The following is a 57,671-nucleotide window of genomic DNA, read 5'->3' on the forward strand; positions in this document are numbered from 1 at the left end:
TTTTGTAACCGAAGGCATCGGGAATATTGTGAAAGACACGGCCCCGAACATGTTTCTGTTTGAACTTGCAGGCGTGCCTTTCGACGGCTACTCCAACTACTTCGTTCCCTTACTCATCAAGTACACCACGCTTTTTACTGCTTTTGTGCTGCTCAATTTTCTTTTGATACCCAGGCTTCTGAAGCGGGAAGCCATGATAAAAAATACCCTGCTGGTTATACTGGTTTTTATTTCCGCTTTTTTAATCTTTGGCGCAGCGGATACATGGTTGGACGGCCATCTTTTTCCACAATATGCTTCTCCCGTACTGGCACAAAATGTAATATTTCAAAAGAGCCTTTTGTATACGTGCTGGTTGTCGGCCGTTTTCTTTTTTTACAGCCTGATCAAATATGCGGGTATTTATCTCTTATACAACTCGGAACTCATTAGGACACGATACCCATTTGTAACACGTGAGATTATTGTTTCCGTAATTGTTTGGATGATTACCATGTTTCTGCTGGTTGTAGGAGATGCAGATAAAGAGATAGCCTTAGCCTGGGGCTGCATCATCCCATCCGGGATCATATGGTTTTCGTTTGCGTTTTACTATCTCATACCAAGGTCGGTGAACAAGAAGAGATCCTTCCTGCTCTACATCGGAAAAACTTTTTTGATACTCCTGGTTACCTATTTGCCGGTTGCCTTGTTGATTATGTTGATCGTACAGGATGATGATGACGCTTTTAGCTTTAGCCTTTTTAATGCGCTTTTTCAACTATTCATTACCGCACCATTATCGTGGGTATTATATAAGCAACACCTGAAAGGAAACGAAGAAGTTTATGTATTAAAAAAAGAGCTCGGAAAGTCAAACGCAAGCTTTGATTTTTTACGTTCTCAAATCAATCCGCATTTTTTGTTCAATGCACTCAATACCATTTATGGCACCGCCATACAGGAAAAAGCTGAGCGTACAAGTGAAGGAATCGAAAAACTTGGTGATATGATGCGGTTTATGTTGCAGGAAAATATGCAGGACAAAATCTCGCTGGCGCGCGAGGTAGAATATCTTAATAATTACATCAGCCTTCAAAGATTGCGAACCGATACAAGCCCCGGAATAAACATTGAAACAAATATCCATGCATCGGTGATGCCTGTTGAGATCGCACCAATGTTATTGATACCTTTTGTAGAAAATGCCTTTAAACATGGGATAAGTTTCCGCGAGCCCTCTCATATTAAAGTTAACCTGGAGGTTAAGGATGGGGGACTTTACTTTGACGTTTACAATACCAAGCACGTTAAAGTACAGAATGATCCGGAAAAAGACAAAAGCGGGATCGGGCTGACCAATGTTAAACAGCGTTTACAACTGTTGTATCCCCGCAAGCATGAACTTATTATTCGCGAAACCAGCAACCAGTTTTTTGTACACCTTACACTGCAATTAACTTAAACTGGTTTTCGTGCCTGGTCTGTTTTTGGGAGCCGGCCGTAGATAGCTGCGGGCCCGGTTCCCGCCCGGATGGACCCCCGGCAGAATGATTTCTTGTCGGGCTGGCGGTGCGAACGGGTTTCTCTCCCTTGTACGGTATAACACTATTCACCCCAATATGTCCGTAAGTTCCGGCAACATGCATTTGCCAAATTAATTTAGGGCGCAGCTTGTCTGGCAGCTGTTATAACTTTAACCTTACCCGGTTAACACCCGTATACTTCATGAAAGCGATTGCAATAGATGATGAGCCAATAGCATTAGAGATCGTTAAGTCGCATGCTTCCAGGGTGCCTTACCTTGATCTTAAGGCAACCTTTACGGACGCTTTTAAGGCATTGGAATATTTGCAGAAAGAACATGTAGACCTCATTTTCCTCGACATCAAAATGCCGGATATGTCGGGGATCGACTTCTTTAACAGCCTTAATAAAAAGCCGCTTGTTATTTTCACCACTGCATACACTGAACATGCAGTAACCAGTTTCGAACTGGACGCAGTTGATTATCTGCTAAAGCCATTTTCGCTTTCCCGCTTTATCAAAGGCTGCAACAAAGCTTTTGAGCTATTTAACTTCAGGAACACATCCGAGCCCATCGACTTTCTTTATGTAAAAACGGGCTACGAACAGGTAAAGGTTTATTTTGACGATATCCTGTACCTGGAAGCCACCGGCAACTATGTGACATTTGTCTCAAAAGATAGTTCGCTTCTTTCCCGCATTACACTCGCAGAAGCAATTGGACTGCTTCCGGCCAATAAATTTGCGCGGGTTCACCGTTCTTACCTGGTGGCCATAAACAAGATCAATAAGGTCGATCGCCAGCAGGTTACGATTAATAAAACAGCCATCCCGGTAAGTGAGGCATACAGTAAGGAACTTAGTGCGCTGCTAAGCAGGTAATCATTGTGCCCCGGTGGAAATCGTTTACAGGTATGGACTCTACTAATCCCTTACCTCCCCAGGTTTATAATGGAATAAAACAATCCGTATACATCAAGAGGAAAGGCTCACAAAAAAATATTTTCAAAAAATTTGGCCTGCTTGTCCGGTTAGTGAATACTCATTCGTCAAAAGAGAAAGTATTTTTAACTCAAAACAAATGTTATGGAAAAGTTCATGCTCATCTTTCATGGAGGAATTCAACAAGATGCCTCACCACAGGACATGCAGGCAAATATGGGAAAATGGATGGAGTGGATCGAAAAACTGGATAAAGACGGTAAATACGTTTCAGGTGAGGCGCTTTTACCCGGTGGTAAAGTTGTGACCAGCCCTACTGCGGTTACCGACGGACCATACACCGAAGGCAAAGAAGTGGTTGGTGGTTTTTTTGTAATCAATGCAAATTCGATGGAAGATGCCGTTGGTGTTTGTCGTGATTACCCGGATTATGAATATGGCGGACAGGTACAGGTTCGACCAGTGATGCGGATAGAAATGTAGGGTATGCAGGAACCTGTTAACAAAATAGTAGATCATCTTTTCCGGCATGAGTCGGGAAAGATGATTGCTGTTTTATCCAAACTGCTGGGGTTGCAAAACCTCGGGGCAGCACAGGACCTGACACAAGATACCCTTGTGCAGGCACTGTATACCTGGAGTTACAAGGGTCTGCCCGATAACCCCACCGCATGGCTGTACCGGGTAGCAAGAAACAAGGCCATAGACTACCTGAGGCGTGAAAAAACCTTCCGTGCTGTTCGCGCGCAACACGCAGTTTGGCTTAACGAACAATACACGGTTGATCCCGATGGATCCCTGTTTGAAGAAGGACAAATTGAAGATAGTTTGCTCAGGATGATGTTTGCCTGTTGCCACCCTGCTATCCCGGTTGAGTCGCAAATTGCGCTTGTACTTAAAACCTTGTGTGGTCTCAGTGTTCCTGAGATTGCAAGGGCCTTTCTCCGTGATGAAGAAACCATTTCAAAAAGGGTTTACCGGGCCAGGGAAAAAATCAAGGCTGAAAATATCGCCCTGGAATTGCCATTGTCGCACGAGCTTCCGGCAAGGCTCGATGCAGTTTTACATGCGCTATACCTGCTGTTTAACGAAGGGTATAACTCTTCTCAACCCGAACAACTCATCCGCGAGGATCTTTGTGAGGAAGCGATGCGCCTGGCTTTCCTGCTTACCCAAACCCCCGCAACCAACCTGCCCCGCACAAATGCGCTGTTGGCGCTTTTTTGCTTCCAGGCTTCGCGGCTCAAGGCACGCCTCGGCGAACAAGGGAATATTATTCTGCTAAAACAACAGGATCGAAGCAAGTGGTACCAGCCTCTCATCAGCAAAGGCTATTTCTTTCTCGATACGGCCACACAACACGAAACTTCTATTTACCATCTTGAAGCGGCCATTGCCTACCTGCATGCCGTTGCCCCGTCGTTTGAAGATACAGACTGGAAAGCTATTTATTACCTGTACCAGGTGCTTGCTACTGAACACCCTACACCATTTATCCTGCTAAACAAAGCCATTGCTGCCTCGTATGCACTAGATAAAAGGACTGCGCTTGAAGCATTAAACAACATACAGGGACTCGAAAATTATTACCTGTATCATACTGCCATCGGCGAAATCTATTTCGACCTGCACGAGCATGAACAGGCGTTGAAGCACTATCAAAAAGCATTATCGCTTACCCGTTCTGTTGCCGAACAACAGTTACTACAGCAAAAGTTATTGGCTTGTGTAAATGGTTTTACCCCTTCCGAATTGTGATTAGTTCATGGTTTTATTTCACCTTCTGTATTCGATTTAGTAATTGAATCAACCTTCTGCCCGGAATGTTGTTAGGCTTCATTGCGACTCATACGCTCCGTTTTACTAAATTCGCGCGCATATTTTTACACTGTACATTATGTTGATTGAACCGGGTTCTTTTAAGCGGATATTATGCCTTTGCGCAATGGTTTTAATAACCGTTAATGTCACCAAAGCTCAGGTACTGAAGAAAAGCTTCAACTGGCTGCTGCATCATTCAATTATCGACACGACTTCACCTGGCAATCCCAGCTTCCGCCTTTACCCAACCCTTGCGTATGCGCCCGAAACCGATCTCGAAATTGGTATTACAACCTTATACCTTTTCCAGGCAAATAAAGATACCAATAACCGGATCAGCGAATTAAATGCTTTTACTTTTTTTACGCTGCAGAGCCAATATGGTCTGTGGCTCGAAAATGCCATTTATGGCAATAAAGACAAGTGGTTTATTTTGGGACGTACACGGTTTCAACGTTTTCCCTTGTTGTATTATGGCATTGGTCCGAAAGCAATTAAGGACCACCCTGCCACCATCGATGCAAATTACTTTGTGTTTCGCCAACGGGTACTCCGCAATATTGCTCCCAACCTTTTCCTCGGACCGGAGATAGACTACCAGAGCCTTTATAATACCATTGTCGAGCACCATAAGGATGATCCTATCCGCGAGATGCCACCGGGTAGCAACGGTTCATCAAACCTGGGACTTGGTGGCGCCATTGTATACGACAACAGGCATAATGTCTTGAATGTTCGAAAAGGATATTTTGCCGAGGTGGGCCTGCTTAATTACTCACCCCGGTTGGGCAGCAAATATGGATTTACAGGTATTAATGCCGATTTCCGCAATTACCAACCGGTGAATAAAAGAGACGTTCTTGCCTTTCAGTTTACCGGGAACTTCTTTACGGGCGACGTGCCTTTTAACCAGATGGCATTTATGGGTGGCGAAACCATGATGCGTGGATACTATTATGGCCGTTACCGCGATAAGAATATGCTTGCCGCCCAGGCTGAATACCGTATGCTTCCTTTTGGATTTAGTAAACGCATTGGTGCCGCAGTATTTGCCGGTACAGCAGTCGTCGCGCCACGTATAGGCGATTTCGAAGCTAAAAACCTTAAACTCACCGGGGGTGCAGGTCTGCGGTATTTGCTCTTTCCTAAAAAAGACATCTTTGTCAGGCTCGACTTAGGGGTAACCCAGGAAGGCATCGGGGTCTACTTTTTTACCGGTGAAGCTTTTTGATGCTTCAATAGGATTTCCTCAACAAACAACTTCTGCAACAAGCCTATATCCGTTGGTGAGCATCGTTATTGCCATTAATGCAGTCGAGCTGCCTGCTCCTCTACTGGTATCAGGATCTACCCGACCCTACCCGTAACCACCCGCTTGTTTTCGGGAGCCTTTAAAGAAATGACTTTATTCCAGATTGAGGCATTATTCCTTGCCAACCCGCTTTATCCAATGTAATGCAATGTCGTTGACTTAAGAACTTTTTTTGGGAGCCGGCGTTCGGAAAACTATTGAGCATCGTTGTGTCACTCACTTGTACTTGCAGCTATTCTGTTCGGCTTTTTTTTATCTGATGCTTAAGTAAACGACATTCCAATGTAATGGTTTATTATCGCCTTCCTGCATTTTAACGTCTGCGTTCATCCGTAATAAAAACCCCTTATCCTTGGGAGGTATTTTCCTTCCTGTTTTGACTTCTACTAAACACAAATCCGGCAACCTTTGCCCGTTGAAAAAGAATAAATTTTTTAACGATGAGCAGACTGATTTACGTGCTATTGGTATTGATCCCGCTGGTGGCTTTTACGAATAAGGCTCAGGCACAGGGAAGGGTTACGGGAGTAGTAAAAGATGAAAAAGGTAACGTGCTACCTGCAGTTACAGTTGCGTTGTTGCAATTACCGGCAAACACCGAAATTAAAACCGTGGTCTCCGACAAAGAGGGGGTATACGTGTTCATAGCTATTACAGCAGGAAAATACACCGTTTCCGCTTCCTCGGTCGGCCATGTAACCGCGAGCGCAAAAGCCTTTACGCTTTCAGCCGACCAAACCATTTCTGTTCCCGACCTTATCTTACCTGCAAGTCCAAAAGCGATGACCGACGTTACCGTGCAAACCAAACGGCCATTGATAGAAAATAAGATCGACAAGATGGTGGTTAATGTAGATGCCTCGCCTTCCAACGCAGGTGCTACTGCCATGGAAGTGCTGGAAAAGTCTCCGGGGATAACTGTTGACCGGGATGGAAACATCAGCCTTAAAGGCAAACAAGGGATCATTGTTTTAATGGATGGGAAGCAAACATATCTAAGCGGGCAGGACCTCGCCAATCTGTTACGCAACATGCCGGCTAGTCAACTCGACCAGATAGAAATCATGACACAACCTTCAGCCAGGTACGATGCTGCGGGCAACTCAGGGATCATTAACCTGAGAACAAAGAAAAACAGCCAAGTGGGTTTTAATGGCAGCATAAGCTTATCCTATGTGCAGGGCCGTTACCCCAAAAGCCCGAATAGTTTCAACTTCAACTACAAAAAGGGAAAGTTTAATTTCTTTACCAACCTCAGTTATTCCTACTGGTCGGGTTTTAACGACCAACACCTCATCAGGAGATTTCATAACAACGGAGTTGTGGCCTCAGTATTCGATCAACAGGCTGACCAGAAAAACAGGAGCAGCAATTACAGCGGCAGGTTCGGGATGGATTATGCGATCAATAAAAAAACAACCATTGGCTTTTTAATTAATACCATCAACAATCCCAGCCATTGGGAAAACAAGGGCAAGGCCAATATACTCAGTAACCGCGGTGTAATCGATTCGTTTAATACTGCCGAAACGGTAAATAAGGGCAGTTGGAAAAATTTTGGTGCAGCCATTAATTTCAGGAGAATATTAGACACGAGCGGAAGTGAACTTACTGCAGATGCAGACGTAATCCGATACGATACCCGTAGCAATCAAACTTCTGATAATTTTAATTACCTCGCTGGCGGAACCCTCATCAGGAACCCTTTTCTTTTACGTGCAAACCTGCCGGCCGAAATCACCATTTATAGTGGCCGTGTTGATTATACCAGGCCATTGAAGAAGGGGGCAAAATTCGAAGCCGGTTTAAAAAGCAGCTATGTTTCCACCGATAACGATGCCCGGTATACCTTTTATGAACACAATGAAACCAAGTGGGTACCCGATAATAGCCGCAGCAATCACTTTCTGTATAAAGAAAACATTAATGCAGCTTATATCAATTACAGCAGGCAGTACAAAAAGCTAGGCGTACAAACAGGCCTGAGAATGGAAAACACCATTTCCGAAGGTAAACAGTTTGGTAATCCGACACAAAAGGACACCACATTCAAAAAGAACTATACCCAGTTATTTCCAACTGCTTACTTTAGCTATGCACTAAATGCCAACAACCAGTTCGGACTTTCTTACGGCCGGCGGGTGGAACGTCCCAATTACCAGGACATGAATCCATTTCAATACTTCCTCGATCAGTATACTTTTCGCCAGGGTAATCCAAACTTAACTCCCCAATTTACACACAATGTTGAACTCACGCATATCTACCGTAAAGCCCTGAACACAACGCTAAACTATACTTATACAACCGACATTTTAAACGACATTTTAAAGCAAAACGATCAAACAAAGGTTACTTACCAAACTAAAGAAAATGTAGCAAAACGCAGGACCCTCGGGCTTGCAGTTAGCTATAATGCACCTGTAACAAAATGGTGGACAACCAGCGTATTTGTAAACGTAAACAACAACCATTACCAGGGTCTTGTAAACAACCTTCCACTCGACGTTAGTCTGACATCGCTTATGGCAAATTCGAGTCAGCAGTTTCGCTTTGCTAAAACATGGACAGCTGAGGTAACCGGTTTTTACCGTACCCGTTCACAGGAGACCGGGATGTTTTTAATTGAACCGATGGGTGTGGTATCCTTTGGCTTTGGTAAACAGCTCCTTAAGAACAAAGCCAGCCTTAAATTAAGCGTAACCGATCCTTTTTACATCCAACGAACAACTGTTATCATCGATTATGGAAACATCGATGCGGTGGTTTATAACAGGTGGGATAACAGGAGGGTTGGGCTAACCTTTACCTACCGGTTTAGCAAAGGTGAAAACATCCAGCAACGCCGTAAATCCAGCAGCGCACAGGAAGAACAAAACCGTGTGGGGGGCTCCAATTAACTGTATAGTTGTTGAATTCAAAATCCTTCAAGGTTAACCCCCATTCGCACGCTCACGAAATTAAAAAACCGGACACGATTTCGCATCCGGTTTTTTTTGTACTAAGCATTTGGTATCTCTTCAGCCCCGGTTGCCCGCCCGCTGCGCCGTCAGACGGGTTTCACTCCCTTGTACTATTCTATCGCTATTCAGCACGACATTAATACCGTTAAAGGTTAGTCAAGGCGAAGACTTTTACCTTGCCCAAAATGGAGGGGGCTCAACACCAAGTGAACGCAAATAAACATATCCCTCTCCCCGATGGTGGATTTCATTATCGATAAAGTATAAGATCGATGAAATAACGGTTCCCTCGTATTGGCCGAAAGTCACGATCCGGTCGTGGAACTGTTGCTCTGGAATTTGCGTCCAATACGTATTGATGTCTTCCGAAGCTGTGTCCCATAACTCCAGGAGTTCCGCTTTGCTTTTTACATCCAGGTGCTCGTTCAAGGCTTCCGTTTTGCCACCGGTTATTTCTCTCAATCCCGGAACGCCTATGGCAAGTAGTTCCTGTACCATTGCAGCAAACGGACGCATACCACCAATACTGTATTCGAAAAGTTCTTTTTCGGGAAAGGCGTCTATTACCCTTCTTGTGAGTCGCCTGTGACCCTGCCAGTGTTCAAGTAATTCTGCGCTGGTGATTACTTTAGCAATTTGGTTTTCTGTTGTTGTAGCGTTCATACGTGATGCTTTAGTTGTTTGAAATTTTATTATTCAAAACTAATTGCACCCACTGACAACAGTATGGCAGTCCTGTTCTGGCATCTTAAAAAACATTTTATCATTTAATCCTCTACCCGGTATCCCATTTACCCGGTGGGTTTAACCACAACTTTGCCAACACTTTCTCCGCGTTGAAAAAGCCGGATCGCATCGTGCATCTCCCCGAAAGAAAACACATGGCCCACATGCTGGGGCTCGAGTTGCAACCCCTGTAATGCAACCAGCATTTCGTGCATCATATCCGTTTGTTCATACAGGTAAATAAGGTTGAACCCCATTAATGATTTATTCTGTGTAGGCAGTCGCAACGGATCAATCTTCGGGCGGCGCAGGTATCTCCAGATCAGTTTAGGATAGTTTGGTGCAGAACCATGGGTAGTAAAACTCGCACTGCCGTAGGCAACCATTCTAGCCATAGGCGCCATTGCTCGCCAACCATCTTTTAAAATCTTACCACCAATACACTCCATCACGAGGTTTAGGGGCCGCCCCTCAAGCGCGCGCTGCAGTTTATGGTAGAAATCAGCGTCCCTTACAATAACCTGGTCATAGCCTTCCTGCTCCCGGAGAAACTCCATCTTTTTTGAGTTGCCAACGGTCCCGATCGTATAGGCGTTAAACTTTTTACAGATTCGGTTTGCCATAATGCCTACACCTCCGGCAGCACTATGGATGAGCACCGTTTGGCCCTGCTTCAGGTTGCCAAGTTCTGTAAGCGCGTAAAATGCAGTTAGTCCCTGCACCAGGAATCCGGCACCCTGCTCAAAACTCCACGTGTCAGGAAGTGGAATAACATATCGATGATTGATGTTGATGTGCGAAACATAACCGCCAAACTTTGTTGCACCCATTACCTTGTCACCGATGTTCCACTCTTCTACTGACTCACCAACTGCGATAATCCCCCCCGAAAACTCAAGACCGGGTATAAAGGAACCCTTCGGGGTTGCACTATACAATCCCTGCATTGCAAACACATCTGCGAAGTTTAACCCAACCGCATGTACCTGTACACAAACCTCCCCTGGTGCTGGTTCGTTTAACCCTTCCGTTTGCAGTTTGAGATTCCTGATCGATCCTGCTTTTGGCATACGGTAGACTTGTCTGTTGATCATGTAACTCAGTATTGATGATTGTATCTATTATTGTTCTTCCATAATGCCTGTACGGCTTCAGCTTGCTCGCAAAGTTCCTGTACTGATCACCCGTTCAACCCCAACACGAACCTTGATGACCCCAGTACATGATCCTCAACTTTCATGCGCGAACGCCCCAATGCGAGTATCGCCTGTTATGAACTTGCAGCATAGCTTTTGCGGAGATATTTACTTACCATAAATAATGTAATTTAATACCATGAAGCATACTCCATCAACAACTCTCTTCAACGGTCCATACTCAGAATCACGTCGCGACGCGCTTAAAACACTCCTTTCTGCCGGTGCGTTGCTGGCCTTATCGCCCCTTTCCGCTATTCCGGTGCAACGGAAAAAAGATCGCCTTGGTGTTGCACTCGTTGGTTTGGGTTACTATAGCACCGACCTACTTGCACCGGCACTTCAGCAAACTAAAAATTGTTACCTCGCCGGCATAGTTACCGGCACACCCTCAAAGGCAGAAAGCTGGAAAAAACAGTATAATATACCGGATAAGAACATATACAACTACCAGAACTTCGACCAGGTAGCTAACAATCCCGATATAGATGTTATTTATGTTGTGCTTCCACCATCCATGCATAAAGAATATGTAATCAGGGCCGCAAATGCGGGTAAACATGTCTGGTGCGAAAAGCCGATGGCCATCACCGCCGCAGAGTGCCAGGCGATGATTGATGCGTGCAATAAAAACAAGGTGAAGCTTGCAATAGGCTATCGCCTTCAACATGAACAGAATACCCAGGAATACCGGGCAATCATTCATCAAAAGCTGCTGGGTAATGTGCAAAAGGTCAGCTGTGGGGCAGGTTACTACGATAGCCGGACCACCCATTGGAAACAAAATAAGGCCCTCGGCGGCGGGGTTCTGTACGATATGGGCGTTTACGCGATCCAGGGTGCACGTATGGGCACGGGAATGGAACCTATTGCTGTTGTCTCTGCCAGAACATCAACCACGCGGCCGGAGGTGTACAAAAATGGCCTTGATGAAACCACTACGGCAACGCTTGAATTCGCGGGTGGAGTTATGGCCGACATTAAAACAAGCTTTGGAGAAAACGTCAACTTCCTGGATGTTACCTGCCAGAAAGGTGTCATCAAAGTGGCGCCTTACCAGGCCTATTCTGGTCTGAAAGTCACAAGTCCGCTTGGAGAAATTTACCACCGTTACCAGGTGCCGTTTCAACAAGCAAAACAAATGGATGATGACGCCCTTTCGATCATGCAGGGCAAACCCATGCTTGTGCCAGGTGAAGAGGGTTTGCGCGACATCAGGATTGTGGAAGCCATTTATAAATCAGCACAAAGCGGGCAGCGCGTGAAGCTGGCATAAACGGGGGAATGGCCGTTAAACGATCAGTCTTTATCGGGATCATAATATCGCCCAAGTAAAAACATAAACAAACCATAAGCAACCGTTCCAATTGCAACAACAATAAAACTGGTGTGCCCGATATGATCCCCGAGGAAGTCGAATGCTTTGTCGGTATTGACTACCTCGTCTGCATTTTTGTATAGGCCTGCCCTGATGAAGAAGATACCGGTTATACCTACAATGATACCCCGGGAACAATACCCCATCCAGGCCAATACAGAGATGGATTTCTTATAAAACGGTTTTAACCGATCGATGTCCAGCCTTTCCAGGTATGTTTTCGAGAACAGGTAGATAAATTGTACAAAGGCTGTGATACAGATCAGTATTCCAACAGCAACGATGAGTCCGGCACCATCATTTTCACGGATAAGTTTCTGAATGAGTTCATGCTGCGCATCAGATTGCGTGTCTCGCCCAGCGCCCCTGGTAAACAGCGTTTTGATGGCCGACCATGCTATCAGCGCATCTGCGATACTGCTGAACAGGATGCCGGTGCGCCGGGCTATTCCCTTAGCATTTTTTCCATACCCGTATGGATCGGTAACGGTTTCATAGATACGCCAACTGATGTACGACAACAGGCCCAATACAATGATCCAGATGATTATTGTGCCGGCAGTGCTTTTACGAAGGAAGGCCATCAGGCTGCTCTCATCGGCACCGCCATCCTGTAATTTAAAAAAAGACAGTAATGCGATTACGCCTATAAACGTATAAAGCAGACCATTCGATATGCAGCCGTAAACGGCTAACATGCGCACGAAAGACCTTTTATGATTTCTTTCAATCATCCTTGCGGGTTATGCAACCTTGTAATGCTTTAAACTTACAAGTGGATGGTTAAAGATCGTGCTTATAATGTTGCGGCTAACCGCTTGACATACGCAGTATTGCTAAATGAAGGCGGGATGCTGTATATTTAGGAACAACCCCCACCCTGGTCTCATCCCCTTGTTTATGATAACCCGTCTATTCCTGAAACTAACCGACTATCCTGCTTTTAGAAGGCTGGTTTGGAAGCCGGTTTACGAATTATTGGCAAAGTACTTCAGGTCGAAAGAATGGTCGCTCATGAATTACGGTTATGCGCCTTCTCCCGGTGAACCATTATTGACCTTACACCCCCAGGACAAAGTAAATCGGTATCCTATCCAATTGTATTATTACCTCGCAGTGAAGGTGCGGCTCGGTGGCTGCGACGTGCTTGAAGTGGGCAGCGGCCGTGGTGGCGGGGCGGCATGCCTGAAAACCTATCTCGATCCGAAAAGTATTACGGGGCTCGATATCGCCGGCAATGCAGTTGAACTTGCCAATGAATATTTTGGTTCAGCAGGTATTTCATTTGTGCGGGGTAGTGCAGAGCAGTTGCCATTTGCAGACGAATCTTTTGATGTGGTCATCAACATTGAATCGTCGCATACTTATGGGTCGGTACCACAATTTTTATCAGAGGTTAAAAGAGTGTTGCGACCGGGCGGCTACCTGTTGTGTGCCGATATCAGAACCAAATCAGACATGGTATTATTCACCCAGCAATTGAAAACGTGCGGGCTAAGGATGGAGCTGCAGGAAGACATCAGCGATAATGTACGACGCGCTATTGAACTGGAAGAACCCATAAAGCAGCAGCGGATAACTGAGCACATTCCAAAAAGCCTGCAGCCAATTTTTAAGCAATTTGCAGGCGTAAAGGGTTCGAAGGCTCACCTGCAACTGGCAAGTGGTGAGCTCAGGTATTTTCGCTTCGTATTACAAAAGCCGCTTTAATTGGTACGGGATTTTGCACGATTATCAACGTTGAATTAAATTCTCCTCGGGCTTTCTTTGCCTTGCCAATATTCCGGTTCACCTATATTATTAACTGATACCACTGTCGCGGTAATCCTGGAAAGCTAGTTCCAGTTGGCTCGTGGTGTAGCTAAAACAGTTGCACAAAGAACTAAAATTTGAACGGAGCGTCGCAAGCAAAGTCGCCCGAAGATCAACTGCCGGTCACCAAAAAATCCTTAAGGATAGATTTCATTACTCCAGCTTTCATCCGTTGGTATTTAGCAAGAAAACTGTTTTCCATAAAACACAGCTCCTGGCAAGGAAATAAGATCATTGATTGACGGTCTTCATTTTTAAATATACATTTTTAAATTCCTGCTCACCTGCGCATTGGCTTGCCTGCGGTAAGCAATGCTTTTGCATACCCGATTGTTTCGGCGACTGCTGGTATGGGGTCGTTTTCCCACCCTTCAAATTCGATGCTTACGAGCCTGTCGTAACGGATTTTTCGAAGCGATCGAACAATTGAAGGGAGATCGAGTACACCCCGCCCCGCCTCAATGGTACTGCCGTTAGGTTCCGTTGAATTGATGTCTTTAAAGTGCAGGTCGTACAGCCTTTCTTTACATTTTATAATGGCTTCTGCGGGATTTACTTTAGCCCTTGCCGTATGACCTACATCGATACAAAGACCAATGCGCTCATCATATCCCCGGACGGCTTTCATAACATCGTATGGAGAAGGAAATCGCTTGTCTTCGGGACCATGGTTATGAATGGCGAGCTGGATATCAAACTCCTTTACCATTCGATCGAGAATGGGCATTGAGTCGGGGTGGGGACTGCAAACAATAGCCGGCATATTACAGTCTTTGGCGTATTGAAATGCCTGCCGGATGTTTGCTTCATCGTTCTGCATGGTGATGTTACCGCAGCTTAAAGGGGTAATCCCGGCTTCCTTTAGCTTTTCCATTGCAGCCTGTCTTTCGGCAGTGGTACTGTTGAGCGGAAGGTGAAAATCCTTTATAGAGATATAATGAAGGTTTAAACGCTTCATCGCTTTAATTGTATCGTCGAGGCTAAGCTTCCTAAACGTATAGGATGCTATACCAACTTTAAAGTTGTCCCACTCCGAGTCATCGGCAGGTAAGTTGAAGTTGTACTGGGATGGAGACGCAGTAGCCTGGCCCAGGAGGGAGGTGCCAACTGCGGCGAACAATCCATGTTTAATTGCCAACCGGCGGGAAAGGGATGTTTTCATGGCAAGAATTTGCGAGGAAATTAGGTAAAATAAACGAGGTTGAAACAGTTGACGTTTACGATGTGGTGTTGCTGATTTAAAAAACTTTGTATTCGGGTTTTCGCCTTAAGTGTAATCACTATCTGTACTTTCCTGGTTGTCATTGCCCCTACTCATATGGAGGTGAATGTGGAAAACTTAAGTGCTGCAATACTAAAAATATTAGTAATTATGCTAAATAAATGAGTTCGGAATTGGGATTAAACTATTGTTCATGGAGGCACAAAAGTCAGATATCATCCGCCAGTTGCAGAAAGACATTTTGTTGCTGCAAGGGTTTAAAGCCTGTACTACGGGTACGGTAGTAGATGTTGGACTAGGACCCGTGAATATGGCTTTTCCTAATGAGACTTTTCCGCTTGGCGCCGTTCATGAATTTATCAGCACAAGCCAGGAGGAGACTGCCGCAACGGGAGGATTTATTTCCGGGCTGCTCTCGCCACTCATGCGCAACAATGGGGTTACGCTCTGGATCAGCAGGAACCGGATGCTGTTTCCACCTTCACTTAAATTTTTCGGGATCGATCCCGCACGTTTCATATTTGTTGATCTGCATAAAGAGTCGGATGTAATCTGGGCAATTGAAGAGGGATTAAAGTGTGATGGTCTTGCTGCTGTTGTGGGAGAGTTAGCCGATATAAGTTTTACCGCTTCCCGCCGGCTTCAATTAGCTGTTGAGCAAAGCAAGGTAACCGGGTTTATCATCCGGCAACAGCCCCGCAAACTTGCGGTTACTGCTTGTGTTAGCCAATGGAAAATCAGCCCTGTTCCCGGTGATGCAATTGAGGACCTTCCCGGTGTTGGTTTTGCCCGTTGGAAGGTGACGTTGTTAAAAGTGCGCAATGGCAAACCGGGGAGCTGGGAGCTCGACTGGGCCGCCGGAAAGTTCCGCCATGTTCCGCAAAAAGCGGCAGCTATCGCACCCGCCGAAATGCGCAAAACAGGATAGTATGGCGAAACGTTTTGTTACGATATGGTTCCGTTATCTTAAAACGGATTGGTTTAGCCTCCGGCAGCCACACCTTAAGGAGGTGCCATTTGTTTTAGCAGCACCCGATCATGGGCGTTTGGTAATAACCGCTGCAAACCCGCCCGCACATACCCAAGGGATTGACAAGGGAATGGCGGTTGCTGATGCAAGAGCGATATTTCCGTCGTTAGAAGTATTGGACGATCAACCCGAACTCACCAATAAACTACTTGTAAAACTTGCAGAATGGTGTATCCGCTACACCCCCATGGTAGCGGTTGACCCCGAAGATGGATTGATCCTGGAAGTTACAGGTTGTGCCCACCTGTGGGGAGGCGAGCGTGCTTATCTCATGGATATGATCAGCAGGATCAAGGGCTTTGGTTATCATGTAAGAGCGGCATTGGCCGACACCATTGGAACAGCATGGGGTTTGTCGCGGTTTGGTGAGCAAGCGTCTATTATAGCACCGGGGCAACAATCTGAAGCAATACTGAACCTGCCGCCCCCTGCCCTCCGCCTGGAGGCAGCAACTAACGACAGGTTGCAAAAACTTGGTTTGAACCAGATTCGCAACATCATGAATATCCAACGTTCTGCATTGTGCCGGCGTTTTGGACAACACCTGTTACAGCAATTAGACCGGGCACTTGGTACTGAAGAAGAACGGATAGAGCCTGTTGTGCCGGTTGAACAATTCCATGAGCGACTGCCATGCCTTGAACCGATTGTTACTGCCAAAGGTATTGAAATCGCATTGCAGCGATTATTGGAAGGTTTGTGTAACCAACTTGAACAGCAGCAAAAGGGACTTCGCCAGGCCATTTTAAAATGTTTTAGAATTGATGGAAAGGTGGAGCAGGTAGAAATTGGTACCAACCGGGGAACTTATAATGCACAGCACTTGTTTAAGCTATTTGAATTCAAGCTTCCTACTATCGAACCCGGATTGGGTATAGAGTTGTTTTTGCTTGAGGCTCCCAAAATCGAAGACGTAGCCTCCATACAGGAAAAGTTGTGGGAGACTGTGGGTGGACTGGAGAATACGGGTTTAAATGAATTAATTGATCGTATGGTAAACCGGATTGGACCGGGATTAATACACCGGTATCTGCCGGCAGAACATCACTGGCCCGAAAGGTCGATCCGGGAAGCTGTTTCACTTACCGAAGAAGCCGTAGTTGATTGGCGGCTTGACCGGCCAAGACCGGTTCAGCTGCTGGCACAACCAGAACCCATAACGGTTGCAGCACCTGTACCCGATTACCCACCCATGTTATTCCGGTATAAAGGAAAGATACATAAGATTAAAAAAGCAGATGGGCCCGAACGGATAGAAAGAGAATGGTGGCTTGATGAAGGACTGCATCGAGACTATTATCATGTGGAAGATGAAGACGGCTGCCGCTACTGGCTTTTCAGGTCGGGGCACTACGGTGCGGATACATCATACCAATGGTTTTTACATGGGTTTTTTGCATAGCAGTTTATTAACCCTGTGCAGCGAAATATATTAACAGCTTACAGACCACATTAGATCTTATGGGGTAAAATCCTGGTTTTGAAGGTGGGAACTATGGAGGCACCACCAAAGCAACAGTATTAACATAGTAAGCGATTCCTAGTCCCGTTTCAATTCGCAATACCGGATTTGAACGCTCGTTCAATTAATCATTAAATAGGATATGAGCTATACAGAACTCCAGGTAACGTCGAACTTCAGCTTTTTACGTGGTGCCTCACACCCCGAAGAACTTGTTGAACAAGCTGCCACCCTGGGCTACCAGTCTATAGCCATTACTGATCGCAATAGTTTTGCCGGTATCGTACGCGCACATGTTGCGGCAAAAGCAAAAGGCGTACGGCTAATTGTGGGTTGCCGGCTCGACCTTTTGGATGGACCATCATTACTTGCCTTTCCAATCAATACAGGAGCTTATTCGTCCCTCTCTGCCTTACTTACAAAGGGTAATCTCCGTGCCGAAAAAGGGGAATGCCACTTGTACAAAGCAGATGTTTATGACCATTCCAAAGATGTAAAGTTTATTGTTTTGCCACCAACCCAACTGAACGAAAGCTTCGATTTCGACCCCTCGTTCAGGCAGGAATTATTAGCCTTGAAGAGCCATTTCAGCGATAACTTATACATCGCAGCAAGCCGGTCGTATTTCGGGAACGATATCAAACTCTTACACCGGTTAGCACAATTGGCAACCCATTTAGAGGTTCCCCTGGTAGCAACAAATGATGTTCATTACCATGTACATGTTCGACGTGAACTGCAGGATATACTTACCTGTATCCGGGAGAAATGTACCATTTATACTGCGGGACTAAAGCTGCATCAAAATGCAGAACGCCACCTGAAACCAATAGATGAGATGCTGCGTTTGTTCAGGCAATATCCCGACGCAATACGACGCACACAGGAAATTGCAGATGCATGCCGGTTTTCGCTTGATACGCTGAAGTATGAATATCCGGAAGAAATTACGGGACAGGGCAGGAGTCCACAGGAGCAGCTTACCCACCTTGCATGGGAAGGTGCCAAAAACCATTTTGGCGAGATCGTTCCAGAGAAAACAATTACAGCAATCAACCATGAACTTGCCTTTATTGAAAAGATGAATTATGCGGCTTATTTTTTAACCGTTTACGACATTGTTCGCTTTGCAAGAGAGCGTGGTATATTGTGCCAGGGCCGTGGATCAGCTGCTAACTCTACGGTTTGTTATTGCCTTGGAATCACATCGGTAAACCCTACTAAGTTTGATCTTTTGTTTGAACGTTTTATATCTTCGGCGCGTAATGAACCACCGGATATAGATGTTGATTTTGAACACGAGCGACGGGAAGAAGTGATACAGTACATCTACCAAAAGTATGGTCGCGACAGGGCGGCCATTGTTGCCACGGTTACCCAGCAGCAGCAAAAAGGAGCCATCAGAGATGTTGGCAAAGCAATGGGGCTTTCGGTGGACACCATCAATCGTTTATCAAGTTCAATATGGGAGTTTACCCTGGAGTGGTTTGAAGAAAAACGCCTGGTTGAACAGGGCCTTAATCCCGGTGACAAACACCTGCGGAAGGTATTACAACTTACCGAGCAGTTTATGGGTTTCCCTCGGCAGCTTGGGCAGCATACCGGCGGGTTCGTGATCACCAAGGGCAAACTCTCTGATCTCTGTCCAATCGTCAATGCACGTATGGAAAACCGGACCTGCATCGAGTGGAACAAGGATGACATTGATGCACTTGGTTTTCTCAAGATTGATGTGCTCGGCCTCGGGATGCTTACCTGTATCAGGAAGGCATTTGAAATTGCAAAGGAATATTATGGATTGGACCTAACGCTCGCCAATATTCCACAGGATGATCCGGCAGTTTATGAAATGATCAGCAATGCAGATACGATTGGTGTATTCCAGATTGAAAGCCGTGCACAACAATCCATGTTACCGAGGCTAAGACCAAGGTGCTTTTATGACCTGGTGATCGAAGTTGCGATTGTTCGTCCCGGTCCGATCCAGGGCGATATGGTGCATCCTTACCTGCGTAGGCGTAATGGTGAGGAGCCCATTGAATACCCCTCAAAGGAACTGAAAGAAATACTTGGCCGGACCCTGGGGGTTCCGCTGTTCCAGGAACAGGCGATGAAAATTGCCATTGTTGCGGCAGGTTTTACGCCTGCAGAAGCAGACGAACTTCGGCGGAGTATGGCCACCTTCAAGTTAAAGGGCATGGTCACCCAGTTTGAGCAAAAGCTGATTAAGGGTATGACCGAAAGAGGTTATGAACTTGAATATGCCCACAGGGTATTCAAGCAGCTTGAGGGTTTTGGCAGTTATGGTTTTCCTGAGAGTCACGCTGCAAGTTTTGCATTACTGGTATATGTTTCTTCGTGGATCAAGTATTACTATCCCGACGTATTTGCATGTGCCTTGCTCAATAGTATGCCGATGGGATTTTACCAGCCTGCACAAATCATCATCGATGCGCGAAAGCATGGCGTAGACGTAAGACCAATTGATGTAAATCATTCTATGTGGGACAATAAGCTCGAGGAACAGTCGGGTAAATACAGGTCGGTGCGGGTCGGCTTTCGACAGATAAAAGGTTTGCGGGGTGAAGACATAAACTTGCTGCTGGCGGGTAGAAAACAGCATTACAAAACCATCGACGCTCTCAGGGATGCTGGTGTACCAGAAGCGGCCCTGGAGAAATTGGCTGATGCAGACGCTTTCCGTTCGTTGGGGCTCGACCGACGCCAGGCTTTGTGGGAAGTGTCAACACGCAATGACCGCCCTATTGCCCTGTTTTCCGGTCAACCTTCACCCGACTCGCTTATTGAAAATGTTTCGCTGCCAACCATGAGTATGTCGGAGCACGTGGTTCATGATTATGCTTCCACATCACTTTCCTTAAAGGCGCACCCGGTTAGTTTTGTACGTGAAAAGTTAGACCAGCTCCGGATTGTTTCCACCAAAGGTCTGAACGACATCCCTGATGGTGCATTGGTAAAGGTCGCAGGACTTGTTCTTGTTCGTCAGCGTCCCGGTACTGCTGGCGGGATATGTTTTATGACCATTGAAGATGAGACGGGTTTTGCCAACCTGGTCATCTTTGCAAGCTTGTTCGATAGGTTCCGGAAAGAAATACTTCAATCGCGTTTGTTAATGGTAGAAGGCAAGCTGCAGCGGGAAGGCCAGGTGACCCATGTTATAGTAAAGACCTGTCACGACTTCTCTAAAATGTTACGCAACCTTACGGCTACTGTAAACGAGACCCAGCCGGTGCTGACCCTCGCAAGGGCAGATGAAAAAACACATACTATTCCTACTTTCCCCGGGCAAAATAAACGTACCCAGGTTCGAAAGACTACCCAGGAAGAACTCTTTCCTGCAGCCCGGAATTTTCGTTAGCTGTTTAATAGGATTAATCTAATGCTGCGGTAAAGCATGTTAATAGCGGAGTTATAATTGTAAGATTTCAATCACACCGCCTGGATTGAATATATCAAATACAACTTTCATACGGTGATTATTGGTGATGGTTTTCGTGAAGCATAAACAGGTAAAGTAATAGTTTATTTTACAGTAGACACCCGATGGATAACCGGGTGGCAATCGTATTTGTGCTGCCCATTTTCAGGAGTATAAATGGCTGAGAGAATTTGTTAAGACCTGGCCAATAATCGTTTAAGCCCTGCTACCTCCATGCATTTTCGTGCTCAATGGTTTTAAATACCAGGGATTTGATGTATTTTATGCAACTCACTTCCAACCAAAGCTATTTACATGTCTTCCTTCACACCTGATCTCCCCGGATATACCCCTGTGCAAACCGGCTTTGAAGCTCCTGCCGATGGCTCACCGTTACACCGGGTTTTTGGCCTCGATGTACTCCGGGGTATTGCGGTAACTGGTGCCCTGTTTATCAGCATCTGGATATTTGGTGGCCTTACAGAAAACCGCCAAAATGGAATCACTGTACAATCCGGGGGTATGGACTATTGGCTCCTGAATACGATGAGCGTTATCCTGGAAGGTAAAATGCTCACATTAATTGCCCTCGTATTTGGAGCAAGTATGTTATTGTATTTATTTGCCGACAACAAATTTCAACGACTCCGCAATGCCGACTTCTTTATGCGTCGTCAGTTGTGGCTCATCGCCATCGGACTTATCAATGCGCTGGTTTTCTTATGGTCAAACGACATCGTTTTCCATCTTGGCCTTATGGGTGTGCTGCTTTTTCCTTTTGTGCGGCTTACAGGTAGGGGCCTTCTTGTTGCCGCCCTGCTTGCCGCATTAATCTTTAGTGGAAAAAATTATTGGCGATATGCTGACGATCAGGAAGTATACACCAAGTACCTGGCTGTTACGCAAGTGGAAAAAAAGTTTAAAAAAGACTCTGCGGCAAATGCAAGAGCCATTGCCGGTAAAGCTCTAAAGGACACTTCAGCTAAACAGGTAAAAGACACACTTACAAAAAAACAGAAAAACGAGAAAGAGGCCTGGCTGGGGCTGGTAAAAAACACCAAATACGATCCTAAGAAAGACGAAGAAAAGCACAAAGCCATGCGGGGCGGTTCATATGCCAAACTCTGGAACCACCAGTTGCAGGGTACACAGGGCAGAGAGGCGCAATGGACTTATCAATTTGGTATATGGGTGCTGGGGGCTGCCATATTGTTGGGTATGGCCCTACTAAAGTTTAATTTTTTTGATCCTGGATTTCCTGCTCGTAACTACCTCCTGATTGCTTCTGCCGGACTGGTAATCGGACTGTCTTGTTGTTGGTTCAGGCTTCACTACACCCGGCTTGCCCTGCTGGATTACCAAAAATACATCACCCGACCCCTGCCATATAACCTTTTGTTTGGCTTTGAAATGTTAGCCCTGGCTTTGGCATATGCAAGTATGATGCTTCTGCTGGTAAAGGTTCAGGTATTAAAACCGGTGTGGCGTGTTTTTGCCCTTGCGGGGCAAATGTCGCTTAGTAATTACCTGCTGCAAAGTATTATATGCCTGCTCTTCTTTACGGGTTTGGGTCTTGGCTACTTCGGACGGTTGCAACAGTGGCAGTTGTATGTAGTTGCTGCAGAAGTGGTATTGGTTAATCTTGTATTTAGTTTTTTTTGGTTATCACATTTCTCCTACGGTCCTGCAGAATGGTTGTTGCGGTGTTTGGTATACAAACGATGGATTACCAACCGGCGCAACAAAGTTTTTGAATCCACGATCGCTTTATCCTGATACATCCACGTTTACCCTACCACTATGGAACTTCCTACCGCAATTGAAACCAATACTATCGCAACAGTTGCAACGCCTGCAACCGTAACCACCAAACCGGTAGACAGCGCTGACCGTTTACAAACGGTCGACATGATCCGTGGTGTAGCACTACTGGGTATTCTTATGATGAATATTCCGGGTTTTGGCATTCACTGGAGTGTTTATGATCCTATACTAAAAGGGTCTCCACGCAATGCAGATTACATCACCCTCGAAGTTGTTGAAACATTTTTTAGCGGAACCATGCGTGGTTTGTTTTCGATGTTGTTTGGTGCCGGAATGATCCTCTTTACGCTGAACAAAAAGGAAGCACCGGGTGGCGTAACCGTTGCCGAATATTATTACCGGCGTTTGCTTTGGTTAGTATTATTTGGGGTGTTCAACGCCTATGTGTTGCTTTGGATCGGCGACATTTTATTTTTCTATGGGCTGTGTGGGATGCTCCTTTTTCCATTCCGGAAACTGGATCCAAAATGGCTCGTGCTGATCGGCCTTTTGTGCATGGGTATTGGCATGCTTAAAGGGGTGTTATCGTACCAGGAATTCCGGGCGCCAAGGATGGCGTATGTTGAGGCAATTGCGGCGGAAAAGGCAAACAAAAAATTAACCGAGAAACAAAAAGAGGCTAAAGCAGAATGGCTTAGAATAGAAGAACGGCGAAAGCCCGATACCTCGCGGATTGGAACCGACCTGCGAACGATGGACTCGGGTTATCCAACAATCTTTAGTGATTTCATTCCGCGTAACTCCGGCAGCGAAACCTGGGGAATGTACCATGGATTATGGGATATGCTCATGATGATGTTTATCGGGATGGGCCTGTTCATGTGGGGCTTTTTCTCCAACCGGTTGTCCACCTCAAACTACACGATGACGCTGTTGATTGGTTATGGACTCGGGATACCGATCAGTTATATCATGTTCAGTAAAGGATGGGTTGGCTCCAGGAATTTAGGTCCTTATCTCGACAGGTACAGCATGACGCACGAAATATTGTACGACCTCAGGAGGTTGCTGTTATGCCTGGGTCATGCGAGTTTGTTGTTGTTAATCTATCGCTCGAAAGTAGTGCCCTGGTTGATGAAGGCCCTTTCTAATGTTGGGCAGATGGCCTTTACCAATTACCTGATGCAAAGCATAATTTGTACGCTCTTTTTTTATGGTTATGGACTGAGCAAATACAATGAACTGCGGTATTATCAATTGTATTATGTGGTAATTGCAGTCTGGATTTTCCAGATCATCTATTCAGCCATTTGGCTCAGGTATTTTCGCTTTGGGCCATTCGAGTGGCTGTGGCGTTCGCTTACCTATTGGCGATTGCAGCCTATGCGCAAATAGACCGGAACCGGGGAGATTTTTTGGTCGCCGGCATTGGTTTACATGGCGTCGATGGTTGCCCGCCCGGCTGCGCCACTCGGACGGGCGACGCTCCGTTCAATGGCATAACCATGTTGAGCAATAACCATTGGCAGGAAAGAATCTCTGCTTCAAGGTCGTCATTGCGAGTTTACGGAGCAATCTCTGCTTCAAGATCGTCATTGCGCGTTTACGAAGCAATCCCATGTTCTGTATCGTCATTGCGAGTTTACGAAGCAATCTCTTCAAGGTCTTCATTGCGAGCGCATCGCAGCAATCCTATGTTATGGAAGTAAGTACACCACTTCAAGCAGAATCCGTCCTTGTTCATTTACGAAGCAATCTCTTCAAGCTCGTCATTGCGAGTTTACGAAGCAATCCTATGTTATGGAAGTAGTACACCACTTCAAGCAGTATCCATCCCTGCGCGTGTACGAAGCAGCTACAATTGCTTTAAGTAAGTACGTCCACATGTGAGAAACGTAACAGTGAATTGCTATCATTAAGATGACAATGCTACAACAAGGGATTGCTTCGCTGCGCTCGCAATGACGGTGCAGTGCTACGCAAATATCATCGATGCTAAAACAAGGGATTGCTTCGCTGCGCTGCCAATGACGGGGTAGTGCTAAGCAAGTATCATCGCTGCTAAAACAAGGGATTGCTTCGCTGCGCTCGCAATGACGGTGTAGTGCTAAGCAAATAGTATCGATGCTACAACAAGGGATTGCTTCGCTGCGCTCGCAATTACGACCGGCCAGAACAAGGGATTGCTTCGTTCCGCTCGCAATGACGGTGTAGTGCTAAGCAAATAGCATCGATGCTACGACAAGGGATTGCTTCGCTGCGCTCGCAATGACGGTGTAGTGCTAAGCAAGTAGCAGCGATGCTACAACATGGGATTGCTTCGCTGCGGTCGCAATGACGAACCCGCAACAGCTGACATACACACTCAACATAATCATTCTCCCGGATGATACGTGCGTTCAGCATTTTTTATGAGCTGATCTTTATAAAAGTACACGTTCTTAAACTGCCCGTTGATAAAGCCATTCGCCTGGTCGTTAAAGTGCTTTGAGTCGGGATCAAAAGATTGACCACCGGTTAAGATAGACCTGGCCTTAATTTTTGGACCAAACTCCACGACTGCTACAAAGCTGTTCCCGGCTTCTCCATAACCCCTGCCGGATGCAGTCCATGAAGGTTCGAATGAAGGCAGCGATCCAAAGATTGATGAGGCAAGCCCAACCGGTAAGCTCGACTCGTCGTCGTCAAACTGCTGGTGTACTGCGCCACTCAGTCGTTGATAACGATTAACCGTTCCCCACGGTACCTGCCACTTACCATGCATCTTTGTTTGTTGATCAACAACATGGCTTAACATGTTCACCAGTATTTCGGGATCAGTTGTTTTCGCAAACCGGGTAAACAGGTCTACCTGGTTGAGGCTTGGCTCATGCGCAATATTTTGGTAGCGATAACGCAACAAAATATAACCCCATTCTACAGCCAGCGTAGTGGCAACCGAAGCTTTGCCCGATCTTTTGTCCCAAGCCCTTAATATGGCAATCGGTGCGCTTAATTGTTCCTTTTGAGGATGGTTAGCCGGAAGTGCATCGTATGCGTAAAACAGCGGTGGTAACAGGCTATCAAAAGCAGGCAGGTAATTGTTATAACCGACATCAATTAATTTCTGCAAGTTGAAGGAGGGCTCCTGTTGCAATAACCTGATGGCCAATAACGACCGGAAGTTTTCTCCATCCGGTGCCATATAAGCCGGGTAGTTGCGGCTGTTAAGGGTGTTGAAGCCTGAAGCACTAAAAGGGGTGGAATTACAATTCTGCAACCAGCCGCTGACAGGATTGAGTAAGTGGACGATTTCGTCTACCTTGTGATTACCCTGCCATTCGGTCTTTGATGTGCTTCCATCCAGGGGAAGGCTGGTATTTAAAGTGCTGTCACGTTTTGGTATAAAGTTGCCGTGCCAGTAAGCAATGTTGCCCTTATTGTCGGCGTATAAGGTGTTTGTGGAGTTGTTCGATTGAAGTTCCAGGGTTTGCTTATACGCTTCGAGATCTTTTGCTTTGGTGCGTTGCCATGATTGAATAAGCCCGTTAAGTGAGCGGTTACGTTCCTTTAAGCTCAGCCAATGACCATTTCTCTTCCCCATGACAGGACCATGATGGGTATAGTATGCGGTGATGGAAGTCTTCCGAAGGTTGCCGTTTTTCAAATAACTTAAAGCGTGTTTTTTAGCCGATACGTTCCTTTGTTGCCCGTTGTAAGCGTACACGTAATTGTTGCCCTGCCTGCTTACTTTTTCTTCGTAAACATCCGCAGCGTCGGCGAGTGAAGAAGTATGCATCCATCCACAGTTTTCATTGAAGCCCTGGAACACAAAAAACTGTCCCCAGGTAATTGCACCATACGCATTTAAACCTTCCTCACTGACCATGTGCATCTCAGTTCTGAAGTAAAACGATACATGCGGATTGATGTACAGCAATGCCTGCCCGGATGCAGATCTGGAAGGTGCAATGGCAAAGCCATTTGAGCCATCAAGCTCCTGCGGAGGGGCCGACCTTTTAAGCGATGCCCCTGGAGCACCTTGTTCCTTGTACATCCGTTCAACATCCTGCGACGTGATTCCCCCGGTTTGGGTGGCGGTATAGCCACCATCGGTAAACATAAGAGGAAACCATGGTTCGAAATGCGACAATACCTTGGGTTGATTGGGGTGTAAAGCGATGTAGTAATTAATCCCATCTGCAAATCCCTGGCAAAGCTGCTTTAGCCAGGTGGGGCTCCTATCGTAATCTGATTTTGCCGCAGCGGTGTCATAAAGCAGTCGCATCTGCAAATCTTCATACAAAAGTGACTCACCTTCGATTTCCGCAAGCCTTCCAAATCGTTCGATATAATTTCTTTCAACCCGCTCAAAACTCTCTTCGCATTGGGCGTACATAAGCCCAAATACCGCGTCCGCATCTGTTTTGCCGTATACGTGTGGTACTCCCCAATTGTCGCGGATAATTGTTACCCTGGACGCCCGTTCCTGATACGCTTTTATAGATGGCTTATTTCCTGTTGAACAGGCAAACTGGTGCAGCAGTAATACAATGAAAATGGGCTTCATGTTTTTATGGTCTCAGCTATACCACAAGTTAACCATTAGCCTTCATGCGTAAAATCCGCGTTGGGGAATCAATATTGTTATTAGAGCCGCCTGTCCGATTGTATTGCTGATTAAGGCTCTGCAATTACAAGAGTGCGACGCCCGTCCGACTAGCGCCGCCGGGGCGGGCAAGGATGTTCAATAGTAATGGGGTAGCCGGGTCCATAAAAGTTGCTACCCAAATGACTTGGATGTAAAATGGGCAACGACCTAAAGGCTTGTTTGTAAAGGCACCGGTGTTCCTGAGCACCTAATCTTTTGATGCTTATGTTCAATGTCGTTTAGTTAAGCCGATTATGTAATTTGTTTGCCCAGCTACTTCCAATCGTACAAGAGTGCGACGCAACGATGTCCTATAGAATTCCTGTGGCCGGGTCCATAAAAATTTGCTTAACTAAACGGCATTGGCTTATGATTCACTATTTCATCTGCCTGCACACACATCCACAGTTATGGTATCCATTGCTCATTTTTCAAAAAGTCAATCAATCTCGGGTCATTGGTCGACATTGGCGGAAGCCATAGGTCTAAACGTTCCCGGTTCCATACCAGTCCTTGTTGATTGCGGGGTGTAGCAAAGCGGTACCTGTACAGCACTGCGCGAATATACTTTGGGGGGTTGCCGGGGAACGGATTCTTGGCAAACAGGGACAACGTGCCAGGATCGTTATGCAGTAGTTTCCAAACAAGATTTAATGTCCAGGGGTATTCGTATGGAGAAGACATGCTCGCGAACCACATTTGCCAGTCTAATCGCAGCTGGTAAGGTGCTATTTGTGGTGGACGTTTATCGAGGTGTACAGGCAAACCTTTGTATACATACGGTTGCCAACCTGCATGGTTGCTTGTGTCGGTATTGTTTGTGCCTTCGAAAATAACATTTAAACGTTCCTGCCCTACGGTGCCAAATGCGCCATAGGTGTTTACAAGATCAAGCGGGTCAAAGGAAGTATTCATGATCTGGCCAGGGGAAAGCATGTTGATCGCCGGCCGGAGACTCAGCAGGGCGATAACAACCGTAACCACCCAGGCAGTTGTGCGCATAGGCCTGGACTCAATCCCGTTTTCCGCAGCTATAGTTGCCCTCCGCACCAATCGACCAGGAAGAATTCGTGCCCAGTAGCCATCATCAAAACAGGCAAGGGCAGGAACTATGGTTAGCCAATTCAGGAAAGAAAGATTACCGCTAATGATGATGGTTAATTGGAAAACTACGATTACGGTTCCGGCGATATGCCGGGCAATCCTGGGCCAGAATACAAACAAGGGCGCGACAACTTCAGCGATATGGTTAAACCAGACGCCTACACTTAATACACTTCGGGGCAGGAAATGAAACCATCGACTAAGCGGGCCTGGGATGGGCTGTGTTTCGAAATGGTAGTTGAGCGCCGTCGCATTACGCCATATCTCATCTCCCCTGAGTTTGATCAGCCCGGCACCCAACATAATGCGAAATACTAGCCACCGGAATAGAACGATGACCGGCATCGGGGGAGCATATTTCGGAAATGGCCGGGCATCGAGCAGGGGACATAAGAAAACTGCAAGGAAGCCTGTTTCGGTAAGCTGAATCTCCCAACCGTAGCCATACCATTCCTGTCCAACATGGTTAAACGACATATAGAGTAACCACATGACAACAAGCATGAGTGCGTTCGCATAGCCGGCAATTACAACACACGAAAGCAGGAAACCGATCCATGCTACCGTTAGCAGGGCAGTATCAGAATGACCAAACCAAAATACCGATGGCAGCCGCAGGAAACCTGCGGTATCCGATCCGAGTGCAGCGCTTACTTTATCAAGGTAAATTCCAACCGGAGTGAGCCCGTTTGATCCGATCAATGGAAGCACCTGGTTGATTGCAACCAGGAAGGCAATGGCATAAATCAGTCCCAGCAACCGCAGGATTACAAAACGCGTGAGCCAATAGGTAGGTTTATCCGGTACTTCCTGGATGTCATCGTAGGGTACAGCTGTTTGTTCCATTGCCGGCGCTTTGGTTGTATTAAGTAAATTATAGATATGAATTTTAATTACAAAAATTAATCCGACAAAACAGGCAGCCAGGCCAGGGTTTTACGGTTAGCAGGTTCGTTCATACCACAACTTTTGTAAATTTCCTTATGTAAAATCAATAGTTGCAAAATGCGCAGATTTCGAAAGCTTAACATTGAACTGCCACTACAACCTACCTACGACCAAAGGCCGTGGCTTGTTGGAGGGGTGTTATTTGCAGCAGTTTTTCTGTTTTTCGCCCTATATGCGTTCCTGAAACATAAGGGATATTACTAAACCACTCGCAGCCAGGCTTAGGTGCATGCTATGATTCTCATGGGGCGTTATCGTTTTTTTAGGGCGAATGAGAGGTTTCCAACCCGCTTTGAAACGGAAAAAAATAAATGTTCAAATGACTGGATTAATTTAAATTTAGAAATCTATTGTCGGAAGACAATCGGCGATACTGGCTAAACTATGAACAAGTATGATAAAACACTTTTACGCTTACTTTTTTACGGTAATACTTCCTTCTGCTGCTGTCAGCCCTAACCACTCTTCGCCAGGCTAAGCTTCTGTTATATGTTTGTCAGGATTATGCTGCGTTTTTAGAACGTATCACGTGAACTATATGCCCGCAGGTTACTTCTGCAGGCAGTGCCTTCTTTATTCCAATCATTTAAACTGAAACACTAGTTACATGAAGAAAATTCTACTCCTCACCCAGGTATTTGTGCTGTTTACAGTTGCTGCCTTTTCTCAGTCAGACCGCTTTTGGACGATGAACAACGAAAGCCGAACCAGCATTGTAACCGACAAGTCGGTTTCCAGGCTCAGTTATCCCACGGCATTTAAACTATTTAACCTGAATGCTGCTCCCTTTCAGCAGCAATTATTCGCTATTGTCGGCGCAAGTGCTGCTAAACGTGCAACAGTGATTTCTATTCCTAATGCGGATGGTAACCTGGAAGACTTTGAAGTCGTTGAAGCATCCAACTTCGAACCGGAATTACAGGCGCGGTTTCCCGAAATCAGGGCGTTTTCTGGTAAAGGCATTACCGATAAGTTTGCTACCCTCAAGCTGAGTATTTCTCCGGATGGCGTACAAACAATGGTTTTCAGAACAGATAATGACAACGAATTTATTGAGCCCTATTCAAAGGATCGTAAAGTATATGCTGTATACCGGTCGCACCGGGAAAAAGGCCAGTTGCCATGGAACTGTACTACTGAAGAAAAGCAACTTGCCGCGGACATCAATTCGCAGGTCGCTCCTGTAGCAAGGACCGGAAGCTCCAGCGGGCAATTAAAAACCCTCCGCCTGGCCCAGTCGTGTAATGGAGAATATGCCAATTATTTTGGCGCCACAAGCGCCTCGCAGGTAGGGCTTGTAATGGCTGCCTTTAACGCAACGCTTACCCGCTGCAATGGCATTTACGAAAAAGACCTGGCACTTCACCTGAACCTTATTCCAACTACGACATCAGTGATTTATTATAATCCCAGCACCGATCCATATACCACGATGTCGAGCTGGAACCAACAACTGCAAACAACCCTGACTAATGTTATAGGAAACGACAATTATCATATCGGTCATATGTTTGGTGCTTCGGGGGGCGGTGGAAACGCCGGTTGTATTGGCTGTGTGTGCATAGATCCTACATCCAGAACTCCGCTTGGGAAAGGCTCAGGTATTACATCCCCCGCCGATGGGGTGCCAATGGGCGATAATTTCGACATTGATTATGTAGCACATGAGGTGGGCCACCAGTTGGGGGCTAACCACACTTTCTCCAAATCACTGGAAGGAACAGGCGTAAATAAAGAAGTTGGTTCAGGTATCACCATCATGGGTTATGCGGGCATCACCGCCCAAGACGTGGCTCCGCATTCAATTGACATCTTTCATCAAACATCTATTGAGCAAATACAGGCTAATCTGGCAGGAAAAAGCTGCCCGGTATCGGTAAGCGCGGGTAACACCGCGCCGGTTATTGCACCCGTAAGTAATTACACCATTCCCATCAGTACACCTTTTGCGCTTACTGCATCAGCAACCGATGCCGACCGCGATGCCCTTACTTATTGCTGGGAACAAAATGATAATTCCACCACATCAGGAACCGGCAGCGTAGCTTCGCCGACAAAACTTACCGGTCCAAACTGGTTAACATTTCCTGCAAGTCAAAGCGGCACGAGAAGCTTTCCCACATTGGCTACCATCCTTCGCGGTGCAATGATTACCGGGCCATTAGCTGGCGGCGATGCAGGAGCAAATATCGAAGCGTTAAGTTCTGTAACCAGGGCTTTAAACTTCAGGGTTACCGTCAGGGATAACCATCCCTACTCGGCAACATCGGTTGCTCAAACATCTTTTGCAGATGTAGTTGTAAATGTGACAAACACTGCCGGACCGTTTAAAGTAACGGCGCCTGATACGAATGTTAGCTTGCCGGCAGGTAGCGAAACAATAGTGACCTGGAGTGTAAATGGCACTAACACGGGAGTGGTAAATTGCCAGGCCGTAAACATCCTGTTGTCTACAGATGGTGGTACTACATTTACAACCCTGGTTTCAGGAACTGCAAATGATGGTGACGAAGTGGTTAGACTACCGGCGACTTCCGGCACCACCAACCGCATAAAAGTAGAAGCCGTCGGCAACATCTTTTTCGATATCTCCGATGCGAATTTTACCATTGGCCAGGCCACGGTAACCTGTGCAAATCCAACAGCCTTAACCGCTTCAGCAATAACATCAACCAGTGCTACTGTGAGCTGGACAGCAGCCGCTGGTGCGAACAGTTATGCTGTGGATTACAAGTCTGCCGAATCGACAACATGGTTAACTGTTACAGGTAATACCACGGGAACTTCAGTTAATCTATCAGGATTACTTCCTGGTACGACTTACGACTATAGGGTGCGTTCAACTTGTTCGGCGGGAACCAGTTCATACACGCAGGCGCGATTCACCACGACCGGTGTTGCCTGCGCAAGTCCGACTGGTTTAACGTCGTCAGCAATTACGGAAACCTCGGCTACCGTTGCGTGGACCGCTTCCAGCGGAGCTAACAGCTACGCAGTGGATTATAAAACCACTTCGTCCTTAAGCTGGCTTGCAGCAACTGCTAACACTACCACTCCATCAGTCAATTTAACGGGTTTAAATGCCGGCACCAGTTACGACTGGAGGGTACGCGCAAACTGTATTGGCGGTTCGAGCAGTAATGTACAGGCCCAGTTTACAACCCCTGCTCCACCATCTACTTGCCCGGGCAGCAGTGATGGGTCTGGAAATGGAACTACCGGAGGTGCTGCGCTTATAGCGTTGAATACCGAGATAAAAGGCCGGATAGACGTAAGAGGGGATGTTGATTATTATAAGTTCGTAGTAACTACACAACAAAACATTACAATCTCCTTGTCAACCCTACCTGCAGATTACCAGCTGGATTTGTTAAGCAGTTCAGGTGCGCTGGTGCAATCATCTGCAACCACCGGGTTGGCTAATGAGACCATTACCAGAACGTTGGCGGCAGGTGACTTTTTTGTGAAGGTCTATCCCAAAAACAATGGAGCATTCAATGCATCGGCTTGTTATACCTTAGCGGTGACTCCGGCGACTACGAGAATGGCCGATGCTGAAAACATCGAATATGTGGGAACGAAGTTAAACGTGGCACCAAACCCGGCTCGGGCTTCGGTTAAGCTGGCGTTCAATTCGGAGCTTCGTGGAAATGCCATGGTAATGGTAATCAATCAAACCGGTTCGATAGTATTGAAACGAAACCTTGCCGTAAATGCCGGGGCAAATAACAGCGCCCTTGATATAAGTAATCTTTCAAACGGTGTTTACATATTGAGAATACAGACCGGTACGGCTACACAACTGGCCAAACTGGTGATTGCGAAATAAACGATCATAACAAACAACCAAAAAGGCTGTCTGAAAGGACGGCCTTTTTGTTTTTCGCAGGTTATAAAAGTCAAAAATTAAAAGTCAAACTGTTATGCCGGGTCACCATTACAGGTTGGCTGGCTGTATGTGAAGATCAGGGCTTGTGTTGGTTTAGGCTTATAACACCCTCTGCGGAGTCTCTGCCTTCTCTTGTTCTCTGCGGTGCCAAAATGTAAAATGAAAAATGTAAAATTTAAAAGATAGTTCCTGCGCAGCTTGGCGGTGTACACAAACCTTAAAAGCAGTGTTTCCTCCTTTTCAACTGATCAACCAATCAACTGATCCCATCGCGAATCCAATTCTCTACCGCTCTTGTTCCCTGCGGTGCCAAAATGTAAAATGAAAAATTTAAAATGAAAAAGAGAGCCCCTGCACGGCTATGCATTCACCACAAGTATAACAAAGCGCCACCGATCAACCTACATCCGCACATTCGCCAATCCGTAATCCGCCAATCCAATTCTCTGCTTCTCTTGTTCTCTGCGGTGCCAAAATGTAAAATGAAAAATGTAAAATTAAAAAGAGAGCTCCTGCGCAGTTTCAAGTAGAAATACAAGTCTTCAATCGCTGTCTCAACTCTCAACTGATCAACCAGTCTCCATCCGCCAATTCGCCAATCCGTAATCCGCCAATTGTTACTTTCGCTAAAAAGCAGCATGAACATTTACCAGCAACGCCTGACCCTCCCGGAAAAGAAAAGGGGTTTTCATTTGATCACCAACGAGGTGCTGCGAGCCATGCCGGAACTTGCGCACATTAAAACAGGGATGTGCCAGGTGTTCATTCAACATACTTCCGCATCACTTACCATTAATGAAAACGCAGATCCAACAGTAAGAAAAGACTTTGAGATGTATTTCAACAAAGCGGTGAAAGAAAATGATCCCGATTATGTACACGATTACGAAGGATCGGATGATATGCCCGCCCACCTGAAGGCAGCCTTGCTGGGCAGCTCGGTGCTCATCCCGATAGCAAATGGAAGGCTGGCCTTTGGTACCTGGCAGGGCATCTACTTTTGTGAGCATCGCAATCACGGCGGACCAAGATCACTGGTGATAACGGCATGGGGTGTATAGCCCTGATTGTTCTGCAGTCAAATGCAGGTTGTAGTTTGCTGAACAAAAAGCCAACTGTACTAGCGTGCGACGCCCCCGTCCGAACCGGGTTCATCCGGGCGGGCGCCCGGCTGGTGCATTCGGGGGCAAGAAAGCTAAATAGACCTATTCTGCCGCGCCCATGATTCTGCTTCTTTCCTTTGTTGCGGGTTAGATGGAGTCCCTGAAATTCACTATCATGCACAATGCCCCAGCCCCAAACTGCTTATAACCATAAAAGTCCGGCTCTGGTGGCCCTATATGCTGCGCTGGCTGCCTTTCTTACCTATACCATGATCTTTGGCTTTCGGAAATCATTTGTGGTTTGCACATTTGATGGCTTAAAGGTGTTTGGGATGAATTATAAGACGGTGTTGGTGATATGCCAGGTGCTCGGCTATATGCTGGCAAAGTTTTACGGGATAAAATACATCAGCGAATTGCGCAGGATTGGCAGGGGGAAAATCATCCTGTTGCTGGTGGGTATTGCCTGGTTCTCGTGGTTACTATTCGCACTCGTGCCGGTACCCTACAACATTGTATTTTTATTTATCAATGGTTTTCCGCTGGGCATGTTGTGGGGTGTTGTTTTCAGCTATGTAGAGGGTAGGCGAAGTACGGACTTTATTGGGGCTGCGTTGGCGGTAAGTTTCATATTTGCATCAGGGTTTGTGAAGACTGTTGGGGGTTTGTTATTGCTCGAATTTCAGCTACCGGAGTTTTGGGTGCCATTTGCTACAGGGGTGGTGTTTGCGCTGCCGCTCTTGCTTTTCGTATGGATGATGGAAAGGATCCCACCGGCGGATGACGGTGACAAGCGGGAAAGAATGGAGAGGTTGCCCATGCCTCCTGAGAAACGAAAGGAATTGATCCGGCGGTTTTTACCCGGGCTCGTTACCTGCATAATCATCTACACCTTTGTAACGATCTTTCGCGATATCCGCGACAACTTCAGCGCCGACATGTGGAAGGAGATGGGTTACCTTAATCAGCCTGCGCTGTTTTCGAAAACAGAAACACCCATTACGATCCTGATCCTTTTCCTGATCGGCAGCATGACCTTGTTGCGAAAGAACTTTTTTGCGTTTATGCTCAACCACCTGGTGATTGCTGCAGGTTTCGTGGTGGCGGGGGTATGTACCTGGCTGTTTAGCAAAGGTGAGGTTTCGCCTTTTTGGTGGATGACCCTGACCGGGCTCGGCTTGTATATGGTGTACATCCCTTTTAACGCGGTGTTTTTCGAGCGAATGATCGCGAGTTTTCGTTTTACCGGCAATGTCGGTTTCCTCATCTATATATCCGACTCATTTGGCTATCTCGGGAGTGTCGGGGTATTGTTAAGCAAGGAGATCTTTAAAGTTAGGCTCAACTGGGTGCAGTTTTTCTCCAATAGTGTTATGCTGCTCTCGGTTTTTGGCCTCCTGTTGACCGCCTTTTCGGCGTGGTACTTCTGGCGAAAGTATACCAGCTTAGAAATGCGGGCTCCGGATAGCGTACCTTGAAAGCCGGCCTGACTAACCACCTAAATGGTACTAATCGGGTCAGCAAAGTACATCACATTCCAGGTAGCGCCACACTGGCGAAGGATAATGTAGATCGGCAGTTGACATGTGGCCCTAACCAGGTTGATGAGTGTCGGTCGATAAAGAGATTTTTCTGGACCCAACTGCAGAATATAGATGCGATGTCGTTTAGTTAAGCAATCGTTTTTGACCAAGCCCCAGTTTTTCATTGTACTGTTTACCATTATTGGGCAAATTAAGCCAGCAAAGGGCTCTACTAAACGGTATTGAATAGAGAAAAAAATCGTTGCCAGCCCGCTGCGCGTTCGGACGGGCGTCGCACTCCTGTGCCGCAAGCTTTACGGGGCAGCTCAAACCAACAAGCGGCTTAACCCGGGTGATAGGGCATGAGTACCGCACATCTTGTACAGCCGGGTGTTCCCTTTAATGGGGTGGTACATGCGAGTTTATGTTAGCACAAGTGTATGCAGGGTGCTGCAGTTCGCCCATGTTGCTGCCGAAGTACTTCGATATCAAGGGGTAATTGAGTTGTCTAATCTTATGACGAAAGTTTCTCTGGGAAGAACATAAAAAAATTTTTCTGAAAACGATAAACGCCTATTTTTGCAACCCCTAATACAATCAACGTATCAGGGTCAAACTCCTCCTTAGCTCAGTTGGTTAGAGCATCTGACTGTTAATCAGAGGGTCTCAGGTTCAAGTCCTGAAGGGGGAGCTGAAAATCAAGCAGTTATGGAGTAAAATTCATAGCTGCTTTTTTATTTGCATCACATCATGTTGAAGCATTAAAAAAGGCCCGCAATAAAACATTGCAGGCCTTTTAATTTGGTTCCAACAGCTATTCAAGGCCGGTGCAGTTACATTTTGAACAGTTCCCCTAATTTGGTGTGCAATTCTTCGCCACGCAGGTTCCGGGCAATGATCTTTCCATTAGGGTCTACCAGGAAATTGGAGGGTATCGCGGATACACCGTAGAGCACAGCTGATTTTGCTTTAAAGCCTTTTAGTTCGGATACCTGGGTCCATGGCAAATTATCTTTTTTTACTGCGCCGAGCCATGCTTTTCTGCCGTTATCCTCATCTAAAGAAACGCCGAGTATGGTAAATTTCTTGTCCTTATACTTGTTGTAAGCAACAAGCATATTGGGGTTCTCTGCGCGGCATGGCTTGCACCACGATGCCCAGAAATCAATGAGTACATACTGACCTCGAAAATCAGAAAGTTTGACCGATTTTCCGGTAGTGTCCGTTTCAGTAAAGTCCATTGCAGCTACCCCGGTGTTGGTTTTTTTGCCCGTCTCAATCACATCAAGCAATTTCTTTCCTGCCGCGGATACCCGTACACTTTCGGGCAAACGTGCGAACCTGGCAGCTGCGGTATCCGGATTAAAATTATACGCCAGTTCCACTTCCCTGAAGACACCCAGGGTGATGTAGGAATTCGGATGCGCAGCAATAAAGGCGCGGTTAACGCTATCGTACCCGGTTTGGGTTACCCGCATAATTTCGCCGGCCGCTTTCATCCAGGCGCTGTCTTTACGCTGCTCGGGACTCATCTTATTATATACAGCAACTATTGAGTCGGCAACCCGCTTATAAGGCCGCTGCCACATTCGCAACCGCTTTTCATCGTCGTTGGTAACGGAACCTTTTACTATCGCATGCGCAACCGAATCTGGCGAAGTGATTGTTATATCGGCGTTCTCCAGGTAGAAGACCATGTTGTCCTGCCTGGAAAAACGGGGCCTTGTAATAGTATCGTGTTTAACCAAAAGCTCGGCTGCAGCAGGGGCGCTAAGTTTACCGCTAAAGGTAAACTGGCCGTTGTTCAGCACAACAGAGTCTTTAACCTTGTTGCCATTATCGCTGTAGCTAAGATAAGCCGTGGCAGGTGCGCCAAGGTTGCCAATCTTTCCATGTAGTGTAAATCCCATTTGCGCAATCACTCCAAGAGGCAGGCAGCACGCCAGCGCCACGACATAATTTTTTATCATGTTCTAATTTTTTTTATTAATCAAAATATTTGTTGGCTACTTAAGCATTACTTCAAGAGGCTGAGTAGAATATTTACAAGTACAAGAGAGTGACACAACGATGTCGGGCACCGTTACTATGCTGGCCCAAAAAAAATTTGACCCGTGTTTAACCTATCTTGGGCGTACCCCCAAGCTTCGCAAGGGGTCGGGCTTTTCGTTTCAAGTCCTCGCCACTCGTGCCTCGTGTCTCCGGGCTTTTCACTGCAATCCCTTACGCTCACCGCAACCAGGTTTGTACAATTGCATGACATCTTAAACAGGCAAGTGAGGTTAAATAGCTTGGGTTTGTTATACTTCTATTTCAGTCAAGATCATTTCACCAGCTCCTTCAGCTTGTCGGTGAGCGCCTCGCCACGCAGGTTTTTTGCGATGATCATACCCTCTGGATTAATAAGCAGGTTCTGCGGCACTGAATTGATGCCATACATCAGGGCCACTTTATTCTGCCAACCGTTTAAATCACTTACATGGATCCAGGGCAAGCCATCCTTTTGTACAGCACCTTCCCATGCTGCCTTTCCCTGGTCGAGCGATACACCTACGATCTCGAAGTTTTTACCCTTCAACTCCTGGTAAGCCTTTACCACATTTGGGTTTTCTGCCCGGCAGGGAACACACCAGCTGGCCCAGAAATCGACCAATACATACTTACCCCTTAATGATGACAGCTTAAAGGGTTTATCATTTAAGTCGTTCTGGGTAAAGTCTGTCACTTTTACGCCCGCCTGCCTTCTCTTGCCAATCTCAATTTTCTCGGCCGTGCGCTTGCCCAGTTCGGACGACTTTAGTTGAGCTGAAAATTTGTGGAATATGGGTTCTACAACAGCGGGGTCAAATTTGCTGTCGAGTATATAGTAATGATAATTATACAAGCCCATAAACGAATTCAAATGCGACTCCACGAACTTCAACCTGGTATCCTTGATTTTAGCAACCAGGTAGGTTACGCTATCGGATGCTTTCTTTCGACCTTCATCTTCTTTGGGCTTTTTCGCAAATTCATTATTTAACCTGATGATGGAATTGGTGAGCGGACGTGTTAATGCCTCCAACTCGCGGTTTTCCTTTTCAGCTACCGACCCTTTGACCGTTGCATTTTTTATCGAGTCGGTGGCTGTTACCGTAATGGGAGCATTCTCAATAAACAGCCCCAACTGATCAGGGTTGTACCTTTCGCCCGGGGTGTTGAGCCGCTTGACCCGGAGGATAGCCTGCGTTGGTTCACTTAAAGAACCATTGAGTTGAAATACCCCATCCTTTATGTCGGCGGAGTCAGTGTCCTTAAACGCACCGCTTTGTACGGTGGCCAGGTAAACTTTCGCGGGCTCCTTTAAGCCGGAGATCTTGCCAGAGATGGTGTAGCCCTTTTGAGCCATTAAGCAAACGGGCAGGCAGCAGGCTGCTGCGAGTATATATGTTTTAATCATTTATTCTTTTTGTACGTTGAGTTGATTTTAAGATGGGCGATTTACCGGTAACGAATACCAATTCGTATGCTGCTTTGTATTGTACTTTTCTATTTGCTAATTGTTAAGGATTGTCTTTCATCTGTGGGTTTTCGCCTAGGATCTTTGGCGGAATGCGGAAGACAAACTGGTTTACATTATTCAGCGTAAATGTTTCCTTAACTGCACCATTGGCATCATAAACTTTATGTACAAAATTGATGGTACCAAACAGGGGATCCACTGAAAGCCGGCGCATATCGAACCAGCGGTAACCCATTACAGAAAACTCGCGAATACGTTCTTCCATGATAAACTGCAACAAAGCCAGCTTGTTTGCCTGAACGGGGAGGGGCACTTTTGCGTCGGCAGCGGGCATACGGGTATTACGGAAAAACTCCAACTCAGCAACAGCTGCTGCCAGGTCATCCTTTCTTGCCAATAGTTCTGCCCTGAACAAGTGTAGCTCAGGTACCCTCACACCCCAAAAACTAACGGTGGTGCTTCCTCTTCTTAAGAGCTTAAGACCATTGGGAAAAGTAAAGGAGTTTGTGAGGTACCTGGTTCTGCGCATATCGGTTGCACCGTACAATGCCTCTGCTTCCGGTGTTAGAAATACCAACGATTGTGAGCCGCTTAAATAACCATTAGTCATAACCTTTGCATATACATTTTCCTGGTCGTTCGGTGCTGTAGGAAAGCCCGGATTTGTAGTATTCAAATTATACAGGGCTGTTGGTACGGCCGACTGCGACAGGTTGCTGATAGATTCATTCAGCAAAGGCAGCGCCTCGGCATATTTACCCATAAAAATATACACTTTGGCCAGCAAGCCCTGTGCTGCGGCTTTCGACATACGCGACCGATGCGGTACGCCTACCTGGGTCAGGTTGGGTATAGCAGTGGTGAGGTCGCTTACGATCAGGTCATATATCTCCTGTACGGTTGCCCTTGTATGCGGACCGGCGTTAATGTCGGCTTTCATCATCAATGGAAAACCCGGATCAGTGGCAGCAGTTGCAGGATTGTATGGCTTGCCGTAATAATTAATCAGTAAAAAATAGGTCCATGCACGGCCCGCATAAGCTTCTGCCTGCAGCGATTTTTTAATGGCTTCAGAACCATCCGTTGCTTCCATTACTTCATTGATGATCTTGTTGTACAGGTACAATCCTTTTACCGGGGTAAGTGTTTCCCTGGCATCCTCTTCAGGTGTATAGATATTGAAATCCCATTTAAATAATTGCTTATCCCTGTGCGATGCCCCGCTCCACGCCGGTTCTTTCACCGTCACTTCGTCGCCCGGCAGCACCTGGCCGTCGGAACCGGTGATTACAATTACGTCAAGATTATTTAATAGCAGGTCGTAATCGCTGGTTTTGCTGGCAATTACCCTTCCCTTCGGGAGAATTTCCAGGAATGATTTCTTACACGATATAATAAAGGCCAGCATCCCGATGAATAAGGTTATTTTATATACGTTACGCATGTTGAACTTGAATTAAGAGTTAAAACGAAAGATTAACGCCAAACGCTACGGTGTTTTGATTAACCGGAAGTACAAGGTCCTGGAATTCGGGGTCGATGCCATACTTGTTGGCCTTCCACAACATTACATTGTTCAGCTGTACCCTAAAGGTTAAACCCTGCGAATGTATTTTGCTTACCAGGTTTTTTGGCAGATCGTAAAACAGGGTGATATCTCTGAGTTTTGCAAAGGAAGCATCGAGCACATTATTACTACCCCTTGTAAAGTAGTCGGTGTTGGTAAGGGCGGCAATAGGGCTTGCATTTGTTATATAAGGGGGTATATCAGTGATTGCTTCATCGCCGGGTGCTTTCCACCTGGCAAGAAATTCCGGAGACATGTTGCGGGTTAATGGACCGCCAAAAATAAGGTTACGGTTCCTTCTCATTTTATGGCCCATCTGGTAAATAATATTTGCGCTAAGCCTAAGGTTCTTATACCGGAAGTTGTTGCTAAAACCGCCATTCCATATCGGCTGGTAAGTGCCCATGTACAGGATGTCCTCGGGTTTGGTAATGGCCCGGTCGGTGGTTTCTTTACCATCTGCCAGCCTGATAACAGTTTTGCCTGTATTGTCGAGCCCAACATAGTCGTAGGCAAAAATGGTAAAAGCAGAATATCCTTCCCGCAATGCCTGTTGTACCTGGGTGGCACCGGTCGTTATTGCAGCTCCTGTTGTAAACCTTACAATCTTGTTCCTGTTGTAAGCAAAAGTGAGTAAGCTGTTCCAGTTAAAATTCTTGGTTTGCACATTCACCGAATTCAAACTAAGCTCAATGCCTTTATTGTGGATGTCGCCTTGGTTACCTACGATTGAAGCCCAGCCATTTAAACTGTTTGGATAAATTAGCCCGATCAGGTTATCGGTTTTCTTATCGTAAAGGTCTATACTGCCGTGCAGCCTGTAGTTTAGTACGGCAAAGTCGAGACCCATGTTGAGTGTTTTGGTTCTTTCCCAGGTTAATTTAGGGTTGCCAGCCGTGATTATCCGCATGCCAATGTTCCCGGGGAAAAATGCACTGCCCGATGGTCCTGTAATATCTTGCGAGGCGGCCGTGCCGGCATTCGGTGAGTTCCCGGTAATGCCATAGGTCAATCGTACCCCCAGTTGTTGTAACCATTCAGCCGGACGCATGAACTCTTCGTTGCTGGCCATCCATTTTGCACCCGCACTCCAAACGGGTTTGTTTTGCGCCGACTTGTCTTTACCAAACAGGTTGCTCTGGTCGATCCGCGCACTTGCATTCAAGGTGTACTTCCTGTCGTATGTGTAAGCAGCATTGCTATAATAAGAGGTGAAACGCGAAGTAACTTCGTTTGTAGAAAAAGCATCGTTGGTAAGGGTACTGGCGACGCTTACATAGTTAGGCCAAACGGGATTCATCAGGAAACCACCCAGGGTTTTATAGTCAACTGCGGCAGAAGTAAGCAGGTCTTCGTCGAAGCCCCTTACACGGCTGGTGGTGTTGGTAGTAAATTGTTCCTGTGCCTCCTGGCCTGCCAGGGCTGTCAACTGGTGTTTGTTCCACGACCGGTCATATACAAACTGGTTTCGGATGGTCCAGTTGCGGTTGATACCATTCATCGTTGTAAGGCGGCCGCCATTCGTTGGCAAGCTGTACACGGGTAAAGTGGTGGCATTTGGAGCAACCGTAAAGTGGACGATCTCCCTCCTTACCGCATAGCTCGAAAGTCGCTCGAGATCGGTTTGTTTTCTTGTTCCCTTAATGTATCCGTAATTACCAACGAATTTAAGTCCCTTAAATAGGTCTATCTCTAAGCCGCCATTAAGACGCAACTGCAAAAACTCATAATTGGTGGTGCTGCGTTCAAATTCATCGAGTGGATTAAAATCGAGACTGATGCGGCTGCGGGCTTCCCAGGATTTCAATACCGAGTCGGACACGCCGGATACGTAAGGAGTGGATATATTACTGCCTTTCTCATCGCGGAATAATTGGTAAGGCAAAGACTGGTAATTGGTTTGATAATTCTTTTTGGCTGAACTGATGTTGTTGGAGAGATCGGTTAGAATGCTTACACGCATCCATTTGGCAGGTCGGATATTCTGGTTCAGGTTCAACTTATAGTTCTGGTTTTTTTCGCCTGGCTGATCACTCTTTGTATCCGTGTAGCTAAGTGATCCGTAAAAGGAATATTTGTCGCTACCGCCGGTAAGCGAAAGCGTGTGGTTGCTCAGTGTTGCCGGGCGATAAAACAGGTCGCTGATTTGCCCATGGTTATTGATGCCGGCCAGGCTATCGAGTTGCGCATTGGCCCGCCCACCTGTTATTAAACCTCGTGCCTGGTTATAGAGGATAACATCATGAGGAGTGAGAATACTACCGGTATTAGGAAAAGAACCCACGTTGCCCCAGGGGTATTGAGCCTGGTAACCAGGGGTGTTAAAAATGTCTTTCGCAACATCAATAAACTGGCCGCTGCTTAAAACAGGGGTATAGTTCAGGTTAGGCCTGCCCTGTACATTTGTAAAACCGCTGTAGTTTACGCGGAGCGAGCTGTTGAATGAACCCTTTTTGGTCGTGATCACAATTACGCCATTAGCAGCACGGGCACCCCATATGGAGGCAGCAGTAGCATCCTTCAACAAAACAATGCTTTCAATGTCTTGTGGGTTGATGTTAGATAGCCCGGGCATCATAGTGGGATCGTCCTGCGGGTTAGGCGAGCCAAGGTCGGGCATTACCAGCCCGTCTACAACGTATAGCGGCTGGGTACTGGTGGAGGCCCCGGTGCCACCCGTTGTCGAAAGGCCACGCACCAGCAGCGGACTTCTCAACGGTGTTTGGTTTACCACAAGCCCAGGCAATAAACCGTCGAGGTTTTGCAGTACGTTCATTGATGTGGTGCGGTTTGCAACAATCGCCATATCGGCTTTTGCAAAAGAACCAGCGCTTCTCTCTTTTGAGATCGTTTGATATCCTGTGTTGACGCTAACACTAACAACGTTCATTGCCGTAACCTTAGCAGTTAGTGCTACCGGTCCAACATCAGTACGGCGGTTTACCGGTGTTTCGTGGCTCTGCACCATTACACCAGAAAAAGCAAGGGTCGCATTTTCATCTACCTCCTTTAAAACAAATTCTCCATTGCCATTCGTTGCTGTTCCTTTGTTGGTGCCTTTTACGGTAACGGTGACACCTTCAATTGCTTGTCCCTTTTCATCAACGACCCTGCCTCTTACATCGATAAACGGCGGCAGTTTAAAACTTTGTTCTGTTGATTGAAGGACCACTAATTTTTTTTTATGGATGACTATGGTCTTATCGATAATCTCATACGACAGGTCCTGCTCTTTCAAACACATTTGTAATGCTTGTTCCAAAGGCAGATCCCTTACTTGTATCGTAACGTTTTTAGCTCCTTTTAATAGATTGTCTTCGTACCAAAAAGTATATCCGGTTTGTTTTTTTATCTGTAAAAAAATCTTCGATAATGAAGCATCTTTTTCGGACAGGTTTACCTTCTGCGCAATCCCTTTTGCGCTAACCTGTACACATGCAAGTAATAGAAGAAAGGCAGTAATTCTCATTGTCTTGTTAATTTGAGTCGGTATGCCGGAAAACATAGAAAAGATCCTGTGTTTACCATAGGGCATACAAAGAGCATTTGCCATAAACTGTTTGTATAGGGTTTGGTGATGAAAGCGGATTATAGATGTAGTAATTGAAACCTGAACGTTAAAGTAATGGGATCAATCCCGTGTTTTTCCCGGCTGATGGTTTATCAAAAACTATGATTTTACAATTAGTTTACGTCCTTCAACCGTAAAGCGAATTCCGCCGGCCTGCAGGATCCTGAGCAATTGTGATAAGTTCACCGTTCGCGATATCTCGCCGGAAAATCTTCTGTCGGGTATTGCCCCTTCGTATCTCACCTCTACGTCATACCATCTTGCAACCTGACGCATAATACTCTTTATGTCTGCACTTTTAAAAGCAGTAAACCCGTTTTTCCAGGCTACTACCTGTTCGAGGTCTGCATGGTTTACGATCGTTAAGTTATTTGCGTCGTTGAATCTTGCTTGTTGACCTGGAGTCAGATCATCCCTGTTACTTCCATGAAGTATGGCTACTCTTCCTTTGATCAGGGTTGTTGTGGTTGTATTTTCTTCAGTATAAGCATTGATATTGAAATGCGTACCTAAGACCTGAACCTGCATTGCTCCAGCACTTACAACAAAAGGTTTTGCTTTATCCGGTGCTACCTCAAAATAGGCTTCACCTGTAATTTCAACTGTTCGATCGTTTCCGGGAAACAAGGTTGGGAACCGGATTGAGCTTGCAGCGTTTAGCCATACCATAGTACCGTCAGGAAGTTCTACCTGGTATTGCCCTCCCTTCGGGGTGCGAAGGGTATTGTAGGAAACCTCAGTATTTTCTACCCCTTCCTTGGCGGCAGTATATTTCAGCATACCGGTTTTTAATTTTACAACCGCTGTTTTGCCCTGGGCGGTAAGATTGCCATCAGCTGCGCTTTCCAGGCTAATGCTGCTACCATCTGCCAAAATCAAAACGGCTTTATTACCACCCGGTAAAATGTTGGCAGGATTAGTTGTTGATTGCTGAACTATCCTTTGTTCTGGTTCGCGCTGAGCCAGGTAGACGATAAGGGCTGTGGCGGCGATAAGTAAGACAGCTGCATAGCGAAACCAGTTACTTTTTAAATAATGAATTCGATGAACAGGTGCGGGAGAAAATGCCGGACTCCGGATGATTTGTTGGTAGAGGGCAGCGCCAATTAAATCTTTGTTTTGGTCATCTAAAGATACATCCTCTTGCTGCTCATACCAGCGTTCAACCACGGCCACCTCCGCTGCACTTGCAGTGCCGGACAGGTAGCGTTCCAGTAGATCTTTAGGTGGGTTGGGTTCCATACCTAAGTATATACCCTGGATGAAGGCTAGGTACTAGTTGTATCTAAAATAAAAATAACAACAAGGCATTATAGCCGGAGAGGTCTTTTCTAAGCCGTGCGATGGCGGTGGTAAGTGTATTCTTTACGGTCTGCTCAGAAATGCCCAATGTGTCGGCTATTTCCATAGTACTGAGGTAATCAACCCGGCTAAGCTGGTAGATCTGTCGCATCCGTTCAGGCAGTTGGGATACCTGCTGGCTGATTAGATCCTGCAGCTCTTTGTACTGCAGCAATTCGTACGAAGTTAATTCAGCTGACATGAGGCTTTCCAGGCCAGGTGGAAAAGGGATCGTCTGTTTTGATTGCCTGTGGAGCTTTTTGATAATGCTGTACTTCAATGCAGTAAATAAGTAAGGCTCAAGAGAACTATTAAGCTGTACCTTTTTCCGGTTACGCCAAAGGGAAATGAAAACTTCCTGCACCACATCCTCGGTATCAGCCTTGTTCCCACATCGGCCACGTGCTTTCTCGTAAAGCGCTTTCCAATATCGATCATAAAGCACCTGAAACCCCGCGTGATCGTTGTCTACCGTCAGCAGATCTTTATCGGTATAGCTTAAATAGTCAGGCAACAGAACAAAGATTTAGGTTCTATCCTCGCAAACTATACCAAATATTTTAGAATGGATGGCAAATTGTGAATAAGCTGAAACAAGATTGAAGACATTGAATATTAAAATTATACGTGTACAATTTGTGCCGGATTGGCTCAACAAAACAGCAATCCGAAGTAGGCAGACCTGGAAGTTATCATGATCGTGCCCGACTGAATACCCGGCAGAGTGGACAAATACATACCACCAATACTCCCACCGCCGGTGGACGTGGGTGGGTTGGTACTTCCGGAGATACCTGGAAGAAGTTAGTGAGAACCCGAATTATGCGGGAACAGAAGAAAGCTATTGTACAATTGAATCAGACTTCAGCCTATTTCCGGGAGTACAGACAAGCCCTGCTCCTGTATACCTACAAATATGCCGGAGGGCCGTTCTTCAACAGCATAGATCTTCAACCGGTAACCTTCCCCGGTAACGTTAAGCCCGTTTTGAAGGCTGAACTTGTACTTGTGTAAGGGACATACAATATTGCCTTGCGCATCGAGAAAGCCTTGGGAGAAGGCACCGCTTGCATGCGGGCAACGGTTGGTACACGCATAAACCTTTCCATTCACCTTTGCAAGCAAAAGCTGCCGTTCACCAATAGAAAACACCGAAAGATTTTCGGTGTTCCAGTTGATAGCGGCGATGTTGTCGGCAACCTTATGCCAGTGTATTGCACCTGGTAACAATGGCCCCATTAATAGATGTATTCCGTTTTGTAGGGGTACCGGATCTGGTACATTTCCTTGACCTTGCTTAGGATCGTTTGGCGCAGTTCATCGATATTGTTTTTTTCAAGCGCAGAGATAAAGACACAATTACCCTGGGTAATGTTTTCCCATTTCTGTCTCAGGTCGTTCAGTATCTCGGTACGAACATCTGCTTCCAGCCATTCATCAAACGTATTCTTTTCATAAAGGTCCATCTTGTTGAACACGGTTAAAATGGGCTTTTCAAAAGCCTTCAGATCCTGGAGGGTTTTATTTACCACCCCGATCTGCTCCTCGTGTTGCGGATGCGAAACGTCGACTACATGCAACAGGATATCCGCCTCCCTTACCTCATCAAGCGTACTTTTAAAACTTTCTACAAGGTGGTGCGGTAGTTTCCTGATAAAACCAACCGTATCGCTTAACAGGAAAGGTGTATTTTCAAACACCACTTTTCGGGTTGTGGTGTCGAGGGTGGCGAAAAGTTTGTTTTCTGCGAACACTTCGCTTTTGCTTACCAGGTTCATTATGGTGCTTTTGCCCACGTTGGTATAGCCTACAAGCGCAACCCTGATAAATTCACCCCGGTCCTTACGTTGCGTGAACGACTGTTTGTCTATTTCTTTTAAACGCTTGCGCAGCAGGCTGATTTTTTCCTTAACAATACGACGGTCTGTTTCAATCTCCGTTTCACCCGGTCCTCTTGAACCGATACCACCTCCTTGTCGTTCCAGGTGACTCCACATGCCTTTGAGTCTGGGCAGGATGTACTGATACTGCGCAAGCTCAACCTGCACCTTTGCCTGGGCCGTTCTTGCACGGCTTGCGAAGATGTCGAGGATGAGGTCACTACGGTCGATTGTTCTTACACCCAGTGCTTTTTCAATATTGAGTATTTGTGAACCGGTAAGTTCATCATCAAAAATCACCAGGGTGATTTCTTCTGCTTCAACAAACTGTTTAATTTCTTCGAGTTTGCCTTTGCCAACGAAGGTTTTACTATCGGGGTGCGCCATCTTTTGGTAGAAGCGTTTTACCGCGATTGTACCCGCAGTCTCTGCAAGGAAGGCCAGTTCGTCGAGGTATTCCTGCACCTGCGCTTCCGTTTGATCCTTTTGAACAAGGCCAACAAGTATAGCGCGCTCCTCTTTTTGTATATTCTTTTTATCGATCAAAGCGTAAATTTTATTGAAGGTATCTTATAAACAAGAAAGCCATCGGCGCTAACCGATGGCTCCTTAAATCATATTTGTTCAAATTACAGGCCACTTATAGCTAAACCAATTGAATACGGCCTGATCACCGGACCAACACCATCTTTCAATATACCGGTAACGGTATAAGCGCCATGCAACGACACAATGCCATAGCCAATCCTTCCGGTAACAGACAACCTGGTACTATTAAAGAACTTTTTGCTACTCTCTTTAGCGATGTAATTGTTGAGCGAAGTTCCGTTTTTATCTTCCAGGGTTTTGCCCTTGGTATGCGCATTTAGCAAAGTCCCAATTTTTACACCTGCGGCAAGTTTGAAACTCTTGTTATCATCTTCGGGGTGTGTAGAATACCTTAACTCGATAGGTGCCTCCGCATATACGGTCGTCAACTTATATTTTTTAAAATGGTTTGCTGAGTCGAGATTTTGAAATGGTAGCCTGGCGCTGGTCGACTTAACGTCCACGTTTCTTCGCTCGAAAAACATGTTACTGCTACTTATACCTACCCCAAGTCCTACGCTGAAACGAGGATTATTCTTAAAAGGTTTATCCAACATCACATAGGCATTAAAGTGCCTTGAAAAGCCTTTTGGAGCAGTGCTGTCGGGATTACCTGACCACCTATCCAAGCCATATTGTACCATAAAGTGGTCGTTTGACCTGCTCGACAAGTCGATCTTTGTGGCATTTGCAGGGCTTGAAGTCGTTACATTGTTTGGTGACGAAATAATAACTTTTGTGGTATCGGTTACTTGGGCATGAATTGACTGGCAGGAGAGTATTATTAGAGCAGCTAATACAATTTTCTTCATATAATTTCTTGATGGGTAAAGCTGCGGGGAAGTAAGGTACTAACCTGCAAGCTGTTAAAGTGCGGCAAAAATAAAAGAATTGACTTCAGTAATAGGTTAAAATAAAGTCAAAACAACACTGCGATGATGCGCGGGTGAAATTATTTTTTTAAAAAACGAAATCGCAACAAAATGTGCTGATTAACGTTCAACAGCTAAATAATGAGTGCATTTGCTAAAGGGATAAATGCGAACGATGGTGATTGTTAACTGATTTCTTTTTAGCCTTCAACCTGCCGGTTTTCGGAGCCTTGTAACTGTAAACCATTTTATTAAATTTGTCGGAACCACCTAGTGCGCTGATTTAAATACCAACTATGAAAATTTTAGTGGCGGAAGATGAACCGTTCATGCTGATGCTGATTGTTGAACAGTTAAAAAAAGACGGGTACGAAGTAACGGGAACAGTAGACGGAAGAGAAGCCCTGAAAGCGCTTGAAACCAACCGCCCCGATTTGATTATTACCGATATCCTGATGCCATATACATCAGGTCTTGAACTGATTGGCATTGTAAAATCCACCTCTGCTTACAATATTCCCATCATTGTGCTATCAGGTCTTGATGAGGAAGCAACGGTTATGGAGGCCTTTCAGCTGGGCGCAGACGACTTCCTGACCAAACCTTTCAATTCGATGGAACTCTCGGTTCGTGTCAGAAGGCTGCTCCGCCTATTTGGAAACGGGCGATAGGTATATACAGCCGCTGTTCTCAACAATAGCTTATAAGGCGAATGGCTGCTTCCCTGCCAGCCGATGGTTGTGGGTATTATCTGCGGTCAAACAACTCAATTTTGGTAACATCAAACAGGGATATTTTAGGATTACAGGAGCATATCGCTAAAGTTATCTTGCATTTTCCTCTCCTTTAATGGCGTTGAATACGGTCATAAACATAATTCTCAGATCAAGCACCAGGCTCCACTGTTCCATATACCAAAGGTCGTGTTCAACCCGGTGTTGCATTTGAGCAAGATTACGCGTTTCACCCCTGAAGCCATTAACCTGGGCCCAACCTGTTATGCCTGGCTTTAAGAACTGCCGCACCATGTATTGGCCAATCAGTTTAGAATATTCATCCGTGTGCCTGAGCATATGCGGTCTTGGACCAACGATACTCATTTGCCCGCGAAATACGTTTAAAAATTGCGGGAACTCATCTATATTAGTTCGGCGCATAAATTTTCCCATCCTGGTTATCCTGCTGTCGTTTGCAGTTGCCTGAACAAGGTTAGCATGCTCATTTACCTTCATACTCCTGAACTTGAGACACCTGAAAACCCTGTTGTCTTTTCCTGTACGCTCCTGTATAAAAAAGATAGGTCCTTTTGACTCCAGCCATATTAGTAAACTGATGATGGGTAGCAGCCATGATAATATAAATATGATCACGAGTGAACTTACCAGTATATCAAACAAGCGTTTCTTTACCCTGTTACCCACTTCTTCCAGGGGCTCTTTGCGCATCATGATCACGGGAATTTCTTTCAGGTAATCGATGTGCATTTTCTTCTTCATGTAAATTTCAAGATCAGGTACAATCTTAAAACGGATACAATTTTCATCGGCAGTCTGCATAAGGTTGTAAATCGCCTCATTGTGTTCCGGTGCTATTGTGGAATAGATTTCAGTAATTCCGTGCGCCTTACAGGTTTCGATCGTTCGTTCGATGTTGCTAATAATTGGGTAGGCAGAAAGTTCATGTACGTTTTCCGGTTCTTCGCAAAAGCCAACGACTTCTTTCTTGATGGTATCTTCTTCGAGGTAGTTGACAAGTTTCTTTGAAAGGCTGTTGTAACCGATCACTGCCACCTTGATCAGGAAGTCCTGCTTCTTCAGGTATTGGACAATGCCCAGGTAAAGAAAGCGGTTAACCAGTAGTGCAATGGGAATGTTCACCAGTACAACCGTCAGAAAGACTCTTGAAAGATCCATGATCCTGAAAAAGAACAGGTACATTATCACAAGTAGTAAAAAGTACAGGTAGGCGCGTATCGTCATTTTTGTAAATGCTTCAAACGACGATACATATTTTTCGTGATACAGGTTTGTCAACAAAATGGTGCAGATCCAGGCTGCACTCATAAAAAAGCCGAGGTGAGCGTATGCTATGTCGTTCGTGATCAGCGACTGGCTTTCAAAGAAAAACTGTACAATAAAAAAGACGGCATTAAGGACAATAAAGTCGAGGAAGCCAAGGTAGAGTTGCAGAGACCTGAGGAAACGACTGTTCATAATAGTTTTTCGGAATTGAATATTTGGAGCCAATGATGGCGGTTAAAGGCAAGCGTTGGTTCAACATGCTCCGGGTTGGGGCGTTCTCTTTCGCCTTTTTTGCGGATTTGGTGTGCTTACGGGACTATGACGAGTTATTTATTGAATAGGTTGGATATGGATAAGATTTTTTGATGATCGCAGGTGTAGGAAGGATGCCTGGTTAGGCGATCAGGCGGTTGGAAGACACAAGCATGAATGCCTAGTCTATCCTGTTCTAAGCGGCAAAGGGTCTTAATAACTCGCTACAGCCCTTCTTGCTATTGAGCGATCTATTACCCGGGTGTTCATTACATACACTTCGCTTTCGTTTGCTTCAGCCACCAGCGAGCAGCCCAAGGAAGGCAGGGAAATTTTCAGCTGGCTGCAATTGGTATCTGATCCATCCTTCGCATTTGTACAGACCTCCGTGACGGACATTTTTTTTGATGCGTCAACCTGGATCTTCCGCACATCGATATTCTGGTGCTGTTGAGTGACCTGGCGCAGCATCTTGATTTCTGTATTGTTAATGATGGCCGGTTCACCTTGCCAATAGAACAAATTTCTCACTCCTTCAACCGCTTTGATATCGCGGTGATCCTGTGCACATGCATATACAAATACCATGTTTTCGAATAGGGGCTCAAGAGAAACTTTGTGTTTGTTACCCAGTTGCTGCACCTTTTTACCAACGGGGTAAAAGGTTTCGAAATTCTTTTTGCTTAACAAGGTGCAAACTCTTGTTTCAGATTTGTTGTACGTGCTGATTGCATACCAATGCTTTGATGAACCGTCCATATTATGTGATTGAAAACTTTAGTAAAACCGGTTATTACAGGCTTGAACCTGCAGGCGACACGATAGCACCTGGAAAGCGAGTTGAAACCCTGGTTAGGCTTTTTATGTCGAATAATGGTTGATCCGTTTAGCGGTCAGCTGTTACTACATTGTGTTTCGCTCAAACTTCCCGTTTATGGAGTGGTATCAAGGTGGGAAAAGTTGCACAGGGCAGGGAAATATTCTAAAATTGGGTAGTGGGGTAGTGAGGTATTTAGGTATTGGGTATTGAGGTAATGGGTATTAAGGTATTGAGGTGTTGAGGTTATGTGGTATTGGGTATTGAGGTATTCAGGTTTAGTATTAGGGTATCGCCCTCGCAGGTTTTGTCACCTCACGCCCTTGCAGGTGTTGTCACCTGCAAATGTTATGTCGCAGGAATCTTTTAAGCCACCCATAGGTGTTGTCACCTGCGAACTATGATTGGAATCGAATGCCCTGGCAGGTGCTGTCACCTGCAAATGTTATGTCGCAGGAAGCTGAGCGCCCTCGTAGTTGTTATCACCTCACGCGCCCGCAGGTGTTGTCACCTGCGAACTATGTTGGTAAGAATCGGTAGGCCCTTGCAGGTGTTGTCACCTGCAAGGGTTGTTCAGGGGGAAGCATGAAATGGTGATTTATTGCTGCTGGTCTTCTTTCTTTTCTTCTTTCAACTTTTCCTCGGCTTTCTCGAGGTCAGCCTTCTCTGCCTGTTTTGTCTTATTTAAAGCAGCAGACGCCGGGTTGTAGGTCAATCGGGTAAAAATGGGGAAATGATCGGATCCGATTTTAGGGAGCCTTTTAATGTCGTTTAAGGTAAACTCTTTTGAAGCAAAGAAGTGGTCGAGCGGCCAGCGAAAAATGGGGTACTTCGCATTGAACGTACTAAACAGGCCACGCCCAACCCGGGGATCGTTGCACTGGCTGATTTCGCCAAACAACTTGGTTGTCGACGACCAGGCCACATCATTAAGATCGCCGGCAACTAGCACGGGTAACTTCTCCTTTGCGATGTCTTTTGCAACAATAACCAATTCTGCATCCCGGTCTTTGGTCGACTTCGAAGGGCCGGGTGGTTCCGGGTGGATGCAATACAAGCGCACCGGCTGACCACTTGGCAGCGTAACAATGGTGTGAATGGAAGGTATATCCGGTTCCACAAGAAATTTCACCTTGGTTTGGGACAGCGGCAATTTACTGTAGAGACACATGCCATAAGTATTGGGTAAGGGTACCTCCACTTTGTATGGATAGTCTGCATACAGGGGAGCTGTGCCCTTCCGCCAGAACTCGTCGTTTTCCGCCATCAAAACCAGGTCTGCATCTACTTCTTTAGCAAGGTTGATGAAAGCAGTGGTGTTCTGGTTGTACATGTAAACGTTGTAGAAAAGGATCGATATCTCCTGATCCTTTATCCTGGTTTTGGTATCAACGATTTCAGGCTTCCAAACAAATGTATAGGGTAAAAACTTGGTTAGCTGGTACACGGTAGCGGCCACAACGGCAACAATCAGCCACATGTGTTGGCTGGCATGTCGGTGAAAAAAAGCCCATCCAACCAGTGTAATGCCCATAAGCACCGCAATCTGCAACCGCGGGTACGACCACATCCTGATCAATCCGTACTGTAATGGTATTAAAGGGAGGAGGGTAAGCAGGAGGCCGAATAACGAAAAGCCAATAAGAACTTTTTTCATGCAGATAGATGGTGAGGAAGCTAAGATAGTATGTTAATAATGAACCGTAAAGTATGAATCCCTTGTGTATCAAGGCTGCTGGAGTATTCCGCTCAATAGAATTAACCCAGGTACAAGAGTGCGACGCAAGGATGCTTCATAGTAATTCATTCGCCGGGTCCAAAAAAAACAAGTTTGTTGTAATGAGCTGGTGCATTTTCTTGAGCATCGCTCCTGGCCGGGCTGACCCATTCGAAATAGCATCACTCCTTCGTGACCCCAAGTTTATCGCAGAGGGGGTTGCTTCACGGCTAAAGTGGATTACGTTCAACCACCATGGTGTAGTGGTTTTGGGCATGCAACAGATCGGGCGAAGCGTGGGGCCATGCATTTGGAAATTTAATGTTGCGCTGTGATGATCACCCCCGAATGGTATTGACCTCATTCAATACAAACTGTCCATCCTGGTAAATGATCCGCTCTGTTCCGTTCTGCAGCGTGGCTGTGACCGTTCTGTTGCTGGTACTAATGATATCGGTATGTACTTTCGGACAGCTGTTGTACCCCATGCCGGCCCATTGCTCGTCGGACACGGCAGAGAGATCCCCGGGGAAGGTGTCTTTGTAGGCATTGCCAAGTGCAATGTGGGTGTTGCCAAATTCGCCACCCATGTTTTCGTCGAACAGGGTGGTGGCCATAAACCGGGTGATGCGCGAATGACGTCTATCGGTCAGTGAAAATTCGCCCACCTTGTCGGCATTTTCCTGGGCGATCATCTCCTTTAGTGCGTCTTCATTTTCCGTGGCAGCCGAAGCAACAACGACCCCGTTCTCAAATTGAAGCGACACCCCGGTAATACGTTTGCCCGAATAGTATAGCGGCTGGTTAAAGCTGATCGAGCCATTGGTGCCCCTCCAGTCAGGCGAAGTAAATATCTCGAAACTTGGAATATTTTTTCCACCCCCGCTCAGCCACTTGCGGTTTGGTCCGAGCTGTATATGCAGGTCAACGTCATCACCCTTGATATGTAGCTTTTCGATCGCCAGGTTATCTAGTTGATCCTTTATTTGCTCGATCTCCTGTTGCACAGATTTCCATTTTGAAACCGGGTCATGCTCCCGCAGGTAACAGGCTTCGATAATCTGTTCCCAATAAGCTTCTAAAGTTAATCCGGCTTCCTCGGCCATGGATTGGGTGCCATAGAGGCAAAGCGACCACGACAGTTTTCCTGCCTGTTCTTTTTCTTCGCGCATTTTCATGTAAGGCGCCCTTGCACTGTTCATCATGCTGATCTTCGACGAGGGTATACCTTCGAGGTAATGGATATCGGGCTCTGAGATGATAAAGAGGATATGATCTGCAGCGTCGACAATTCCTTTCCAGTAAGGTTGTGCAAAAAAGCCGATTTGTTCATCACTACCATTTTGCAGCAGAAAGCGCGGCAAGCTATTATCCTTAGTATTGTCGGGTATATAGTTGTTGATTACGTTGCCACCAGCAGTGTAAATCTCCCGTGCGATTGCCAGGTAAAGTGGTTTGGTGTTTTCTTGTCCAACCAGGAAAACCGTATCACCCTTTTTTATTCCCTGCCCGTTGTTTAAAGCATAGTGTACCATCACCTGCGCATAATTGGCCATCAGGTGTTCATCTGGAGTTATCATATTGGTGATTTAAGCGGACGAAGTTACAGGCTTTGGCTAAAGGAAAGTGATGAAGCAACCCCGCAGCCCGGGTTATTTAGCTGCGTTGACCAGGTAAAAACATCTAAAGGGTTATTATTTCACCCTTGATTTACTGACCTGGCAAAAGGACAGTGCATGGCACATCTTTTTAATACGTACTTACTAAAACCATCCATCATGCCAAACCAAGCAAATAAAAGCACAGACAAATCCGGCATCGTACAAAAAAAGAAAAGTCCGACTGTGCCGCCAAAGAAAGCTGGTACCGAAAGCGGGAACAAACAAAGTAAGAAAACCGGCAATGCGCAGAAGGGCGAGGCGGAAGGTTCGGGAAAGTAGCCCTCAAATAGGATTATCCGGCCGGATCCGTGTTTATGAGCAGAAGCAACCTCATCACCAGCGTCGCAAAAGAGTTGCGGCGCTGGTCTCTTCATAGGTTGCCTGATTCCGTATTCAGCAAAGATTTAGCCTCCATTACACGGGTGATCGTATAGTAGATTATAGTTCGGCTTATTTATCTCAGAATAGTTGAAGCGATCTGCGCAGGTGGGAGCTCCCCCGATGCGCATAATAGCAGGCTTTTGGCAGCGCAGGTGGCATTGCAAAGGAGACCACTTAGTAAACAAGCTCCAAAGAAATAGTGTGATGGCCAGGCAAGTAGCCGGTAAAAAAGTTTTTAATCCGGGCACTTTCTTTTTATCGCGCTGTTGCCTACCTTACCAGTTCTATGGAACAATCAATTAACGCACAGCAATATCCGACCGTCGGAATTCGCCTTAAAGTTTTTTTGCAGGCTTGTTATAACCCGGCAACCCATAAAATGCACACAGAGCTGCATAATAATGCCGGCCTTCCCGCGAAGCAACCATACTCGGGCAGTCCCTGGTTTTACAATGGCAGTGAAGTACTCGATTTGAACGATCCTGAAATCGTGGACTGGATGCTTGTAGAATTGTATGCAGGTGGCTTTCTGCGCGGGCAGGCAGCTGGACTGCTTCGAAGCGACGGCAACCTGGTGAATACCGGTGGCAACCCGGTTGTACATATTGTCGTGGATAAGGAGGTCGCCAATACGGCAGTTTCCGATCTTAACCCGCTTCCTCCCGACACCTACTACCTGGTGGTACGCCATCGTAATCACCTTCCCGTTCGCACGAAATACCCCATTAAATTTGCCGATTACCAGGGCGAAGCCGTGGTTAATTTGTCGTTTGATGCGGGCAATTGTTTCAGCAACCAGGATTATACCTCGACCGTACAAATTGGTTCAACCTGGTGCCTGCGGGCAGGTGATGTAAACTCCGACGGGCAGGTAAAAGTGAATGGCGCCAATAACGATCAGAATGCTTTGGTAAACGATCCTGCACTAAACGGCTTGCTCTCCTCGGTGCTACAAGACCAATACAAAACGCAGGACGTGAATATGGATGGACTGCTAAAACAAAGCGGTCCAAAAAATGACCTTGACTTTTTGGCAAATAAGGTATTAGGAGGAAGCTTGAGTATGGTGTACAAGGCACAGCTGTAAGAGCGATGTCGAAGGATTAAGGGAGCATAGAAGGGGCATCGCCTCTTGTATCCAAAATGCTCAAAGTTTGTTGATCCTCATCTGGCCACCTCAACGATCCAGATTGCTTTATGACGTTGAGCCAGGAAGACTGAAATTTTGCCTGATTGCTCTTAGATTTGATTCTTTTTTATCCTTGATTAATTAATAAATGAACAGGAACGCTTTTTACGGCGTTCCTGTTCATTTATACAAGGCCGTGGGTTGTTCCTGTACGTTGATGCGTATACCCAAGCCTGTTTTATCGTCTTAATCTTTTAGGTGCCTCTGCAGTTCCGTGGCTAAAGGCAAGTGCTTCAAAATATGTACGAGACAGTAATGTAAAACATATCCGATCGCATTACCTGAACATGATCTTATTTGATTGCGCCGATAAAGATTTACTAACTTGTCTGAACGCCATTTCCGTTGGACATACTTTGCTTGAGGGCACAGTTAGCAAGGAGGAGCACAACTTTGCGATGGTAAAGATGTTGAGGCATACGCTGCAAACACAGGTGTTTCATCGATTGTTGTCGTTATAGGAGCCCACGTAAATAAGTATTGTAGTTTTTATCAAATTAAAAAAGGGATGCCAATTAAATCTGCATTGATTGTGGGCTGTT

At 46.1% G+C, this 57,671-nt stretch carries 39 protein-coding genes and 1 tRNA gene (2 of these 40 cut by a window edge); 21 read left to right on the forward strand and 19 right to left on the reverse strand.

Translation table 11 applies throughout. From position 1 onward, the window contains the following. The 6 genes from EXU57_RS21350 to EXU57_RS21375 all read left to right on the forward strand — a co-directional run. On the forward strand, positions 1-1,444 hold the 3' portion of the coding sequence (locus EXU57_RS21350; protein ID WP_133270298.1) for a sensor histidine kinase. 86 nt of this gene lie to the left of the window's left edge; the window shows 1,444 of its 1,530 coding nt (coding positions 87-1,530); its start codon lies off the left edge, out of view; its stop codon occupies positions 1,442-1,444. Between the two features lie 263 nt (positions 1,445-1,707). Further along, positions 1,708-2,388, forward strand: coding sequence for a LytR/AlgR family response regulator transcription factor (locus EXU57_RS21355; RefSeq protein WP_133270299.1), 681 nt, complete (start codon positions 1,708-1,710; stop codon positions 2,386-2,388). Positions 2,389-2,592: 204 nt separating this feature from the next. Further along, complete coding sequence (locus tag EXU57_RS21360; protein WP_133270300.1) at positions 2,593-2,931, forward strand: YciI family protein; 339 nt, start codon at positions 2,593-2,595, stop codon at positions 2,929-2,931. A 3-nt stretch (positions 2,932-2,934) separates the two neighbouring features. Then, positions 2,935-4,206 (forward strand): RNA polymerase sigma factor, encoded by a 1,272-nt coding sequence (locus EXU57_RS21365; protein ID WP_133270301.1) that lies wholly within the window; start codon positions 2,935-2,937, stop codon positions 4,204-4,206. Positions 4,207-4,345: 139 nt separating this feature from the next. Further along, positions 4,346-5,500, forward strand: a complete 1,155-nt coding sequence (locus EXU57_RS21370) for a BamA/TamA family outer membrane protein (RefSeq protein ID WP_243745682.1) — start codon at positions 4,346-4,348, stop codon at positions 5,498-5,500. 521 nt (positions 5,501-6,021) lie between these two features. Then, complete coding sequence (locus EXU57_RS21375; RefSeq protein ID WP_133270302.1) at positions 6,022-8,481, forward strand: outer membrane beta-barrel protein; 2,460 nt, start codon at positions 6,022-6,024, stop codon at positions 8,479-8,481. 234 nt (positions 8,482-8,715) lie between these two features. On the opposite strand, the gene EXU57_RS21380 is transcribed toward EXU57_RS21375, so the two are convergent. Together EXU57_RS21380 and EXU57_RS21385 are read right to left on the reverse strand one after the other, a co-directional pair. Continuing rightward, positions 8,716-9,207, reverse strand: a complete 492-nt coding sequence (locus EXU57_RS21380) for a DinB family protein (protein ID WP_133270303.1) — start codon at positions 9,205-9,207, stop codon at positions 8,716-8,718. A gap of 128 nt (positions 9,208-9,335) precedes the next feature. Continuing rightward, positions 9,336-10,364, reverse strand: a complete 1,029-nt coding sequence (locus EXU57_RS21385) for an alcohol dehydrogenase catalytic domain-containing protein (protein WP_133270304.1) — start codon at positions 10,362-10,364, stop codon at positions 9,336-9,338. A 241-nt stretch (positions 10,365-10,605) separates the two neighbouring features. Here EXU57_RS21385 and EXU57_RS21390 point away from each other — a divergent pair, with 241 nt between their 5' ends. Next, positions 10,606-11,742: a Gfo/Idh/MocA family protein gene (locus tag EXU57_RS21390; RefSeq protein ID WP_133270305.1), complete on the forward strand. Its 1,137-nt coding sequence runs from the start codon at positions 10,606-10,608 to the stop codon at positions 11,740-11,742. 23 nt (positions 11,743-11,765) lie between these two features. Here the strand turns inward: EXU57_RS21390 and EXU57_RS21395 are convergent, their stop codons facing one another. Then, positions 11,766-12,578: a DUF1206 domain-containing protein gene (locus EXU57_RS21395; protein ID WP_133270306.1), complete on the reverse strand. Its 813-nt coding sequence runs from the start codon at positions 12,576-12,578 to the stop codon at positions 11,766-11,768. A 166-nt stretch (positions 12,579-12,744) separates the two neighbouring features. On the opposite strand from EXU57_RS21395, the gene EXU57_RS21400 reads away from it, so the two are divergent. Continuing rightward, a complete protein-coding gene (locus EXU57_RS21400) occupies positions 12,745-13,554 on the forward strand; it encodes a class I SAM-dependent methyltransferase (protein WP_165958232.1) in 810 nt (269 codons plus the stop codon). Between the two features lie 382 nt (positions 13,555-13,936). Here EXU57_RS21400 and EXU57_RS21405 read toward each other — a convergent pair whose 3' ends face one another. Further along, positions 13,937-14,818: a sugar phosphate isomerase/epimerase family protein gene (locus EXU57_RS21405; protein ID WP_133270308.1), complete on the reverse strand. Its 882-nt coding sequence runs from the start codon at positions 14,816-14,818 to the stop codon at positions 13,937-13,939. 253 nt (positions 14,819-15,071) lie between these two features. Between EXU57_RS21405 and EXU57_RS21410 the strand changes: the two genes are divergently transcribed. The 5 genes from EXU57_RS21410 to EXU57_RS21430 all read left to right on the forward strand — a co-directional run bounded on the left by EXU57_RS21410 (position 15,072) and on the right by EXU57_RS21430 (position 23,968). After that, on the forward strand, positions 15,072-15,806 hold the full coding sequence (locus EXU57_RS21410) for an ImuA family protein (protein ID WP_133270309.1): 735 nt from the start codon (positions 15,072-15,074) through the stop codon (positions 15,804-15,806). 1 nt (position 15,807) lies between these two features. Next, a complete protein-coding gene (locus EXU57_RS21415; RefSeq protein WP_133270310.1) occupies positions 15,808-17,310 on the forward strand; it encodes a Y-family DNA polymerase in 1,503 nt (500 codons plus the stop codon). Positions 17,311-17,512: 202 nt separating this feature from the next. Further along, a complete protein-coding gene (locus tag EXU57_RS21420; protein WP_133270311.1) occupies positions 17,513-20,749 on the forward strand; it encodes an error-prone DNA polymerase in 3,237 nt (1,078 codons plus the stop codon). A 375-nt stretch (positions 20,750-21,124) separates the two neighbouring features. Then, positions 21,125-22,585, forward strand: a complete 1,461-nt coding sequence (locus EXU57_RS21425) for a DUF418 domain-containing protein (RefSeq protein ID WP_133270312.1) — start codon at positions 21,125-21,127, stop codon at positions 22,583-22,585. A 24-nt stretch (positions 22,586-22,609) separates the two neighbouring features. Further along, positions 22,610-23,968: a DUF418 domain-containing protein gene (locus tag EXU57_RS21430; protein WP_133270313.1), complete on the forward strand. Its 1,359-nt coding sequence runs from the start codon at positions 22,610-22,612 to the stop codon at positions 23,966-23,968. A gap of 979 nt (positions 23,969-24,947) precedes the next feature. On the opposite strand, the gene EXU57_RS21435 is transcribed toward EXU57_RS21430, so the two are convergent. Beyond that, positions 24,948-27,122, reverse strand: a complete 2,175-nt coding sequence (locus EXU57_RS21435; protein WP_133270314.1) for a penicillin acylase family protein — start codon at positions 27,120-27,122, stop codon at positions 24,948-24,950. 489 nt (positions 27,123-27,611) lie between these two features. Beyond that, positions 27,612-29,153 (reverse strand): lipase maturation factor family protein, encoded by a 1,542-nt coding sequence (locus EXU57_RS21440; protein ID WP_133270315.1) that lies wholly within the window; start codon positions 29,151-29,153, stop codon positions 27,612-27,614. Positions 29,154-29,862: 709 nt separating this feature from the next. Here EXU57_RS21440 and EXU57_RS21445 point away from each other — a divergent pair. The 4 genes from EXU57_RS21445 to EXU57_RS21460 all read left to right on the forward strand — a co-directional run bounded on the left by EXU57_RS21445 (position 29,863) and on the right by EXU57_RS21460 (position 36,461). Further along, complete coding sequence (locus tag EXU57_RS21445; protein ID WP_133270316.1) at positions 29,863-33,084, forward strand: reprolysin-like metallopeptidase; 3,222 nt, start codon at positions 29,863-29,865, stop codon at positions 33,082-33,084. A 698-nt stretch (positions 33,085-33,782) separates the two neighbouring features. Then, entirely contained in the window at positions 33,783-34,205 is a 423-nt protein-coding gene (locus tag EXU57_RS21450) for a secondary thiamine-phosphate synthase enzyme YjbQ (RefSeq protein ID WP_133270317.1), read from the forward strand. Between the two features lie 224 nt (positions 34,206-34,429). Beyond that, a complete protein-coding gene (locus EXU57_RS21455; protein ID WP_133270318.1) occupies positions 34,430-35,725 on the forward strand; it encodes a DUF5690 family protein in 1,296 nt (431 codons plus the stop codon). 662 nt (positions 35,726-36,387) lie between these two features. Further along, positions 36,388-36,461 (forward strand) — tRNA-Asn (locus tag EXU57_RS21460). A 142-nt stretch (positions 36,462-36,603) separates the two neighbouring features. On the opposite strand, the gene EXU57_RS21465 is transcribed toward EXU57_RS21460, so the two are convergent. The 9 genes from EXU57_RS21465 to EXU57_RS21505 form a co-directional block, all read right to left on the reverse strand. Further along, complete coding sequence (locus tag EXU57_RS21465; RefSeq protein ID WP_133270319.1) at positions 36,604-37,740, reverse strand: TlpA disulfide reductase family protein; 1,137 nt, start codon at positions 37,738-37,740, stop codon at positions 36,604-36,606. A 353-nt stretch (positions 37,741-38,093) separates the two neighbouring features. Next, entirely contained in the window at positions 38,094-39,209 is a 1,116-nt protein-coding gene (locus tag EXU57_RS21470) for a TlpA disulfide reductase family protein (protein ID WP_133270320.1), read from the reverse strand. A 103-nt stretch (positions 39,210-39,312) separates the two neighbouring features. Beyond that, positions 39,313-40,716: a RagB/SusD family nutrient uptake outer membrane protein gene (locus EXU57_RS21475; RefSeq protein WP_133270321.1), complete on the reverse strand. Its 1,404-nt coding sequence runs from the start codon at positions 40,714-40,716 to the stop codon at positions 39,313-39,315. 19 nt (positions 40,717-40,735) lie between these two features. After that, positions 40,736-44,308, reverse strand: a complete 3,573-nt coding sequence (locus tag EXU57_RS21480) for a SusC/RagA family TonB-linked outer membrane protein (RefSeq protein WP_165958233.1) — start codon at positions 44,306-44,308, stop codon at positions 40,736-40,738. A 201-nt stretch (positions 44,309-44,509) separates the two neighbouring features. Continuing rightward, entirely contained in the window at positions 44,510-45,652 is a 1,143-nt protein-coding gene (locus EXU57_RS21485; protein WP_133270323.1) for a FecR family protein, read from the reverse strand. Positions 45,653-45,695: 43 nt separating this feature from the next. Then, positions 45,696-46,265: an RNA polymerase sigma factor gene (locus tag EXU57_RS21490; RefSeq protein ID WP_165958234.1), complete on the reverse strand. Its 570-nt coding sequence runs from the start codon at positions 46,263-46,265 to the stop codon at positions 45,696-45,698. Between the two features lie 350 nt (positions 46,266-46,615). Continuing rightward, complete coding sequence (locus tag EXU57_RS21495) at positions 46,616-46,990, reverse strand: Rieske (2Fe-2S) protein (protein WP_133270325.1); 375 nt, start codon at positions 46,988-46,990, stop codon at positions 46,616-46,618. Beyond that, a complete protein-coding gene (gene hflX / locus EXU57_RS21500; protein WP_133270326.1) occupies positions 46,990-48,177 on the reverse strand; it encodes a GTPase HflX in 1,188 nt (395 codons plus the stop codon). Before hflX ends, EXU57_RS21495 begins: the two co-directional genes overlap by 1 nt. 83 nt (positions 48,178-48,260) lie before the next feature. Further along, positions 48,261-49,031, reverse strand: a complete 771-nt coding sequence (locus EXU57_RS21505; protein ID WP_133270327.1) for an outer membrane beta-barrel protein — start codon at positions 49,029-49,031, stop codon at positions 48,261-48,263. A 356-nt stretch (positions 49,032-49,387) separates the two neighbouring features. Here EXU57_RS21505 and EXU57_RS21510 point away from each other — a divergent pair, with 356 nt between their 5' ends. Continuing rightward, positions 49,388-49,762 carry a PleD family two-component system response regulator gene (locus EXU57_RS21510; protein ID WP_133270328.1) on the forward strand — a complete coding sequence of 125 codons (375 nt, stop codon included), beginning with the start codon at positions 49,388-49,390 and terminating at the stop codon, positions 49,760-49,762. A 153-nt stretch (positions 49,763-49,915) separates the two neighbouring features. Here the strand turns inward: EXU57_RS21510 and EXU57_RS21515 are convergent, their stop codons facing one another. The 4 genes from EXU57_RS21515 to EXU57_RS21530 all read right to left on the reverse strand — a co-directional run bounded on the left by EXU57_RS21515 (position 49,916) and on the right by EXU57_RS21530 (position 55,478). Then, positions 49,916-51,304, reverse strand: coding sequence for an undecaprenyl-phosphate glucose phosphotransferase (locus tag EXU57_RS21515; protein WP_133270329.1), 1,389 nt, complete (start codon positions 51,302-51,304; stop codon positions 49,916-49,918). A gap of 273 nt (positions 51,305-51,577) precedes the next feature. Then, the gene (locus EXU57_RS21520) at positions 51,578-52,123 is read right to left on the reverse strand and encodes a UpxY family transcription antiterminator (protein ID WP_133270330.1); all 546 of its coding nucleotides are present in this window, start codon (positions 52,121-52,123) and stop codon (positions 51,578-51,580) included. 656 nt (positions 52,124-52,779) lie between these two features. Continuing rightward, the gene (locus tag EXU57_RS21525; protein ID WP_133270331.1) at positions 52,780-53,838 is read right to left on the reverse strand and encodes an endonuclease/exonuclease/phosphatase family protein; all 1,059 of its coding nucleotides are present in this window, start codon (positions 53,836-53,838) and stop codon (positions 52,780-52,782) included. A 398-nt stretch (positions 53,839-54,236) separates the two neighbouring features. Next, positions 54,237-55,478, reverse strand: coding sequence for an aminopeptidase (locus EXU57_RS21530; RefSeq protein WP_243745683.1), 1,242 nt, complete (start codon positions 55,476-55,478; stop codon positions 54,237-54,239). Between the two features lie 198 nt (positions 55,479-55,676). Here EXU57_RS21530 and EXU57_RS25230 point away from each other — a divergent pair, with 198 nt between their 5' ends. The 3 genes from EXU57_RS25230 to EXU57_RS21540 all read left to right on the forward strand — a co-directional run. Further along, positions 55,677-55,838: a hypothetical protein gene (locus EXU57_RS25230; RefSeq protein ID WP_165958235.1), complete on the forward strand. Its 162-nt coding sequence runs from the start codon at positions 55,677-55,679 to the stop codon at positions 55,836-55,838. A gap of 481 nt (positions 55,839-56,319) precedes the next feature. Then, a complete protein-coding gene (locus EXU57_RS21535) occupies positions 56,320-57,027 on the forward strand; it encodes a hypothetical protein (RefSeq protein WP_133270332.1) in 708 nt (235 codons plus the stop codon). A gap of 610 nt (positions 57,028-57,637) precedes the next feature. After that, positions 57,638-57,671, forward strand: partial view of a glycosyltransferase gene (locus EXU57_RS21540; RefSeq protein WP_133270333.1) — the beginning only. The gene runs 1,004 nt beyond the window's last position; only the first 34 of its 1,038 coding nucleotides appear in the window; the start codon lies at positions 57,638-57,640; the stop codon falls past the right edge of the window.

The sequence above is a fragment of the Segetibacter sp. 3557_3 genome, assembly GCF_004354985.1.
Lineage (GTDB): Bacteria > Bacteroidota > Bacteroidia > Chitinophagales > Chitinophagaceae > Segetibacter.

Bases quoted from the DNA above. Each gene is read 5' to 3' on its own strand.
- EXU57_RS21355 (WP_133270299.1), top strand. From the start codon at position 1,708: ATGAAAGCGATTGCAATAGATGATGAGCCAATAGCATTAGAGATCGTT.
- EXU57_RS21360 (WP_133270300.1), top strand. From the start codon at position 2,593: ATGGAAAAGTTCATGCTCATCTTTCATGGAGGAATTCAACAAGATGCC.
- EXU57_RS21365 (WP_133270301.1), top strand. From the start codon at position 2,935: ATGCAGGAACCTGTTAACAAAATAGTAGATCATCTTTTCCGGCATGAG.
- EXU57_RS21370 (WP_243745682.1), top strand. From the start codon at position 4,346: ATGTTGATTGAACCGGGTTCTTTTAAGCGGATATTATGCCTTTGCGCA.
- EXU57_RS21375 (WP_133270302.1), top strand. From the start codon at position 6,022: ATGAGCAGACTGATTTACGTGCTATTGGTATTGATCCCGCTGGTGGCT.
- EXU57_RS21380 (WP_133270303.1), bottom strand. From the start codon at position 9,207: ATGAACGCTACAACAACAGAAAACCAAATTGCTAAAGTAATCACCAGC.
- EXU57_RS21385 (WP_133270304.1), bottom strand. From the start codon at position 10,364: ATGATCAACAGACAAGTCTACCGTATGCCAAAAGCAGGATCGATCAGG.
- EXU57_RS21390 (WP_133270305.1), top strand. From the start codon at position 10,606: ATGAAGCATACTCCATCAACAACTCTCTTCAACGGTCCATACTCAGAA.
- EXU57_RS21395 (WP_133270306.1), bottom strand. From the start codon at position 12,578: ATGATTGAAAGAAATCATAAAAGGTCTTTCGTGCGCATGTTAGCCGTT.
- EXU57_RS21400 (WP_165958232.1), top strand. From the start codon at position 12,745: ATGATAACCCGTCTATTCCTGAAACTAACCGACTATCCTGCTTTTAGA.
- EXU57_RS21405 (WP_133270308.1), bottom strand. From the start codon at position 14,818: ATGAAAACATCCCTTTCCCGCCGGTTGGCAATTAAACATGGATTGTTC.
- EXU57_RS21410 (WP_133270309.1), top strand. From the start codon at position 15,072: ATGGAGGCACAAAAGTCAGATATCATCCGCCAGTTGCAGAAAGACATT.
- EXU57_RS21415 (WP_133270310.1), top strand. From the start codon at position 15,808: ATGGCGAAACGTTTTGTTACGATATGGTTCCGTTATCTTAAAACGGAT.
- EXU57_RS21420 (WP_133270311.1), top strand. From the start codon at position 17,513: ATGAGCTATACAGAACTCCAGGTAACGTCGAACTTCAGCTTTTTACGT.
- EXU57_RS21425 (WP_133270312.1), top strand. From the start codon at position 21,125: ATGTCTTCCTTCACACCTGATCTCCCCGGATATACCCCTGTGCAAACC.
- EXU57_RS21430 (WP_133270313.1), top strand. From the start codon at position 22,610: ATGGAACTTCCTACCGCAATTGAAACCAATACTATCGCAACAGTTGCA.
- EXU57_RS21435 (WP_133270314.1), bottom strand. From the start codon at position 27,122: ATGAAGCCCATTTTCATTGTATTACTGCTGCACCAGTTTGCCTGTTCA.
- EXU57_RS21440 (WP_133270315.1), bottom strand. From the start codon at position 29,153: ATGGAACAAACAGCTGTACCCTACGATGACATCCAGGAAGTACCGGAT.
- EXU57_RS21445 (WP_133270316.1), top strand. From the start codon at position 29,863: ATGAAGAAAATTCTACTCCTCACCCAGGTATTTGTGCTGTTTACAGTT.
- EXU57_RS21450 (WP_133270317.1), top strand. From the start codon at position 33,783: ATGAACATTTACCAGCAACGCCTGACCCTCCCGGAAAAGAAAAGGGGT.
- EXU57_RS21455 (WP_133270318.1), top strand. From the start codon at position 34,430: ATGCCCCAGCCCCAAACTGCTTATAACCATAAAAGTCCGGCTCTGGTG.
- EXU57_RS21465 (WP_133270319.1), bottom strand. From the start codon at position 37,740: ATGATAAAAAATTATGTCGTGGCGCTGGCGTGCTGCCTGCCTCTTGGA.
- EXU57_RS21470 (WP_133270320.1), bottom strand. From the start codon at position 39,209: ATGATTAAAACATATATACTCGCAGCAGCCTGCTGCCTGCCCGTTTGC.
- EXU57_RS21475 (WP_133270321.1), bottom strand. From the start codon at position 40,716: ATGCGTAACGTATATAAAATAACCTTATTCATCGGGATGCTGGCCTTT.
- EXU57_RS21480 (WP_165958233.1), bottom strand. From the start codon at position 44,308: ATGAGAATTACTGCCTTTCTTCTATTACTTGCATGTGTACAGGTTAGC.
- EXU57_RS21485 (WP_133270323.1), bottom strand. From the start codon at position 45,652: ATGGAACCCAACCCACCTAAAGATCTACTGGAACGCTACCTGTCCGGC.
- EXU57_RS21495 (WP_133270325.1), bottom strand. From the start codon at position 46,990: ATGGGGCCATTGTTACCAGGTGCAATACACTGGCATAAGGTTGCCGAC.
- EXU57_RS21505 (WP_133270327.1), bottom strand. From the start codon at position 49,031: ATGAAGAAAATTGTATTAGCTGCTCTAATAATACTCTCCTGCCAGTCA.
- EXU57_RS21510 (WP_133270328.1), top strand. From the start codon at position 49,388: ATGAAAATTTTAGTGGCGGAAGATGAACCGTTCATGCTGATGCTGATT.
- EXU57_RS21515 (WP_133270329.1), bottom strand. From the start codon at position 51,304: ATGAACAGTCGTTTCCTCAGGTCTCTGCAACTCTACCTTGGCTTCCTC.
- EXU57_RS21520 (WP_133270330.1), bottom strand. From the start codon at position 52,123: ATGGACGGTTCATCAAAGCATTGGTATGCAATCAGCACGTACAACAAA.
- EXU57_RS21525 (WP_133270331.1), bottom strand. From the start codon at position 53,838: ATGAAAAAAGTTCTTATTGGCTTTTCGTTATTCGGCCTCCTGCTTACC.
- EXU57_RS21530 (WP_243745683.1), bottom strand. From the start codon at position 55,478: ATGATAACTCCAGATGAACACCTGATGGCCAATTATGCGCAGGTGATG.
- EXU57_RS25230 (WP_165958235.1), top strand. From the start codon at position 55,677: ATGCCAAACCAAGCAAATAAAAGCACAGACAAATCCGGCATCGTACAA.
- EXU57_RS21535 (WP_133270332.1), top strand. From the start codon at position 56,320: ATGCACACAGAGCTGCATAATAATGCCGGCCTTCCCGCGAAGCAACCA.